This window comes from Erwinia sp. V90_4, from assembly GCF_029967685.1.
In the GTDB taxonomy this organism is placed as follows: domain Bacteria; phylum Pseudomonadota; class Gammaproteobacteria; order Enterobacterales; family Enterobacteriaceae; genus Erwinia; species Erwinia aphidicola.
On the sequence record NZ_JASCAQ010000061.1, the window covers coordinates 57,672 to 114,461 of the forward strand.

The window sequence follows — 56,790 nt, forward strand, 5'->3', positions numbered from 1 at the left end:
CTGTCAGCTACCAGCCGGGCGATTACCTGCTGTTTGGCCCGGAAACGCGCGGCCTGCCCGCCAGCATTCTTGATGCGCTGCCGGCACAGCAAAAAATCCGCATCCCGATGATGGCGGACAGCCGCAGCATGAATTTGTCGAATGCAGTTTCGGTGGTGGTGTATGAGGCGTGGCGGCAGTTAGATTACGCAGGCGCGTTGTTGAAAGGCTGATGCAGCTAGTTTGGATACGGCCAGCGCGCAGTCACCGCAGCGGACACGTAGTTAAGGTAGGGGTCGATCAACGATCGACCCGCAAAATCAAATCCCGTCACCAAATTCAAAGCCCGGCACCATGCCATTAAAATGCTGATCCATATCCATGGATGGCTTATCGCTGCCCGGCTTGCCGACAATACGCGCCGGTACCCCCGCCGCGGTAGTGTGCGGCGGCACCGGCTGCAGCACCACGGATCCGGCGCCGATCTTCGCGCCGCGCCCCACTTCGATATTGCCGAGGATCTTCGCACCGGCGCCGATCATCACCCCTTCGCGGATCTTTGGATGACGGTCGCCGCTGGTTTTGCCGGTCCCGCCCAGGGTGACCGACTGCAGGATCGAGACATCATCCTCGACGATCGCCGTTTCACCCACCACGATGCCCGTGGCGTGGTCCAGCATGATGCCGCGACCAATGGTCGCTGCCGGGTGGATATCCACCGCGAAGGAGACGGAGATTTCGTTCTGCAGGTAAACTGCCAGCGCACGGCGGCCCTCATTCCACAGCCAGTGGCCAATGCGATAGGCCTGCAGGGCGTGGAAGCCTTTCAGGTAGAGCAGCGGCGTGGAGTATTTATCCACCGCCGGGTCACGCTGGCGTACCGCCTGAATATCGCAGGCCGCTGAGATGATCATCGACGGGTCCTGACGATAAGCATCCTGAATCACCTCACGAATGGCGATTGCCGGCATGATCGGATTAGCCAGCTTGTTGGCGAGCATATAGCTCAGCGCGCTGCCCAGGTCATCATGCTTGAGCAGAGTGGCGTGGTAAAAGCTGGCCAGCATCGGTTCACAATCGGCCAGCGCACGCGCTTCCGTTTTGATGTTCTCCCAGATCAGTTCAGGCTCTACACACGGCATGGCTCACTCCCCATTAAAAAATAGCGCCCGTCTGGGCGCCAGCATCACAATATGATGAACCCGGTCAGCTCCCGCTGTTTTCGTCCTTCCTTGTGCGCCCGAGCAGGCTGGTTGCCGCCTCACGCGCATTCTTACCACAGTAAAGCACCTGATAAATCTGCTCGGTAATGGGCATTTCCACGCCGAACCGTGCAGCCAGCGCCTTCACTTCTTTGGTATTACGGAATCCTTCCACCACCTGCCCAATCGTGGCCTGTGCGCCTTCAACATCGGCACCCTGCCCCAGCATCATGCCGAAACGGCGGTTACGCGACTGATTATCGGTACAGGTGAGTACCAGATCGCCCAGCCCGGCCATGCCCATAAACGTCGTGGCATCTGCACCCAGTGCGGCACCCAGGCGGCTCATTTCGGCCAGCCCGCGGGTAATCAGCGCGGTGCGGGCATTGGCGCCAAAGCCAATACCGTCCGACATGCCAGCGCCGATAGCGATAACGTTTTTCACCGCTCCGCCCAGCTGCACGCCGATAAAATCAGGGTTGTTATACACGCGGAAGCTTTTACCGCAGTGCAGCAGCTGCTGCAGCTCTTCGGCAAACTGCGTGTCCGTCGCTGCCAGCGCAATCGCCGTTGGCAGGCCAGCGGCCAGCTCTTTAGCGAAAGTCGGGCCGGAAATCACCGCCAGCGGAATATCGTCACCGAGGATCTCACGCGCCACGTCTTGCAACAAGCGGCCCGTCTCCTTTTCCAGACCTTTCGTAGCCCACACAATGCGCGAATCAGCGCGCAGATGCGGCTTAATCTGTTGCAGCACGTCACCAAACACGTGGCTTGGCACCACCACCAGCAGGTCGCGGCTGGCCGCAATCGCCGCAGCGAGGTCGGTTTCAAGGTGGAGCGTAGCGGGGAAAGGGACATCGGGAAGGAAAGCGGTGTTACAGCGGTCGGCCTGCAGTTGCGCCTGGTGCTGCGGGTTATGCCCCCACAGCACCACGTCATGGCCGTTACGCGCCAGCGTAATCGCCAAAGCGGTGCCGTACGAGCCGGCACCGATGACGCTCATAGAAGCATGAAGGCTACGCATTAAGCGTCCTGCTGCTGTGCTGCACCTTCACCTTCAGACTGCTGCAGATAGTTCATGAACAGCGCGTCAAAGTTAACCGGTGCAAGGTTCAGCTGCGGGAAAGTACCGCGTGATACCAGGCTGGTGATGCACTCACGTGCATACGGGAACAGAATGTTAGGGCAGTAAGCGCCCAGGCAATGAGCCATCTGCGTGCCTTCGATACCACCGATAGAGAAGATACCTGCCTGCTGTACTTCACACAGGAACGCAGAGTCTTCGCCGACGGTTGCGGTCACGGTGACGCGCAGTACCACTTCATACACATCGTCAGCCAGTTGGCTTGACGCGGTGTCGAGGTCCAGTTTCACTTCCGGTTCCCACTCTTTCTGGAAAACCTGTGGCGCGTTAGGCGCTTCGAAAGAGATATCTTTGGTGTAGATACGCTGGATCTGGAAAGACATATCGGTGTTGTTCTGTTCTGACATGGTACGTAATCCTATTGGTTAATAATCCGTTATTGAGCTGCAGCAATAGTCAGGCAGTGTGCGCCAGATGCGCAGCCTTCCCTTATTTTAACAGCGGTTCAAGGCCATCACGACCGTCGAGTGCAAACAGGTCGTCACAGCCGCCGATGTGCTGTGCATCAATAAAAATCTGAGGCACCGTGGTCCGGCCGCTACGTTCAATCATTTTTTCACGCAGGTCAGCATTCCCGTCAATTGGAATTTCTTTGAAATTCACGCCTTTCTGGCTCAGTAGTGCTTTCGCCCGATGGCAGAAAGGACAGGTTGCTTTGGTGTAGATCTCAACGTTAGCCATGGTGGCCCTCCAGTAATCGTTATTGCGCGCGGTTTATTTACCGCGCACCAGCGGCAGATTATCGCCGCTCCAGCCGGATACGCCTTCTTTCAGCACGTAAACCTGCTCATAGCCTGCAGCATTCAGCTGCGCCGCAGAATCGGATGCGGAGGTGCCGGTAGCACACACCACGATCAGCGGTTGGGCTTTATATTTTTCCAGCTCGCCGAAGCTACCTTTCTTGATATCTGCGGCCAGCACATTAATCGCATTAGAAATATGGCCCTTGCGGTAATCATCGCGCCCACGCACGTCCACTACCACGGCTTCTTCTTTGTTAATTAAACGGGTTGCTTCACCACGGCTAATTACTTTTACCTTGGAGAACATGCCCTTAACGGTGGTCACGATCACCAAAACCAGCAGAACAACCCACGCCAGAGCTAAAATGGTGTGATTGCCTGCGAACTGCATAATATCTTGCATGAGGGGTAACAACTCCCGAAAGGGTTAATAAGCTAAAACAAGGCTTCTGAGTATACCTGCCAGGAGTGCCATGTACAGTCGCGTAGAGCCTCAGAGTGATGTTTTCTGCGACAGATTACAAAAAAAAGTTGCCTTAAGTGAAAGCAGCTATCCTGTGATGGCGACGCTGCGTTCTTAAGCGGCGAATTGTTGTGCAATCGGGGCTTTTTGTGGCATCGGATCTGGCGGAAATGTTACCGTCAGTAATAGAAAACCAGCGCGAGATGGCTGGTAAGCTGCTGTTCATCGTGGAATAATCCGGGGCTATGAGGGAAAAAGCGACAGTGTTACATTCATGGACCCCGCGTAAACAGCAGGCTGCTGCCCTGCCACTGCGCGTAAGCATGTCCAATCTGGCAGTCGGGGTACTCTGTACCAGCGCCCTGCTGTTCTCTTTTTCCGCTCTCGCGGCAGAAGACAACAAGTCTCAGCTGCAAAGTATTCAACAGGATATCGCGGCAAAAGAGAAAAGCGTCAGGCTGCAAAAGCAGCAGCGCAGCCAGCTCCTTGACCAGCTGCAGAGCCAGGAGAAGGTCATTGCCCAGGCTAGCCGCCAGCTGCGCGATACGCAGAGCAGCCTCACCACGCTGAATAAAGAGATTTCCGCGCTTAACGCCTCCATTACTCAACTCCAGCAGCAGCAGACCCAGCAGGAATCAATTCTGGCTGAGCAGCTGGATGCCGCTTTCCGCCAGGGTCAGCACAGCGGGCTGCAGCTGATCCTCAGCAATGAAGAGAGCCAGCGCAGCGAACGTATGCTGGCCTATTTCGGCTACCTCAATGAGGCGCGCCAGAAATCGATTGAAGACCTCAAGCAAACGCGCAGCGATCTCTCTGCGCAGAAAGCCAGCCTGGTGGATAAGCAGGCTCAGCAGAAGTCGCTATTAGCACAGCAGCAGTCGCAGCAGGCGAAGCTGGAAAGCGCTCGCCAGGCGCGCAAGAAAACCATCACCACGCTCGAATCCTCGCTGGAGAAAGATCAGGCCCAGCTGGTTGAGCTGCGTCAGAACGAAAGCCGCCTGCAGGATAAAATCGCCAGGGCCGAACGTGAAGCTAAGGCGCGGGCGGAACGTGAAGCGCGCGAGGCTGAAAAAGTTCGCCAGCGTGAGGCGCAGGCGAAGAGCAAAGGCACCACCTACAAACCGACCGACAGCGAGCGGTCGCTGATGTCGCGCACCGGCGGCCTTGGTCGGCCGGGCGGTCAGATGGTCTGGCCAATCCGCGGCAGTATTGAACACCGCTTCGGTGAGCAGCTGCAGGGAGAACTGCGCTGGAAAGGACTGGTCATCGACGCACCGGAAGGCACCGAAGTTAAAGCGATTGCCGATGGCCGCGTGCTGATGGCCGACTGGCTGCAGGGCTACGGCCTGGTGGTCGTGGTCGAGCACGGCAAAGGCGATATGAGTCTGTATGGTTATAACCAGAGTGCGCTGGTGAGCGTAGGTACCCAGGTCCGTGCAGGACAGCCTATCGCGCTGGTCGGCACCAGCGGTGGGCGCGGCACGCCGTCACTCTACTTTGAAATCCGCCGTCAGGGACAGGCAGTCAATCCACTACCGTGGTTAGGAAGATAGTTTTGTTTCAATACCGAAAACTCAGCGGTCTGCTGGTCGCCATCATGATGGTCAGCCCGGCGTACGCCGGTAAGCTTTCGATTGTCATTGACGATTTCGGCTATCGCCCGGCGCAGGAAAATCAGGTACTACAGATGCCTGCAGCCATCTCCGTTGCGGTGCTGCCCAACGCCCCGCACGCCCGTGAGATGGCGACCAAAGCCCACCAGCGCGGCCACGAGGTGCTGATCCACCTGCCGATGGCCCCCCTTAGCAAACAGCCGCTGGAAAAAGACACGCTGCGCCCGGACATGTCGAGCGAGGAGATTGCGCGCATCGTGCGTGAGGCCGTCGCCGATGTGCCGTTTGCCGTTGGGCTAAACAATCATATGGGTAGCGCGATGACCTCCAGCCTGCCGGGAATGCAGAAAGTGATGCAGGTGCTCGATCGCTACAATTTCTACTTCCTTGACAGCATGACCATCGGCAACAGCCAGTCAACCCGCGCCGCCGCAGGCACCAGCGTGAAGGTGATCAAGCGCCGCGTATTCCTTGACGATACGCAGAATGAGGCCGATATCCGCCAGCAGTTTACCCGAGCAGTACGCCTGGCGCAGCGCGATGGCTCCGCGATCGCCATTGGCCACCCGCACCCGACCACGGTGCGCGTGCTGCAGCAGATGCTGCCGACGCTGCCCGCCGATATTACCCTGGTGCGTCCAAGCCAGCTGCTAAACGAGCCGCAGCGCGGCAGCAATCGCCCGCTGCCGGCAGAAAAACCGCAGCCGCGTAATCCGTTCCGCGGCGCAGAAGTGTGCAAGGTGACGGTTAAACCCGTGCCGGCCACACGTGCGCTGAGCGTGATCGCTGACAGCATCAGCAACAGCCCGCTGGTGCAGAGCCTGAAGAAAAACCTTTTCGGGAAATAGCCGCTGTAAAGGCCGACCTTTTTTCAGTCAGCCCCTACAACTCACTGATATGCATAATAAGGTAGAGGTCGACCGCTTTCGGGTCGGCCCTGTCTGAATTAGCCCCAGTCGAGGATCACTTTCCCTGAATGCCCGGAGCGCATCTCATCAAAGCCCTGCTGGAAGGCAGCAATCGGATAGCGGTGGGTGATCACCGGGGTCAGATCCAGCCCGGACTGCAGCAGTGCGGCCATTTTATACCAGGTTTCAAACATCTCCCGGCCATAGATCCCTTTGATAAACAGCCCTTTGAAAATCACCTGATTCCAGTCGATCGCCATTGAGGCAGGGGGGATACCGAGCATAGCGATGCGCCCGCCGTGGTTCATCACGTCGAGCATGGCGCGAAAACCGTCCGGTACGCCGGACATCTCCAGCCCGACGTCAAACCCTTCCGTCATGCCGAGTTCCGCCATAACCTGCGGCAGATTTTCATGGCTGACATTCACCGCCCGCGTGACGCCCATCTTGCGCGCCAGATCCAGCCGATACTGGTTAACGTCGGTGATCACCACGTGCCGGGCGCCAACGTGACGACAGATAGCCGCCGCCATTATCCCGATCGGCCCGGCACCGGTGATCAGCACATCTTCGCCGACCAGATCAAAGGAGAGCGCGGTATGCACCGCATTCCCAAACGGGTCAAAAATCGCCGCCAGATCGTCAGGAATGTTATCGGGGATTTTGAAGGCGTTCACCGCCGGGATGACCAGATACTCGGCAAAGCAGCCCTGTCGGTTGACGCCGACGCCAATCGCATTGCGGCACAGATGCGTGCGGCCACCGCGACAGTTGCGGCAGTGCCCGCAGGTGATATGCCCTTCACCGGACACGCGGTCGCCAATGCGAAAGCCAGCCACTTCCTGGCCCAGCGCAACAATTTCTCCAACATATTCATGGCCCGTGATCATCGGCACCGGAATAGTCTTCTGCGACCACTCATCCCAGTTGTAAATATGCACGTCGGTGCCGCAAATCGCCGTTTTGCGGATTTTAATCAGCACGTCGTTATGGCCCGGCTCCGGGATTGCCGCATCCTCAATCATCCAGATCCCCGGCTCAGCGTGCAGCTTGGCTAAGGCCTTCATCATGCCTCCCGCTGGGCAATCACGCCCAGTTCCTGGCCCACCTTCACAAAGGCCGCTACGGCACGTTCCAGCTGCGCCTGACTGTGCGCGGCGGAGATCTGGGTGCGAATACGCGCCTCTCCTTTTGGCACCACCGGATAAAAGAAGCCGGTAACGTAAATCCCTTCATGCTGCAGGCGGCTGGCAAACTCCTGCGCCAGCCGCGCTTCGCCCAGCATCACCGGGATAATGGCATGATCGGCCCCGGCCAGGGTAAAGCCCGCCGCGCTCATCGCACTGCGGAAATAGCGCACGTTGTCCCACAGGCGCTGGCGCAAGCCCTGCCCGTCCGCCAGCATATTCAGCACCTGAATCGAGGCCGCAACAATTGAGGGCGCCAGCGAGTTAGAGAACAGGTAAGGCCGCGAGCGCTGGCGCAGCCACTCCACCACCTCTTTTTTAGCCGCCGTGTAGCCACCTGAGGCGCCCCCAAGCGCTTTACCCAGGGTGCCGGTGATAATATCTACCCGCCCCATTACGTCGCAGTGTTCATGGCTGCCGCGCCCCTGCTCGCCGACAAAGCCGACGGCATGCGAGTCGTCTACCATCACCAGCGCCTTGTAGTGTTCCGCCAGGTCACAGACGCCGCGCAGGTTGGCGATCGCGCCATCCATGGAGAACACTCCGTCGGTGGCGATCAAAATATGGCGCGCTCCGGCCGCCTGCGCCTGCTGCAGGCACGCTTCCAGCTCCGCCATGTCGTTGTTGGCATAGCGGTAGCGCTGCGCTTTACACAGGCGGATACCATCAATGATCGAAGCGTGATTCAACGCATCGGAAATCACCGCATCCTGCTCGCTTAACAGCGTCTCAAACAGCCCACCGTTGGCGTCAAAGCAGGAGGAGTAGAGGATGGCATCTTCCATGCCGAGAAACGCCGCCAGCTGCTGCTCCAGCTGACGATGGCTGTCCTGCGTACCGCAGATAAAACGCACCGAGGCCATGCCAAAACCGTGGGTATCCATGCCTGTTTTCGCCGCGGCGATTAAGGCGGGATGATTCGCTAGGCCAAGATAGTTATTGGCACAGAAGTTCAGCAGCCTGCTGCCATCCGCCAGCACGATCTCCGCCTGCTGCTCGCTGATAATCTGCCGCTCACGCTTGAACAACCCTTCCTGTTCAGCGCGGGCCAACTCTCCTTTAAGCTGTTGATAGAATTCCTGACTCACCTTTATCCTCCAGAAATCATTTTTTGCGATACAGATTACTGAAAGTGAAGCACAGGCTTGAACAACCACGCGGGGGAATGTGAATTTTGCAGCATAACTCACGGAAAATAACGCTGAGCAGCGGGGGTTACGGACTCCTCTGGCTGTCGAGGGCGCAATGAGATGTTATGATAAGAGCCATTAGCGTGTGAAACCTCCTGTTTCACCCCACTGTATTAGGGTTAAAGCTCATGATTATCGTTACCGGCGGCGCTGGATTTATTGGCAGCAACATCATTAAAGCGCTGAATGATAAGGGTCACACCGACATTCTGGTGGTCGACAATCTGAAAGACGGCACTAAATTCGCCAACCTGACGGATCTCAATATTGCCGACTACATGGATAAAGAAGATTTTCTGATTTCACTGCTCGCCGATGAAGACTTCGGTGATGTGGAAGCCATTTTCCATGAAGGCGCCTGCTCTTCCACCACCGAGTGGGATGGCAAATACATGATGGATAACAACTACCAGTACTCGAAAGAGCTGCTGCACTGGTGCCTGGAGCATCAGGTTCCATTCCTGTACGCCTCTTCCGCCGCCACATACGGCGGCCGCAACGCTGACTTTATCGAAGAGCGCCAGTATGAAGAGCCGCTGAACGTCTACGGCTACTCGAAAATGTTGTTCGACCACTACGTGCGTAACATCCTGCCGGAGGCGCAGTCTCAGGTGTGCGGATTCCGCTACTTCAACGTGTACGGGCCGCGTGAAGGCCATAAAGGCAGCATGGCGAGCGTCGCCTTCCACCTCAATACCCAGCTGAACAACGGCGAGAACCCGAAGCTGTTTGAAGGCAGCGACGGCTTTAAGCGCGACTTCATCTACGTGGAAGACGTGGCCTCCGTAAACCTGTGGTTCTGGGAAAATGGGGTCTCCGGCATCTTTAACTGCGGTACCGGCCGCGCCGAATCTTTCCAGGAAGTGGCCGACGCCGCCCTGAAATATCATCAGAGCGGTGAAATCGAATACATTCCATTCCCGGAAAAACTGAAAGGCCGCTACCAGGCGTTTACCCTGGCGGACCAGACCAAACTGCGTGCGGCAGGCTATGACAAGCCGTTTAAAACCGTCGCCGAAGGCGTGGCAGAGTATATGGCCTGGCTGAACCGTAACGCGTAAGAGGCCTTCCGGCGATGAAAATTCTGGTAATCGGCCCGTCATGGGTCGGCGATATGATGATGTCGCAAAGTCTCTATCGCACCCTGAAGGCCGAAAATCCTGACGCCGTAATCGATGTGATGGCACCCGCGTGGTGCCGTCCTCTGCTATCACGCATGCCGGAAGTGAACGAGGCGTTGTCCATGCCGCTCGGCCACGGCGCGCTGGAAATTGGCGAGCGCCGTCGTCTGGGCAAGTCGCTGCGTGCCGCCGGCTATGAGCGTGCTTACGTACTGCCAAACTCATTTAAATCTGCGCTGGTGCCCTTCTTCGCCGCCATCCCCCGCCGTACCGGCTGGCGCGGCGAGATGCGTTACGGGCTGCTGAATGATGTCCGCGTGCTGGATAAAGCGGCTTTTCCGCTGATGGTGCAGCGTTATGTCGCGCTTGGCTATGACAAGGCGCGTATTCAGCGCGCGCAAGATCTACCGCAGCCGCTGCTGTGGCCTAAGCTGGCGGTAGGGGAAGATGAGAAGCAGGCGACCGTTGCCGCATTCAGCCTTAACCCGCAGCGCCCGATCGTTGGTTTTTGCCCCGGCGCTGAATTCGGTCCGGCTAAACGCTGGCCACACTACCACTACGCCACGCTAGCGCAGCGCCTGATCGATCAGGGCTACCAGGTGGTGCTGTTTGGTTCGGCGAAAGACGCTGAGACCGGCGAAGCGATCCTCGCCTCGCTGGCTGAAGAGTCACGCCAGCACTGCTGTAATCTGGCCGGGAAAACCCAGCTGGAACAGGCAGTCATTCTGCTGGCTGCCTGCCATGCCGTGATCAGCAATGACTCGGGGCTGATGCACATCGCCGCCGCGCTCGACCGCCCGCTGATCGCGCTGTATGGCCCAAGCAGCCCGGATTTCACCCCACCACTTTCCGATAAAGCACGCGTGATCCGCCTGATTACGGGTTACCATAAAGTGCGTAAAGGTGATGCCGCCGAAGGCTATCACCAGAGCCTGATTGATATTACTCCAGAACGCGTCCTGACCGAGCTGGAAACGCTTTGCCCCCGGCCTGGAGTCTGAATGCGGGTTCTGATAATTAAAACCTCCTCCATGGGGGATGTGCTTCACTCTTTGCCGGCGTTAACTGACGCCATGCACGCCATTCCCGGTATTCGCTTTGACTGGGTGGTGGAAGAGGGCTTTGCCCAGATCCCTTCCTGGCACCCGGCGGTCGACCGCGTGTTACCTGTTGCCATCCGCCGCTGGCGTAAGCACTGGTTCGGTAGCCAGGTGCGTGAAGAGCGGGTCGCATTCAAACGCGAACTGCAGTCGCGGGAATATGACGCGGTGATTGACGCCCAGGGGCTGATTAAAAGCGCCGCGCTGGTGACGCGCCTGGCGAAAGGTATCAAACACGGCGCAGACAGAAATAGCGCACGCGAGCCATTTGCCAGCTGGTGGTACGATAAGCGTTACGAAATCAGCAAGCAGCAGCACGCGGTGCAGCGTACCCGCGAACTGTTCGCCAAAAGTCTTGGTTACGACCTGCCCACCACTACCGGTGACTACGCCATTGCCCAGCACTTCACCGCTGAACTGCCCGCTGATGCCAACCAGTACCTGGTGTTTTTACACGCCACCACGCGCGATAATAAGCACTGGCCGGAAAGCCACTGGCGTGAGCTGATCGGATTGATGCAGCCTTCAGGCCTAAAGATTAAATTGCCCTGGGGTGCCGAGCATGAGCATCAGCGCGCACTCAGGCTGGCCGAGGGCTTCGACTTTGTTGAGGTCCTGCCTAAGCTGACGCTGGAACAGGTTGCCCGCACGCTGGCTGGTGCGCGTGCGGTGGTATCGGTTGATACCGGCCTTAGCCACTTGACCGCCGCCCTCGATCGGCCGAATATTACCCTTTATGGCCCGACGGACCCGGGGTTGATTGGCGGTTATGGCAAGAATCAGTATGTACTGCGCCCGGAAACGGGGAAGGAGATGGCGGGGATTAGTGCCAGTCAGGTATGGAATACATTACAGCAGGTAGCGTCATGAAAAAACTTCACATTATTAACCTGGAGAAGATGGGTGGCGTAGAGCGTCTTTTTCTGCAGTATATAAATGAAACTTCAGATGACAGTAATAGCGTGATTTGTATTAGTGGCAAAATAGGTGCGGAAATCAAACAGCAAATGCCGCAACAAGAAGTGACATTTGCTACCCGCATGATTAATTCATGGTCGTTGCGTTGCCCACAATTCTTGCGTAAATATTTGCTGCAATGGAAGATTTTCCGCGCTGATGCGGATGTCATTATCGTCTGGGATTTAATTCCAGGACTGGCAGAAAAACCTAAGCGCGGAAAACTTCTCTATTATGATCATGGGTGTTCATGGCGTTATGCGCGTAGCCCAAAGACACTCCGTTTTTTTTCCATGCTGGATGGCGTAATTTCTGCCTCTTACGCCTCAAAACGTGTAATGCAATTAAGGTTCAACCTACCGTGCCCCAATCAGGTGGTGACTAACCGGGTCAAACCACCAGAAAATATATCCGCCATGGAAAAGCCTGCCAGTACTACTTTAAGATTAGGTAGTGCTTCACGTCTGGTCACCCTCAAGGGAATCAGCGTTTCCCTGCAGATGATGCAGGAATTGTTGCGGCGTGGCCACGATGTCACTATGGAGATAGCAGGTAAAGGGCCAGACAAAGACGCATTTGTCGCACTGGCGGAAAGATTGCAGCTGGGCGATCGGATAACATTCAGCGGCTTCCAGCAGAATGTAGCGGATTTTTTCAACCGTATCGATGTCTACATAAGTACTCCAGTAACAGAACCTTTTGGCCTTTCCTGTATGGAGTCACTCTATTACGGTGTGCCGGTGATTTACCCAATGGTCGATGGTCAGCCAGAAGCGGTGAAAGATGGCATCTGTGGATTGGGCATTACGCCTACCGTGACAATTGAAGAACATCAGCGGTCAACTGATATTTTGGTTGAGTTTCCTCATGAAGTCTACGACCCTGTCAGCGATGCACTGGTGCAACCAAGGCTATTGTCACCGATTTCTTGTGCAGATGCCGTTGAGAAGTTTATGGATCCCGTTGCTTTGAAAGAGATTAGTCAGAATGTACGCTGCTATGCTGCTGATAATTTCGACTATGATTCATTTAAGAAAGAATTTGATGAGACATTATATTCTTATGTTGAAACAAAATAATGTGAGTAAAATCAACAACGGCACGTTGATAATAAAAGCCCCACAGCCCGTATTTAGTTATTTTATTTATATCGGATGCGCAGCTTCATTTTTAACAACCCCCTTTGGATTTAGCGCAGGGAAAAACCTATTTTATCTGAGTAGCTACATCGCTTTCTTTGCTTTCATTTTTAACCTGAAATACTATACCAACAACAAGTTCAACCTTATTTTTGCTTCATCATTCTTTTTATTTGGAATTGCGACGATATTCTGGTTGGTAGTATACAAACAGCCAGGTGATTACATTGACATTTATCGCTCTTATATGTCGACAGCAAGACTGCAAATTGCTGCAGCATTCATCATGCTCATTGCATTAAATGAGCAACTAAATATCAAAAAATACGTTATTGCTGTAGGAATAATTGTGGGGATAACGGTGAATCTCTACGCGATTTATCAAGGGCTTTGGAAGAACCATGGCCGCATAGAGCTCAATTATGATCGTGCAACCATTGTTGCATACTTTATGACGGCAATTAATCTTGTTATGATGCAGTCGATTAAGATGTTACGTAATCGACATCGAATTTTACTTTACCTAAGTGCATTTTTATTCACTTTTGCCATGTTGATCCTTACAGGCACGCGTGCGGCCATGCTAGCCTATCCTGTTCTTATTCTGATATCTATTATTGCGACAAAGGGATTGTTCAACTCTCGTCAAAAATTAATTATATTGATTTCATTTCCACTACTTCTTATCGCGTCTAGTGTTATATTTAATAGCCAAATTGATAAACGCATTAATGATTTTCATAGAAATTTGGCGACGATTGATAATACAAAATTAGACAACTCAGTTTTTTCGCGAGTCTGGATGCAGATCGTTGCTATCCGCACCGGCAATGAAGCACCTTTTGGACAATCTGCTGAGCATCGTGCTGCAGAAGCTTTAAACATCATCCATCACGAACCTCGGTTAAACAACGTCAAACGATACCTAACCGTTCATTTGCATAATGAAATACTTGAGACATGGTCGTTAAGAGGCATTTGGGGAGTTAGCTTGTTACTTTTTATCTACTGTAGTCTACTGACTCTTTCATTTAAACCGCAGAGAAATGTTATGCTGCTCGGTGTTACTCTTTCACTCATTATATATGGCCTGAGTGATGTGCTATTTTTCAGCACCGAATGCACTGTTATCTTCGCCCTGGCAATTATTGCAAGCATTCTATCAACTAAAGATATAAACCAAGAGATGATGGTCTGACTATGCAAACTCAGACGCCATTATTGACCATTATCATACCCTTCTTCAATAATGAAGAATTTCTAGCCAGCACTCTACATTCGCTTTACTGCCAAATTGAGGATGATGTTGAAGTTATTTTTATTGATGATGGTTCAACAGACAATTCAGCAAGTGTGGTCCAACAGTTTGTAAACAACGTTTCTCACACTAATGTGCAATTCATCTCGCAGGAAAATGGTGGAATAGCACATGCACGCAACGTTGGCCTTAAGCATGCGCAGGGAAAATACCTCACATTTTTGGATGGTGATGATAGATTAAGCAAAGGATATATGAAAACGCTTCGCCCGTTTATGTTATCAGGTGATTGCGATCTCATTGACTTCAACTATCAGCGTTTTACAGTTGAACCGAATGTCATTCCTGAGAGTGCAGACGTCGCATACGAAGTCTATAACTTTGAAAAATATGGACTAAGCTGCCTGGAGCCTTTGTTTAAAAAATCGATGTGGCATCTGTGGAACCGAATTTACAAGCGAACTCTGTTGGACGGTGAGAGCTTCGCTACCGGACGCCGCTATGAGGATGTCATTTTCACTCCTTTCATTTATTTTAAAACACAAAACATCGTGCATCTTGAACATACTCTTTACTTTTATCGCGATAACAGTCAGGGCATTACCCGTAATGTAAAGCCTAAAGATATTGAAGATATGCTCTTTGCCATGAAAAAAATGCTAATATTCGCGGCGAGAGAACCAGATAATCAGGCACTTAAAAACCTGGCAGCAGAAATGATCGTTAATTGCTTTAACGAAGTAAAAAGCATGTCCAAGCGAGTCTATGGATACTACTTTTATGAAGAACAGACCATCGCCATTCTTAAGGAAGCGGCCCGGCTGTGCCAGGGAACATCAGTACGGTGCAAAAAAAGGTGGCAGATGCGTTTTCCACAAACGGATACCCTGTTATCAAGTATCCGTCTGAAGCTTAAATCCGGTTAGCCTGGCTGGATAGGAATTTGAAGGTGGGAAGTTAGCTCATTAAATACTGTTAGGGGTTGAATCACTCCCACCGGGCCTTCGGCCTCTAACGGCAAGGTGAAGCCCGTGCGGGATTGATGAAGGATACGATGAAGTTCGTTATCCTGAATCGGGCCTGTAGAACGCGGATCTGCAGTAACAAAAAGGCTGATAGTTTTGACTTTCAATGCCACCGCCAGATGCAATGGCCCGGTATCACCAGTAACAAGCAGGTCAAAACTGTCTATCAAGCTTATCAACTGCTGCAACCCCGTTTTTCCTATCCGATCGTCAACTACAGTTCGCGTTTTTTCACTTATCTGCTGTAAAAATTGTTCAGCTTTAGGCTGGTCTAAACTTCCGCCAATCAAGACTAACTTTACATTTTTTACCCTAGTGAAAAGCATTTCTGCCAGTGCAACATAATGGCTGACTGGCCAGCAGCGAGATTCTGTAGAGGCACCAAGTTGGAAACCAATTGTGATGCTGGCAGGATCTTTTATTCCCGGAGGAAAAGGTGCCGGGATTTCCATCCTCGGATCGTCAATGCGGCAGCCAAGGATAGAGACTAGCTCCAATTTTCGGCGGATAAAGTGACCATAATAATGGAAAACGTAGTTTGTCAGCCATTTTTCAAGGCCGCTTATCCCAGAACTATAGTTATCGCGAATAATATACTTCGCACCTGCCATTACTGCTGCGATAACGTCATAAGGAAGATGAGAATGAAGGATCACCGCTAAATCAGGCTGATATTCCCGCAATGAAACGAGTAATTTTTTCAGACTCTTAATTTTATTATCCCAATAGATAACACGGTCATAGTCTCGACCATTCTCAACCAGCTCAGTATTTTTTTTATGGGCAACCAGCGTGATGTGTGCATCAGGAAAGCGTTCGCGTATTGCACGCATCGCCGGCGTATTGAACATAAAATCGCCTAAGGCTGTCGTCGAGAAAATAACAATATTATCAAATTGCATACTACTATTGAACGTTTCAACTTTCTGTAAACGTCCATGCTTTGCTAAATAACGTGTTAAAAACCAGTTAGTGAGATCAACTTTCCATTTCTTCGACATTTTATCTATTCACTTTCTGTTGATAATATTCTGACATCGTCATTCCCAGCGTCCGGTGTTGCAGCCATTCAAATAGCGCCTCAAGATCATCATACAATGTCTCAATATGTTCGTTCGTCTTAAACGTCGGACTACCACCCGGCATAAACTCTGAGGAGTGCAGCATAAACTCAACATAATCGCTGCCGTCAGCCAGCGTTTTCTCAGCGACATCAATCATCTGTGCAACATTGCCCCCCATCGGGCGCAGCCAGTGAACCGACGGGCTACGCTGCTTGCCACGCAGGCGATCGTAACCCTGCTTGACGGCGTTCATTAAGGACGAATGCTTATAGCGGATGCTCATCGGCACTTCCAGCAAGGGCGACTGCCCCGCTTTTGCTATGTCATGTTCGTCGATAAAATAGGCGCAGTCGGGGAAATGCTGATAGTTAGTCCCACCTTGACCTTTTGGGTCCCCCGGAGAAAATGCCCAGTTCACGCGTGGGGTAACAGAGCAGTCAACCTGATAACCAAGCTCAATCAGCAGCTGAGCATAATACTCATTGAATGCCCAGCGGCCGGCACGATGGCTGCGCATCTTGACCTGCAAAGTATCCTCAAGCAGCTGAGTCATATAGCTAACCTTTTCTCTGATAACCTTTGCAGGATACTCAATCAGATAGGGCTTGTGCCGCCAGTCATCTCCGGTAAGGTCGTGTAGCGGAGGGCTGTTCCATGCATGCAGATGCATCCCGATTTCACCACTGTTGCGGGCAATCACATCGCGCGCGAATTCGACATAGGCGGGATCAACCGCCATTTCATAGTTGGTCAGCCATGTGGGTTTAAAGGAATACTTCTCGCAAAGCTGCTGGAATCGAGGCAGAAAAAGGGTGTTTTCCGTTGTGATACGGTCATGGTTTTGCCAAAGGTTATCGCCTTCGGTATCGATGGTGATGATAAACGCGGGCTTAGCCATTTTCCTTCCTGCAGTGAGATTTATCTGCCCGTTATGTTACGTAGCCAGCGGCAATTGCGCAAAGTTATTCTCCCCCCAGACAGCCAGGTGGCCATGATGCTAGCCACGTCCCAGCCACTGCTTTAGAATCAGCAACTGGTTTACTAAACAGTGATCGAGTATGACAAATCAGGACCTGCCGCTTTCATCCCACCCTGTTGCCCGCATTCTGGTGATCAAGTTTCGTCACCATGGCGATATGCTTTTAACCACTCCGGTTATCCGCTCGCTGAAAGCAGCCTGGCCCGATGCCACTGTGGACGTACTGCTATATGAAGAAACCCGCGCCATGCTTACGCATCATCCTGATATTCATCAGGTCTATGCAATAGACCGTACGTGGAAAAAACAGGGCATTCGCTTTCAGGTCAGCCAGGAGTGGCAGCTGTTGAAAACGCTGAGAAAGCAGCGTTACGATCTGGTGGTGAATCTTGCTGACCAGTGGCGCAGTGCATTGATTACACGCTTTACCGGTGCCCCGGTGCGGCTTGGTTTTGATTTTCCAAAACGTCAGGGCGCGCTATGGCGCCGCTGTCATTCGCATTTAGTCCCAACAGAGACACATAATACTCTGCATACCGTAGAACAGAATCTGTCGCTACTTGCCCCGTTAAAATTGCCCTCCACCGACACTACCGTTGGTATGTATTACGCCGAAAGCGATCGCCTTAAAGTGCGCGAGCAGATCAATGGCGCAACGAAATATATCGTGGTACAGCCTACTTCGCGCTGGTTTTTCAAATGCTGGAGCGAGGAGAAAATGGCCGCCGTTATCCAGTTATTGCAGAATGATGGCCATACTATTGTGCTGACTTCCGGACCCGATAAAAAAGAGCTGGCGATGGTCAGTCAGATTGAGGGCCTACTCTCATCCCGGCAGAATGTTATCTCCCTGGCCGGTCAGCTGACGCTAAACCAACTGGCGGCGCTGATAGATGAGGCCGGGCTATTTATTGGTGTGGATTCCGTACCCATGCACATGGCCGCCGCATTGCAAACCCCCTGTATCGCGCTTTTTGGCCCGTCAAAGTTAGTCTTCTGGCGGCCATGGCAGGTAAAAGGTGAGGTAATCTGGGCTGGCGACTTTGCTCCCCTACCCGATCCAGATGCTGTCGATACCAAAACCACAGAACGTTTCCTGGATGCCATTCCAGTGGAAACTGTGCTCAGTGCAGCGAGGAAATTACTGGCATGAAACCGATTCGGCTGGCCATTGTTCGCCAGAAATACCGCCCGGATGGCGGAGCGGAGCGCTTTATCTCTCGCGCACTTGAGGCGCTGGATAATCAGGCGATGGATCTCAATGTCATCACCCGTCAGTGGCAGGGCGAACGCCAGGCTAACTGGCATCTGCATATTTGCGATCCGTTTAAATGGGGCCGCATCAGTCGCGAGCGTGGCTTTGCCGATGCAGCCAGAAAAATCTGGCAGCGTGAGAAATTCGATATCGTGCAGAGCCACGAGCGCATTGCCGGTTGTGATATTTATCGTGCCGGTGATGGTGTTCATCAGCGCTGGCTGGAACAACGTTCGCTTATCCTTCCTGCATGGCGTCAGAAGCTGCTGATGAGTAATCGTTATCACCGCTACGTGATGCATGCCGAACGCGAGATGTATCAGGCAAAGGAGCTTAAGGCCGTTATTTGCAACGCGCAAATGGTGAAAGACGAAATCATTGAGCGTTTTGGCGTTGCTGGCGACAAGATCCATGTCATCTACAATGCCATCAGCACTACCCAGTTTGTTCCAGTCAGCGAAGTGGAACGCAGTAAGCTGCGTGCCAAACTGGGTCTTCCTCTTAATGCCACCATTCTGATCTATGTCGGTTCTGGCTTTGAACGTAAGGGGCTGGCCGCCGCCATCAGAGCGGTCGCTGGCACCAACCGCTATCTGGTAGTGGTTGGCAAAGATAAGGCGGAAAAACAGTATCAGTCACTGGCCAGCGAACTGGGCTGCAGCGAACGGATTATCTTTGCGGGTATGCAACAGGAGACGCGCCCATGGTATCAGGCCGCTGACGGTTTATTACTGCCAACGCTCTATGATCCCTTCCCCAATGTCATTCTGGAAGCCATGGCCTGTGGATTACCCGTGATCACCTCGACCACCTGTGGTGGCAGCGAGTTTATTGAGCAAGGGAAAAATGGCTATGTCTGCGATGCGCTGGACATTTCCGCGCTGCGTGATGCAGTGATGTCACTCCCCGACCACGCCGTTGGCAGCGAGATGGCCAATCATGCCCGAGCGCGCGTGATCGGTTCATCCCCTCAGCGCCTGTCGCAGCAGCTGGTTGCTCTTTATCAACACATTCTGGATTAAACCATGCGTATCTTGATGATTATCGATGGACTGCCGGGTGGCGGGGCTGAAAAAGTGGTGCTGACGCTCTGCGAAGGCATGCAGAAGATGGGACATCAGGTTACTCTGTTTTCCCTGCGTAATGTCTGCAAGTACGCTCTTCCTGAGGGGATTGATTATCAGGTTGTGGAGAGTGATAGCAAGGTACCGTGGCGTAAACTGACTGAACTGAAACGTCGGGCAGCCGGTCTGGATCGTGCAATTGCCGCCAGTGAAATGCAGGCAGGAAGTTTCGATCTGGTCTTCTCGCACCTGCACAAAACCGATCGCATCGTTGCTCGTTGTAAAAATCTGTCGCCGGAAAAAATGTGGTACTGCATTCACGGCATACTCTCCACTTCGTATCTCGGTCACCGTAAAGGTATCGATCGCTGGATCAAGCTGCGAAAAATAGCCCGAATTTATCAGGGAAAGAATATTGTTGCCGTCTCACAGGCCGTGGCGGATGATTTGCAAACTAGGCTCTCGATATCGCCGCGCCGGCTGGCGGTGATCAATAACCCGTTTGATATCGCCCATCTGCTTGCTCAGGCAGAACAGCCCTTTTCTCTGACAAAAGAGCCCTATATCGTCCATGTAGGTCGTTTTCACCCGACAAAACGCCACGATCGTCTGTTAAAGGCTTATGCCGGGTCAGGGATTGAGGCCAAACTTGTGCTGGCAGGGACAGGCGATGAAGCGCGGATAGCATCAGTTAAAGAGCTGGCTGAAAAACTGGGCATCAACGATCGCGTCATTTTTGCGGGTTTCCAGGCTAATCCCTATCCCTTGATCAAACATGCCGGGATGCTGGTACTCAGTTCAGATAGCGAAGGCTTTGGCAACGTGCTGGTCGAAGCATTGCTATGTGGTACCCCCGTTGCCAGTACACGCTGCCCCGGGGGACCTGCAGAAATTCTGGAACGTGCGGGCATGAGCAACGCGCTTTCAGAGTTGAGCAGTGAATCACTGGCGCAAGTGATGGCTAATATCTGGCAGAACCCCCCAGTTATCAATCGCCAACGGCTGATGAGCTACGATCTGCAGCCCATCTGTCAGCAATATCTTTCGCTTAAGGATTAATTCGTGCCAATTTCTGCCAGACCTCATCAACACTCACATCGACACAATCACCTGATGAGGTCTGCAGTATTTGCGACTCACCCGACCACGGACGCCATGATTTCTGGTCAGTATCACCAAAAAACACCACCTGCTTTTTCTGCATCGCTGCGGCCAGATGCATCTGCCCACCATCACTGCATAGCACCTGCGCACACTGCTCGTACGCTGCAACCAGCTCACGCACGGAAGCGGTAGGATAGAGTGAAACACGCGGGCTATGACATGCCGCCAGTACCTGCTCGGCGCGGTGCCGATCGCCAACATCATCCGGCGCCAGCGTGCCCTGCGGCGACCAGAAGATCAGTACACTTCCGCTGTTTTCCTGCAGATACTGCTGAATAATGGCGACATAGCGCTCCAGCGGCCAACGCCGTTTCGGACTGCGGCTGCTGATGTGCACAGCCAGCCCAATCGGTTGCCCTGGCTGAAGCTGTTCAATACGTTGCCGGGCATGCTCGCGCTCCTGCTCGGTGAGCCAAATGCGCACGGGCGGAATGGCAATCTGTTGGTCAGTGATCGCTGACAGATAGCTGAAGGTCTGCTCAACCTGATGCTCACCGCGAAAATCCGCACGGCGGTAAGGCACAGTGATGCTTTTGTCACCGGTATCGGCGCCAATAATATGCTTTGCACCGGCCATTTTCGCCAGACGCAGGCTGTATTTACAAGGAACGGGATTCGCAAGAATGGTGGCGTCAAAATGAATGCGCCGCAGCTGCATAAACATTTTCAGGCGTTCAAAATAGACCCCCAGCTTGGCGGATCTCCCCGCAGCGTGCTTCGCCTTGCGGTAAATAAAGGTGCGGGTAATATGCGGATTATTTTTCACCACGTCCTGACTAACGGTGTTGATCAGCAGATAGACGTTAGCCTCAGGATAAGCCGTTTTTATCCCTTCGATCAGCGGAGTTGTACAAACCAAATCGCCGATATTATCCCGGCGTATCACTAAAATATTCTTCATTACTCATTAACCTGCAGCGCACAGGTGCGCCAGATATACATAATCGATTTAAGGCGCGATTAGCGCGTTACCATCCCCTGAGTACTCCTCATCCATTGAATATTTCCTCCTTACCGCCAGCGGCAACGGGTGTTGCCTGGGCTATTTGACACCTCTCAGACGGGAATTGCACACGGAAAGTCAAAAAAAATCCAGGTAATCCTTTGCAGTTTGAACCCATTCAAATTTACAGGGATGACTATTTTCTCAGATGAGGGGATGATTTCAGTGCTCCAGCCGCAGGTTCACCCTTATGAAGTAGTGTGAGCCCGCCCAACTTATCTGCTAACATGCCGCATTATTTCTCTTTTTTTGGCTATCTCCGGGCGTAAGTCTCTGTTCACCTGAAAAGCAATGTGATGATTACCATTTATACCGCTCTGCTGTATCTCATTCAGCCGTTAATTTGGCTTCGTCTCTGGCTCCGCGGCCGGAAAGCTCCTGCCTATCGCAAACGCTGGGCGGAACGCTATGGCTTTTGCGCAGGCAAAGTAAAGCCTGACGGTATTCTGTTGCATTCAGTTTCGGTGGGCGAAACGCTGGCCGCCATTCCGCTGGTGCGGGCGCTGCGCCATCGCTACCCCGATCTGCCTATCGTGGTCACCACCATGACCCCCACCGGGTCTGAACGAGCCAGCTCCGCCTTCGGCAAAGATGTGCATCACGTCTATCTGCCTTACGACCTGCCCGGGGCGATGAACCGCTTCTTCGATACCGTGCGCCCACGCCTGGTGATCATCATGGAAACCGAGCTCTGGCCGAACATGATCACCCAGCTGCACGAGCGCAAAATCCCGCTGGTGATTGCCAACGCCCGGCTGTCAGAACGCTCCGCCAGGGGTTACCAGAAAATCGGCAAATTTATGAAGCGATTGCTGCAACGTATTACGCTTATCGCCGCGCAGAATGCCGAAGACGGGGAGCGCTTTATCAGCCTTGGTCTGAAGCGCTCTCATCTGGCGGTCACCGGCAGCCTGAAATTTGATATTTCCGTGACGCCAGAGCTGGCTGCCCGCGCGATCACGCTGCGCCGCCAGTGGGCGCCACGCCGCCCGGTGTGGATTGCCACCAGTACCCATGAAGGGGAAGAGAGTATTATTCTGGACGCGCACCGCAAATTACTGGCGCGATTCCCTAATCTGCTGCTGATCCTGGTGCCGCGCCACCCGGAACGTTTCGAGACGGCGCGCGCGCTGACGCAAAAAAATGGCTTCAGCTATATCCTGCGCAGCAGCGGTGAGATCCCGTCCGGCAGCACTGAGGTGGTGATTGGCGATACCATGGGCGAGCTGATGCTGCTCTACGGTATTGCCGATCTCGCCTTTGTTGGCGGCAGCCTGGTCGAGCGCGGTGGCCACAATCCACTGGAGCCTGCCGCCCACGCTATTCCGGTACTGATGGGGCCACATACCTTTAATTTTAAAGATATCTGCGCCCGCCTGCAGCAGGCAGATGGTCTGATCACCGTTACGGATGCGGAGTCGCTGGATAAAGAGATTGGCAATCTGCTGACCGATGAGGACTACCGCCTCTACTACGGCCGTCATGCCGTTGATGTACTGCATCAGAACCAGGGTGCTCTGCAGCGCCTGCTACATTTACTGGAACCTCATCTGCCACAGCGGAATCATTAAATGAGCGTACGTCAGAAACTGTCGGTAGTGATGATAGCCAAAAACGCGGCCGAGCTGCTGCCTGAATGTCTTGAGTCCGTCAGCTGGGCGGATGAAATTATCGTACTCGACTCCGGCAGCAGCGACGCCACCGCGGCCATTGCCGAACGGCACGGCGCGCGGGTTTATCACTCCAGCGAGTGGCACGGCTACGGCAAACAGCGCCAGCTGGCACAGAGCTACGCCAGCCATCCGATGATTTTAACCCTCGACAGCGATGAGCGCGTCACGCCTGAACTGCAGCACGCCATTGAACAAGTGCTGCAGCAGCCCGCTTCAGACAGCGTCTACAGCATCGCCCGGCGCAACCTGTTTCTCGGGCGCTTTATGCGCCACAGCGGCTGGTATCCCGACCGCGTCACCCGCCTCTATCCACGCCACTACCGTTACAACGACAACCAGGTGCATGAGTCGCTGGAAACATCCGGCAAGCGCGCCACGCCGCTCAAGGGCGACCTGCTGCATCTGACCTGCCGGGATTTTTCTGCCTTCCAGTGGAAGCAGTTTGCCTACGCGGAAGCCTGGGCTAAACAGCGTCACCAGCAGGGTAAGCGCTGTGGGATTGCCGCCATTTTCGGCCATACCTTCGGGGCATTTTTCAAAACGCTGGTGCTGCGCGCAGGTTTTCTTGATGGTAAGCAGGGATGGCTGTTGGCGGTGGTCAACGCACAGTATACTTTTAACAAATACGCGGCCCTCTGGGCTCTGAATCACGCATCCAGGAAGGGCAGACTATGAGCACCAAAGCCATCTACCCCGGCACCTTTGATCCGATGACTAACGGCCACCTTGATATCGTGTCCCGCGCGGCCCTGATGTTTGACAGCATCGTGCTGGCCGTTGCCGCCAGTCCGAGCAAAAAACCGCTGTTTTCCCTTGAGGAGCGCGTGGCGCTGGCGACCGAGGTGGTCGCGCATCTGCCAAATGTGGCAGTGGTGGGGTTTAGCGACCTGATGGCGAACTTTGCTAAAGCGCAGCAGGCGAATGTCCTGGTGCGCGGCCTGCGCGCCGTCTCCGACTTCGAATACGAGCTGCAGCTGGCGCATATGAACCGCCACCTGCTGCCGACGCTGGAAAGCGTTTTCCTGATGCCTTCCGAACAGTACTCGTTTATCTCATCGTCCCTGATGAAAGAGGTGGCGCGCCACGGTGGTGAAGTGCAGGCGTTCCTGCCAGCGCCGGTATATCAGGCGCTGAAAACCAAACTCTGAGATTACTTCTGGCAGCGGCGGCAGAAGAAGGTGCTGCGCTGCCCGTGCTTGCTGATTTCAATCGGCGTACCGCACGCTCTGCACGGCTCCCCTGCCCGACCATAAACCTGCAGCTCCTGAGCAAAATAGCCCGGCTTGCCGTCGCTTTGTAAAAAGTCGCGCAGCGTGGTGCCGCCCTGCTCAATCGAACGCAGCAGCACCGCCTTGATGGTGCGGACCAGCAGCGCGGTATCGGCTTCGCTCAGTTCCATTGCCGGACGATCGGGCAGGATCCCAGCGACAAACAGCGATTCGCTGGCGTAGATGTTGCCCACCCCCACCACTATCTTGTTGTCCATCAGCCACGGTTTTACCGCCGTGCGTTTCCCGCGTGATTTTTCAAACAGATACTGCGCGGAAAAGTCATCGCTCAACGGTTCTGGCCCGAGGTGGGAGAGTACCGAGCTGGCCGTCAGATCCGGGCTCCACAGCCAGGCGCCAAAGCGGCGCGGGTCGGTATAGCGCAGCACTTTGCCATTGCTCATCACCAGGTCGACGTGGTCATGCTTCGCCGCAGGTAGCTCCTCCGGCAGCACGCGCAGGCTGCCCGACATACCGAGGTGGATGATGATCCAGCCCGTCGGCAGCTCCAGCAGCAGATATTTAGCCCGGCGCTGAACGCTGAGCACCGGCTGGTCGCTTAGCGCGTGGATCTCCTGTGACACCGGCCAGCGCAGGCGTGAATTTCGCACCACCGCATGCAGAATAGTGGCACCAACCAGGTGCGGTTCGATCCCGCGTCGGCTGGTTTCTACCTCGGGTAACTCTGGCATATTCTCGCCTCCGTTGCTGTTTGGTCACCTGCGATGCCGCACAGTATTACAGACCCGCAGAAACAAAAAAACCCGGCCGAAGCCGGGTTTTTATCCACTGAGATTAATTACTTAATCTTAGCTTCTTTATAGATCACGTGCTGGCGGACAACCGGATCGAATTTCTTCAGTTCCAGTTTTTCCGGCTTAGTACGCTTGTTCTTCGTGGTGGTATAGAAGTGACCTGTCCCAGCAGAAGAAACCAGCTTGATCTTCTCGCGAATACCTTTAGCCATGATTCAGTTCCTTTACCTTAGTACTTCTCACCACGGGTACGCAGATCGGCCAGGACCGTCTCAATACCCTTTTTATCAATTACGCGCATGCCTTTGGCAGTTACGCGCAGTGTAACGAAGCGCTTTTCGCTCTCAACCCAAAAACGGTGAGAGTGCAGGTTCGGCAGGAAACGGCGTTTCGTCGCGTTCATTGCGTGGGAACGGTTGTTACCCGTCACCGGACGCTTGCCAGTTACTTGGCAGACTCGTGACATGTCTATTCTCCAAAAATCAAATCAGCTCGAGCTTTAAAAATAAGGTTTTAGCCGCCTCGTCAGGCTTATAGCCCATCCAGGCGAGTTCTATGTGAACCCGCTGAGCAGGCCCAAAACGCCAAACCCGAGATTCTCAAAGGTGGCGTAGTATACGCCCTGTGGCGCGAGTGCTCAAGCCCCGTACAGATAAAGATCCCTCTGGATCGCGTACAATTGTCTTATCTGCACGGGATTTGTTCGCTTTAGCTGCTGTAAAACCTCAGGTAAAGCAAAAAAAGGCTAAATTACAGGCTGGCGCTCACAGCCATCCGCGTTCGGCAAATGAGACGTACTCCTCCCGGCCGAGCACAAAGTGGTCGAGCACCCGAATGTGCATAAGAGTGCAGGCACTCACTATTTGCTGCGTAATATTGCGGTCGGCCCGGCTGGGCTCAGCCACGCCGGACGGGTGATTATGTGCCAGAATCACTGCGCCTGCATTGCGTTTCAACGCTTCACGCACAATTTCCCGCGGGTGAACCTCCACGCTGTTCAGGGTGCCGCTGAACATTTCGCTGGTGTAAATCACCCGGTGCTGATTATCCAGAAAGATCACCTGAAAAATCTCCCTTTCTTTATCCCCAAGCGAACTGCGTAAGAAATCCAGCACCTCGGTAGAACTATCAACCACACGGTTTTCCACCGATTCCCGGCAGGCATGGCAGCGCTTTGCCAGCTCCGCTATCGCCTTGAGCTGGGAATATTTCGCTAATCCGATGCCATGGATGGCCTGCAATTTTTTCGCGGGCGCATTCATCAACTGATAGAGAGAACCGAACTCGACCAGCAGCCGCTGTGCCAGCGCCATCACAGACATTTCTCTGGTACCGATGCGCAGAAAAATCGCTAATAGTTCGCTATCACTAAGCGTGGCCACCCCAAATTTATCCAGCTTTTCGCGCGGAGGCATCCCCGGCTCCTGCCACCCGTTGGTTTTGCTCATCGTTTGCTCCCTCTTCCTGAAGTGCAGAAAGCATGGCATTATATACAGTATTTTTCTATGGCGATGTGCTGACTTTACGAGACGGCTCGCAAAGGTGGCGAGGTGCGAAATAGTCAGCCAGACGGAGTGTGGTAAAATGTTTCTCTTGTGGCGCGAATAGCGCCAGCAGGCTTAACAGAAGGCGACAGCAAATGATGGAATTAACCGGGAAACGTATTGTTCTGGGCGTCAGCGGGGGTATTGCCGCGTATAAAGCCCCCGAGCTGGTGCGCCGCCTGCGCGACCGTGGCGCGGAAGTGCGCGTGGTCATGACCGACGCGGCAAAAGCGTTTATTACCCCGCTCAGCCTTCAGGCCGTTTCCGGTTATCCGGTCTCTGATGATTTGCTCGACCCGGCAGCAGAAGCGGCAATGGGCCATATCGAACTCGGCAAGTGGGCCGAGTTGGTGATTCTGGCACCTGCTACCGCTGACCTGATTGCCCGCGTGGCGGCAGGGATGGCTAACGACCTGGTGACCACCATTTGCCTGGCCTCTGCGGCACCGCTGGCCGTGGTCCCGGCGATGAACCAGCAGATGTACCGCGCCCTGCCTACCCAGCACAATTTGCAGGTGTTGGCACAGCGAGGGGTGATGATCTGGGGGCCGGACAGCGGCAGCCAGGCCTGTGGTGATATCGGGCCGGGGCGCATGCTCGACCCGCTGGCGATTGTTGACTATGCGGTGAACTGGGCCGCCCCCGTCAACGACCTGCAACATCTCAACCTTATGATCACCGCCGGCCCGACGCGGGAAGCGCTCGATCCGGTGCGCTTTATCAGCAATCACAGCTCGGGGAAAATGGGCTTTGCCATCGCCGCTGCGGCCGCAAAACGCGGCGCCCGCGTTACGCTGGTTGCCGGGCCGGTAGAGCTGCCGACCCCGGCGGGCGTCACGCGGGTGGATGTGGTCAGCGCACTGGAGATGCAGCAGGCGGTGATGGACCAGGCAGCAAGCCAGCAGATCTTTATCGGCTGTGCGGCCGTGGGCGACTACCGTGCGGTGGCCATTGCTGAGGAAAAAATCAAAAAACAGGGTGAAGAAATTACCCTGAAAATGGTGAAAAACCCTGATATTGTCGCCGGCGTGGCGGCGATGCAGGAACACCGTCCCTTTGTCGTAGGATTTGCCGCTGAAACCCAGAATGTGGAAGAATACGCGCAACAAAAACGCGTGCGTAAGAATCTGGACATGATCTGCGCTAACGATGTTGCCAAAGCTGGGCAGGGTTTCAAAAGCGATACCAATGCTCTTCACCTTTTTTGGCAGGAGGGAGAAAAAGTCTTACCGCTCAGCGATAAGTCACTCCTTGGCCAACAGTTACTAGACGAGATTGTCAGCCGTTATGATGAAAAAAATCGACGTTAAAATCCTGGATGCGCGCGTAGGCAGCGATTTCCCGTTACCTACCTATGCCACCTCCGGTTCCGCCGGGCTGGATCTGCGCGCCTGCCTGGATGAAGCATTCGTACTGAATCCGGGTGCCACCACGCTGGTACCCACCGGCCTGGCTATTCATATCGCCGATCCTGAACTGGCCGCGGTGATCTTGCCGCGCTCTGGCCTTGGCCATAAACACGGCGTGGTTCTGGGCAATCTGGTTGGCCTGATTGACTCCGATTATCAGGGGCAGCTGATGGTTTCCGTCTGGAACCGCGGGCAGGACTCCTTTACTATCGAGCCTGGCGAACGTATCGCTCAGATGGTGTTTGTGCCGGTGGTACAGGCTGAATTCAATCTGGTGAACGACTTCGACGCCAGCGTACGTGGCGAAGGTGGTTTCGGTCACTCCGGCCGCCAGTAACTCTCCACCGCTCCGTAACGAACGATAAGCTGATTTTTTTCTTCCGTGAGCCTTTGCTCACGGACGTTGCGTGGGTATTTGCCCGTTTATGGTGATGTTCTCAGGGGTCTTTTAAGGCATGGCAGAAAAAAAGAGTGCGAAAAGGAATCGTCGCGAAGAAATCCTGCAGGCACTGGCGCAGATGCTGGAATCCAGCGATGGCAGCCAGCGCATCACGACCGCCAAGCTGGCGGCGAATGTTGGGGTATCTGAAGCGGCTCTTTACCGGCATTTTCCCAGCAAAACCAAGATGTTTGACAGCCTGATCGAATTTATCGAAGACAGCCTGATTACGCGCATCAATCTGATACTGAAGGACGAGAAAGAGACGCTGCCGCGTCTGCGTCTGATTACCCAGTTAATTCTGGGCTTTGGTGAGCGTAATCCAGGTTTAACGCGCATTCTGACCGGTCATGCGCTGATGTTCGAACAGGATCGTTTGCAGGGGCGGATTAATCAGCTGTTCGAACGCATTGAGGTGCAGCTGCGCCTGGTGATGCGCGAAAAGAAAATTCGTGAGGGTGAAGGTTTTGCCACCGATGAGGCACTGCTGGCCAGCCAGCTGCTGGCGTTCTGCGAAGGGCTGCTGTCGCGCTTTGTGCGTTCAGAGTTCCGTTATCGTCCGACCGTTGACTTCGACGTGCGCTGGCCGCTGCTGGCCGCTCAGCTGGTGTGACATTGTGGGTTGATCATAAGGGCCGATCGAAAAAGAAGATCGGCCCCTACAGAAACGCTTAAATACCAAACTCGCTGCGGTACTCGCGCACCGCCACCAGGTGGTCGGCCAGTTCCGGCTTCTCTTCCAGATAGGCAATCAGCTCTTTCAGCGTGATAATTGAAATCACCTTGCAGCCGTAATCGCGCTCCACTTCCTGAATCGCAGAAATCGCCCCGCGCCCGCGTTCCTGGCGGTCTAACGAAATCAGCACGCCTGCCAGCGTGGCATTGTTTGCCGCGATGATCTCCATCGACTCACGGATGGCCGTCCCCGCGGTGATCACGTCATCCACCAGCATAATTTTTCCCTGCAGCGGGCTGCCCACCAGCGTGCCGCCTTCGCCGTGATCTTTGGCTTCCTTACGGTTAAAGCAGTAAGGGACATCGCGGTCGTGGTGATCGGCCAGCGCCACCACGGTGGTGGTAGCAATCGGAATACCTTTGTAGGCCGGGCCAAACACCAGGTCGAAATCAATACCGGAATCGACCAGCGCCTGAGCGTAGAAACGGCCCAGCAGAGCAAGATCGCGCCCGGTATTGAACAGGCCTGCGTTAAAGAAATAAGGGCTTTTGCGCCCTGATTTCAGCGTGAACTCACCAAACTTCAGCACCTGCTTGTTGATGGCGAATTCGATAAATTGGCGCTGCCAGGCTTTCATGTCGTGTTCCTCAATTTTCAGGCAAGAAAAAGGCGACTGCGAAGTCGCCTGAAAAATTTAGCTGGATAACGCCGCTTTCTGCGCCGCGACCAGGGTATCAATACCGCCTCGCGCCAGCGCCAGCAGCTTGAGCAGCTCATCGTGGCTGAACGGTTCGCCTTCTGCGGTGCCCTGCACCTCAATCATGCGGCCATCTTCGGTCATCACCACGTTCATATCGGTTTCCGCCGCGGAGTCTTCCACGTACTCGAGGTCGCACAGCGCTTCGCCATTAACGATACCAACGGAAATCGCCGCGACCATGCCTTTCATCGGGTTGGCTTTCAGCTTACCGATGGCGACCAGATGATTCAGGGCATCGGCCAGCGCCACACAGGCGCCGGTGATGGATGCGGTACGGGTACCGCCATCTGCCTGCAGCACATCGCAGTCGAGGGTAATGGTAAATTCACCCAGCGCTTTCAGGTCAATGGCTGCACGCAGCGAGCGGGCGATCAGACGCTGGATCTCCAGCGTGCGTCCGCCCTGCTTACCTTTAGCCGCTTCACGCGCGTTACGGCTGTGGGTCGCGCGTGGCAGCATGCCGTATTCGGCGGTGACCCAACCCTGGCCCTGACCTTTCAGAAAGCGCGGCACGCCTTCATCAATGGTGGCAGTACACAGCACTTTGGTATCACCGAATTCAACCAGCACAGAGCCTTCTGCATGTTTGGTGTAATGACGGGTCAGGGTGACGGGGCGCACCTGCTGTGCGCTACGGCCTGATGGACGCATAGTATCTCTCCGGCTAGCTAAACATTATTGACCGCGCATTATACGGATTTCGCAGGGGAATGCCTAACGCGCTGGAAATGACCGCGCGGGTTATGCAAAACGCCGCTAGTTAAGCACTAAAACAGCAAGATAGTCGGCGGCAGGATGTAAAAACGCCGTAAATGTGGCTAAATACGTCTCTTTTCTTCTCCCGCATACCGGACTTTTGTATGACCTCTGTTTTCCATTTTGTTTTAGCGCTGGTGGTCATTGGCTGCCTGGCGCTGCTGTTCAGCAACGATCGTCGTAAAATCCGCCCGCGCGTGCTGCTACAGCTGGTGGTCATTGAAGCGCTACTGGCCTGGTTCTTCCTGCACGCCTCCGCCGGGTTGAGCATCGTCACCGCCTTTTCCGGCTTCTTCGAAGTGCTGCTGAAGTACGCGGCTCAGGGCACCGATTTTGTTTTCGGCGGCATGGCAGCGCAGGGCATGGCGTTTATCTTCCTCGGCGTGCTGTGCCCGATTGTTTTTATCTCTGCGCTGATCGGTATTTTGCAGCATGTGAAAATCCTGCCGGTGCTGATTAAAGTGGTCGGCACTGTACTGTCTAAAATCAATGGCATGGGCAAGCTGGAGTCGTTCAACGCGGTCAGCACGCTAATCCTTGGCCAGTCGGAAAACTTTATCGCTTACAAAGGTATCCTGGCAGAGATTTCCCAGCGCCGCCTTTACTCTATGGCGGCGGCGGCAATGTCCACCGTTTCGCTGTCGATTGTTGGCGCGTATATGTCGATGATTGAACCGCGCTATGTGGTGGCGGCGCTAATCCTCAACATGTTCAGCACCTTCATTATTCTGTCGATTATCAACCCGACGCCGGTTGGCGACGAGCCGGAAATCCGCCTGGAGAAGCTGCACGAAGATCAGAGCTTCTTCGAGATGCTCGGCGAATATATTCTTGCCGGTTTCAAAGTGGCGATGATTATTCTGGCGATGCTGATCGGCTTTATTGCGCTGATTGCGGCGGTGAATGCACTGTTCTCCACGCTGTTCGGCATCAGCTTCCAGCAGATCCTCGGCTATATCTTCTGGCCGTTCGCGTGGCTGATTGGCATCCCGGCTGCGGATGCGCTGCCGGCCGCCAGCATTATGGCCACCAAGCTGGTGACCAACGAATTCGTGGCGATGATTGAGCTGAAGAAGATTGCGGCTGAGCTGTCTCCGCGCGGGCTGGGGATCCTGTCGGTGTTCCTCGTCTCCTTCGCCAACTTTGCCTCTATCGGCATCGTCGCCGGGGCAATCAAAGGGCTGAACGAGCAGCAGGGCAACGTGGTGTCGCGCTTCGGTCTGAAGCTGATCTACGGCTCGACCCTGGTCAGCCTGCTGTCGGCAGCCTTCGCCGGTCTGGTTCTGTAAACGCTATCCGGGCGCAGCCAACGCGCCCGCAGCGTGAAGAGTGAAGGGGATTTAAAATGCCACGCAGGCCGGAGCATCCACCCGCATTACCGACTCCTGCGCGAAGCGCTGCTTGTAGATCGCCCGCAGCGCTTCAATATTCTGCTCACTGGCCTTATCCGGGCTGTGGATCAGCATCAGGGCTCTGCTGTTTTCGCGCGCCACCTTGCCATCATTGCCCAGCCACTGCCCTTGCGCCGTCAATACCGTCAGCCCGTCTTTGAAGCGTGGCGTCACTTCGCCGTCAACAAAACCCTGCCATTCTGCCTGTGAGATTGCGGCACCCTGCGGGCGGTTGAGGCCAAAGTAAAGTGTGGTCTGCGTCATGACGTCACCCAGCGCGCAGGCGGCGGCGGGCGGCGTGGCAGCCTGACGTGCCGGAGTACTACAGCCGCTAAGCGCCAGCAGTAGCAGGGAAGAGAGGATAAGACGCGGTGCCATGGGTGCTCCTGGTTTTTATTGTCTGAGTTGTCATCATCTTAAGCTGTGAGCGGCAAAACGTCAGCCAAAACACCGTCATTTGAGCGAATGCCTGTTAAGGCAGCGCCTGCGCCGCTATAATCCCTGCATCTTTTATCTTTATAACGGTACGCAAAATGATCCGCAGTATGACCGCTTACGCCCGGCGCGAAACCAAAGGCGAATGGGGCAGCGCAGCCTGGGAGCTGCGTTCCGTCAACCAGCGCTATCTTGAAACCTATATCCGTCTGCCCGAGCAGTTCCGCGGGCTGGAGCCGGTGATCCGTGAACGCATCCGCAACCGTCTGACGCGTGGCAAAATCGAAGTTAACCTGCGTTTTGATGCTGACCCAAGCGCGCAAAGCTCGCTGGTGCTGAACGAGAAGCTGGCCGTGCAGCTGGTGCAGGCAGCTAACTGGGTCAAGATGCAGAGCGACGAGGGTGAAATCAACCCGGTTGATATTCTGCGCTGGCCGGGCGTGATGTCCGCTGAAGAGCAGGATCTGGATGCAATCTCTGCCCAGCTGCTCAGCGCGCTGGACACCGCCATTGATGAGTTTATTACCGCACGCGAAAGCGAAGGTTCGGCGCTGAAAGCGCTGATTGAGCAGCGTCTGGAAGGCGTCAGCGCCGAGGTGCTTAAAGTGCGAGCCCATATGCCTGACGTGCTGAAATGGCAGCGTGAGCGCCTGCTGACTCGTCTGGAAGAGGCCCAGGTACAGCTGGAAAATAATCGTCTTGAGCAGGAGCTGGTGATGCTGGCGCAGCGCGTTGATGTGGCTGAAGAGCTGGACCGCCTGGAAGCGCACGTGAAAGAGACCTACAACATCCTGAAGAAGAAGGAAGCCGTAGGCCGCCGCCTCGACTTTATGATGCAGGAGTTTAACCGCGAGTCGAACACCCTGGGGTCTAAATCGATTAATGCCGAAATCACCGCGTCAGCGATTGAGCTGAAAGTGCTGATTGAGCAGATGCGCGAGCAGATTCAGAATATCGAGTAATCTGCCGATAAGATTGACGGTAAAATATCACTAAGCTCACCAACTGGTGGGCTTTTTTTTCAGGAAATTGGCACCGCGTTCAGCGCTTTTCCTTTTAGCTATAGGCACCCACCGCGCCACAAGGTAAACTATCCCCTTATTTTATTATGGATTTAATTGAGGCTAACCCATGCAAACATTACCTCCCTGCCCAAAGTGCCACTCAGAATATAGCTGGCAGGATGGCGCCATGTTGAACTGTCCGGAGTGCGGCCACGTCTGGGCTGAAGGCGCGCAGGACGCGGCGGAAGAGAGCCTGGTGGTGAAAGATGCCAATGGCAACCTGCTGGCCGACGGCGATAGCGTCACGGTGATTAAAGATCTGAAGGTGAAAGGCAGTTCCACGCCGCTGAAGATTGGCACCAAAGTGAAAGGTATCCGTCTGGTGGAAGGCGACCACAATATCGACTGCAAAATCGATGGCTTTGGCCAGATGAAGCTGAAGTCCGAGTTTGTCAAAAAGAACTGATCCCTGCCGGTAGCCCCGCGCTACTGGCCTCTTTCCCCTGCCCGGTTTCCTCAAAGCCTGCGAAGCTGCTAGTATCAAAACGCATCATAAGTTTGCGTTAAGGGCGTACGGCGCTCAACGGACCGACTCAGGACACCCCAGGGGGAAGAGTGAATAAGACGATAGGCGTGTTCTTTCCGCTGTATACCACCACACTATTAATGCTGCTCGGTTCCGGGCTGCTGACCACCTATGTTTCTCTGCGACTGACCTCTATCCATGTCTCCGGCGGCCTGATCGGGGCGATTATCGCTGCGAACTATATCGGCCTGGTGATTGGCGGTAAGGTTGGGCACTTTTTTATCTCCCGTGTCGGGCACATTCGTACTTATGTCTCCTGCGCCGGGATTATTACGGCGGCGGTACTGGCCCACGGTCTGACGGAGTTTATCCCTGCCTGGGTAGGGCTGCGTCTGATCATCGGCATGTGCATGATGTGCCAGTATATGGTGCTGGAGAGCTGGCTGAACGATCAATCGGAATCCGACCAGCGCGGCAAGGTGTTTGGCTGCTATATGGTGGCAACCTATCTCGGCATGTCGCTCGGCCAGGTCGTGCTGATGTTGCAGACCGATCTTGGCCTAAGCACGCTGCTGCTGATTGCGCTCTGTTTCTCGCTCTGCCTGGTGCCGATTGCACTGACCACCCGTACTCATGCTCGCCAGCTGTCGCCGGCTCCGATGGAATTACGCTATTTTATCGGCGCCATCCCTAAGGTGCTGTTCACCACGCTGGCGATTGGTATGGTGGTCGGATCGTTCTACGGTCTGGCGCCGGTGTATGCCAGCCAGCAGCAGCTGACCACCAGCCAGACCGGCCTGTTTATGGCCATCGCGATTTTCGCCGGGCTGGTGGCGCAGTTCCCGCTCAGCTGGCTGTCCGACCGCTATAACCGCACCCGCCTGATGCGCCTCAATGCCGTTGTGTTGATCATCGCCGCGCTGCCGCTGGCAGTACTGCCGCACATCACCTTCCCGCTGCTGCTGGTGCTGGGGTTTGTGGTCAGCATGCTGCAGTTTTCCCTTTATCCGCTGGCGGTCGCGCTGGCCAATGACCTGATTGAACCAGAGCGCCGCGTGTCGCTGGCCGCCTGTCTGCTGATGGCCTTTGGCGTGGGTGCCAGCATTGGTCCGCTGGTGGTGGGCTTACTGATTGAGCCGCTGGGGGCCAATACGCTGTATGCCTTCTTCGCCCTGTGCGGCCTGTTGATTGTTGCTCTGAGCCGGACGGTGAAACAGGATGAAGCCCAGTTTGTCGAGGATGCACCGGTGCCGCATATCGTGATGGCGGATAGCCTGGTAAGTTCTCCACTGTCACCGGCTCTTAATCCGGCCTTTGACGAACAGATGATTGAAGAAACTATGCCCGCGATCGACAGCGAACCGGTTGAAGAGGTAGCAACGGAGAGCGAAACCCAGCAGGGGGCCGATCCCGATGAAGAAACCGGGCTGAAGAAAGCCTTTGAGAAGCTTTGAATCAGCCAATTTTGGTTTTTTCAGGCAGAGTGATGGGGGGTGCAGACCTGCTACCCCTCATCAACCATTTCATCTCCTGCGTTTTGCACTCTTTTACCGCTGCGGATAACCGAAATCCAACAACGAATAATGTCAGAAAAAACAGATAAGTCTTTAATTTTATTCTGTATCAAATGGCAAGTAATTAACGTTGTTTTCCAGTAAATTTTAGCGCGATTAAAAAAACGGCCTCAGATTAAACCTTGCGCATAGGCAAAGCGTATCAGTTCAATATTTGAAGAAATACCAAGCCGCCGCATAGCATTATACTTCTGCGTAGATATAGTGCTGATTGTTCTGTTCTGCCGCCGGGCAATTTCTGCCAGCGAATAGCCTGAAGAGAATAACCGCACGACTTCTAACTCCTTAGGCGTGAGGGTAGTACCCCGATCGTGATTTTTACCCGGTTCAGCTTTGAGATAATCCAGTGAAGATGAAAAGTAGAGCCCACTCTGCATCATCACATGGTGGCAGGCAGTCAGCGTCTCTTCGATATCATCTGACTTACTGACTATTGATCTTACACCATAATCACATGCCTTCCTCAGAATCGCAGTATTTCCCAGAGAGGTCAGCAAAACCACCTTCACATCAGGAAAGCGGCCGCTCAGAGCACGCAGTTTGGAAAATCCATCCAGCGTCGAGTTATCGTTTCCCAGAGAAAAATCAGTAATGACGATATCCGTTCGATTGTTGGCCAGCGAAGCTAATAGCTCTTTGCCACACAGAGACTCATTGGTAACCTGATAGCGAGAGTCGTTAGCAAACAACATCTTTAACGAATGCAATATATGCGGATGATCGTCAGATATGGATACCGTGTGCCTGTGATGCATGTGCCCTCCTTGATTTTCAAAAATACAAACAGGGCTAATATACGATCGATTAACAGACTAAGAAAACAAAATATTATTTTTTCTCCTTAAAGTTAGAGCTTGTAAAAAAGTGACATAAAATTTATTTAGAACATAATAGAAAATTCAGGAAATTTAATAGCGGCATTATTTTATAAAGTGAAATGGGTTCGGTACAGCACTCTCTAAAACCCCTGTGCTGAAAAGGGCAGGCAGGGTTTAAAATAAATGGACGAAATAATGAATAAATAATATATTTCTTACCTATTATTGCTAATTAACATCCTGCGTACGCTGTAAAAGCAAATGAGAGTGAAGCCCTATTGCGCCAGGACGTTTTACTCAGATAAAAGCAAGCCTCTGATGCATCTTGCCGTTTGACAGGCGATCCCTTAGGCTTGCCGCCTGTTTTCAGGAGCTGGCTATGTTACTCACTGTCCTTTACATCATCGGTATTACAGCAGAATCCATGACCGGAGCGCTGGCCGCTGGCCGCCGCAAGATGGATATGTTTGGCGTGATTATTATTGCTTCCGTGACGGCGATAGGCGGTGGTTCTGTGCGCGATATGCTGCTCGGCCACTATCCGCTCGGCTGGGTGAAGCATCCTGAATACATCATGATAGTCGCCGCCGCAGCGGTGGTGACGACCCTGGCGGCGCCGCTGATGCCGCACCTGCGCAAAGTCTTTCTGGTGCTGGATGCACTGGGATTAGTGGTGTTTTCAATTATCGGAGCGCAGGTGGCGCTGGATATGGGCCACGCTGGCATTATCGCCGCGATCAGTGCCGTGGTCACCGGCGTCTTTGGCGGCGTGCTGCGCGACATGTTCTGCAACCGCATCCCGCTGGTATTTCAGAAAGAGTTATATGCAGGTATCGCTTTTGCCTCCGGATGGCTCTATATCCTGCTGCTCAAAACGGCCCTGTCGATGGAGACGGTGATCATCATTACCCTCCTGGCTGGCTTTATCGCGCGCCTGGGTGCACTGCGCTTCCGCCTTGGTCTGCCGGTGTTTAACTATCCCCATGACGACCACTAATCCCCACGCAGATTAAGACTTTCAATGAGCTGCTGCACTTCGCGCTGCTGCAAAAAGGCGCGAATAGTATGGGCCAGTTTAGTACCAACCCCGGGCAGCTGCTGCCACTCTTCCACGCTATGCGACAGTAACTGCTGCCAGCTGTCATCAGGTAGCGCACGCAGCGCCCCTTCCGGGATCGGAACGCCCAGCGCCCGCACCCAGCGTTTAAACGGCAGCTGGCGGCTGAGCCGGAACTGCTGCCAGAAGAAGCGCGCTTTGGGCTGACCGATGCCGGGGATGTCTTCAAGCTGCTGCTGCGACAAGGCCAGCCAGGAGAACAGATGGGTGAGGTGCCCGGACTGGATCAGCCGCTGCCAGTTTTGCCGCCCCATCCCCGTCAGGTTCAGGGCCGGGCTGCTGCTTAACCACTCCAGCCGTGCCAGAAACTGCTGACGGCACGCCGGGCTGAGGTGAAAACAGCTGACCATAGAAAAGCGCCCGGCATCGGGGGGCTGCGGATAGTCGCGCTGCGCCACGCGCCATACCACACTGTTGAGGCGCGGGATCCCCTGCCCGGCCAGGCTGAGGCTGACCTGATCCCCCGCAATCACATCGCGCTCACGCCAGCGCGCAACGGGCCCGATGCTGACCCGGCTGACGCGTTTATCATCCAGCTGTACGGGTTGCAGGTGGAGTACCGTGCTGATTTTACCGCTGCGCCCGACGGTGAATTCCACTGAGCGCACTTCGCTGGTGACTTCAGGTGGCGGATATTTCCAGGCAATGGCCCAGTCCCCCAGCTCGGGCAGCCAGCTTTTTCCCGCCAGCACCGGCATGCTGTGTACCACCACGCCGTCTGTCACAAACGGGAGCGCGCCGTGGAACCAGCGCTCGCGCCAGCCTTCAACCTCATCAGCATCTTGTACCTGCCGCGTCCAGCTGCGGATAGCAGGAAATCCCGCACTTTCCAGAGCGTCCAGCCTCTGTTGCAGCAGCCCTGGGCCATCTGGCCATGCCCAGACAAATAGCCCAACGCGCTGCAGTAAAGGTGAGGGCTGTTTTGCCATTAATGCTCCCGCCACCTGCGAACGGGCATTTTTCCCGCCGTCACGACCCTGCTGGTGATCGGTCATCTTCAGGTAAAGCTCGCCCTGGAATACCTGCTGCCCGGCATTCAGCGTAATAGATTGTGGGATCGCGGGGATCAGGCGGGCTTTCGCCGTCCAGTCCTCCCCCTGCATGCCGTTGCCGCGGCTAACCATCCGGGTCAGTTTTCCCTGACGATAGACCAGGGTTACCGCCACCCCGTCGACTTTAGGCTGTACCCACAGGCCTTGGCGGTTCTCCATCCAGCGCGCCACTTCGGCTTTGCCCGCCAGTTTTTTTACACCGACGTGGGCAACCGGATGGCGTACTTTGCCATCGGTCATCAAAACAGGCTGACGGCGATCGCTGGCGGGATGAAAGCAGTGCTGCCACTGCTGTAGCTTGCCCTGCAATGCATCATAACGTTCATCGGTCACGCTACTCTTACCCTGACGGTAGTAGGCGTCATCCCAGTGCGTGAGCTGTGCTGCCAGCCGGGTCATCTCCAGATCGGCCCGCGCAGGCGACCATACCGGGCACTGTGCCGCCAGCACCGCGCTGTATAACCCAATGGCTAAAATGAGGTAGCGCATCCCTGTCTCTCCTGCTTTCCACTTATACCGCTCAACAGTAAAGCGTGCGGGTTGGGTATTAGCGAGTGGCAAAGTCAGATTATGGAAAGCCGCTCCGGAACAATTCAATGCAGCCGACATCGGGCTGCAAAACGCCGTGCAGCGCTTTCCATTTCCTCAGAAAATCCCCTGGATCATCGCCTAAACGCTGCATCACGCCCTGCACCTGTGTATACTGTGCAGGAAGTAGACTCCGCTTTATTGGCATATCAAGAATAATCATGGCTCAAGGCACGCTTTTTATTGTTTCCGCCCCTAGTGGCGCGGGTAAATCCAGCCTGATTCAGGCGCTGTTAAAAACGCAACCGCTGTACGATACCCAGGTATCGATCTCCCACACCACGCGTGGGGTACGGCCGGGCGAAAATCATGGTGAGCATTATTACTTTGTGAACCACGATGAGTTTCGTTCCATGATTGAGGACGAGGCGTTTTTAGAACATGCCGAAGTGTTCGGTAACTATTACGGCACTTCGCGTAAAGCCATTGAACAGGTGCTGGCAACCGGCGTTGATGTGTTTCTCGATATCGACTGGCAGGGTGCTAAACAGATCCGTGAGAAAATGCCGGCAGCACGCAGCATTTTCGTGCTGCCGCCGTCGAAAGACGAACTGGACCGCCGCCTGCGTGGCCGTGGTCAGGACAGCGAAGAAGTGATTACTAAACGTATGGCCCAGGCTGTTGCTGAGATGAGCCACTACGCCGAATACGATTATTTAATCGTGAATGATGATTTCGACCTGGCATTGTCCGATCTGAAAACCATTATTCGCGCTGAGCGTCTGCGTATGGGCCGTCAAAAAGCCCGCCATGATGCATTAATCAGCAAACTATTGGCAGACTGAGGGTAACTCAGTATGATGCCCAGTCATTTCGTCACCACCCGTGGAGTATCACACTTATGGCACGCGTAACCGTACAGGACGCAGTAGAAAAAATTGGTAACCGTTTTGATCTGGTTCTGGTAGCAGCACGCCGCGCTCGTCAGATGCAGGTTGGTGGTAAAGATCCACTGGTCCCGGAAGAGAACGACAAATCTACCGTTATCGCGCTGCGCGAAATCGAAGAAGGCCTGATCACCAATCAGATCCTCGACGTGCGCGATCGCCAGGAGCAGCAAGAGCAGGAAGCCGCAGAATTACAGGCTGTGACTGCTATCGCTGAAGGTCGTCGTTAATCAGCACTAAAGGCCTGCCTTGTATCTGTTCGAAAGCCTCAATCAGCTGATTGAAAAATACTTGCCTGAGGAGCAAATCAAGCGCCTCAAGCAAGCTTATCTTGTCGCACGTGATGCTCACGAGGGACAGACACGCTCCAGCGGTGAGCCTTATATCACCCATCCGGTAGCCGTGGCCTGCATCCTGGCGGAAATGAAACTCGACCATGAAACACTGATGGCCGCGCTTCTGCACGACGTTATTGAAGACACGCCAGCCACCTATAAGGATATGGAACAGCTGTTCGGCCAGACCGTCGCCGAGCTGGTTGAAGGGGTTTCTAAACTCGACAAGCTGAAATTCCGCGACAAGAAAGAAGCCCAGGCTGAAAACTTCCGCAAGATGATCATGGCGATGGTGCAGGATATCCGCGTCATTCTGATCAAGCTGGCCGACCGTACGCACAACATGCGTACCCTCGGCGCGCTGCGACCGGATAAAAAACGGCGTATCGCGTTGGAAACGCTGGAAATCTATAGCCCACTGGCTCATCGCCTGGGTATTCACCACCTGAAAACCGAACTGGAAGAGCTGGGCTTTGAAGCCCTGTATCCGAACCGTTTCCGCGTGATTAAGGAAGTGGTCAAAGCGGCACGCGGCAACCGTAAAGAGATGATCCAGAAAATCCTCTCGGAAATTGACGGTCGTCTGGAAGAAGCCGGTATTACCCGCCGCGTCAGCGGTCGCGAAAAACACCTCTATTCCATCTACTGCAAAATGCACCTGAAAGAGCAGCGATTCCATTCGATTATGGATATCTATGCCTTCCGCGTCATCGTGCGTGATGTCGATACCTGTTATCGCGTACTGGGCCAGATGCACAGCTTGTATAAGCCGCGTCCGGGCCGGGTAAAAGATTATATTGCTATCCCAAAAGCCAACGGCTATCAGTCGCTGCACACATCAATGATCGGCCCGCACGGCGTGCCGGTTGAGGTGCAGATCCGCACCGAAGATATGGATCAGATGGCAGAGATGGGGGTAGCAGCGCACTGGGCTTATAAAGAACAGGGCGAGAGCAGCACTACCGCACAAATCCGCGCGCAGCGCTGGCTGCAAAGCCTGCTGGAGCTGCAGCAGAGCGCCGGAAGCTCATTTGAATTTATCGAAAGCGTCAAATCCGATCTGTTCCCGGATGAGATTTACGTTTTCACTCCGGAAGGCCGCATTGTTGAACTGCCAGCCGGCGCCACGCCGGTCGACTTTGCCTACGCCGTGCATACCGATATCGGCCATGCCTGCGTGGGCGCACGCGTTGACCGTCAGCCTTATCCGCTGTCGCAGCCGCTCACCAGCGGCCAGACCGTCGAGATTATTACCGCCCCGGGTGCGCGCCCGAACGCAGCGTGGCTGAACTTTGTCGTGAGCTCGAAAGCGCGCGCCAAGATCCGCCAGCTGTTGAAAAACCTCAAGCGTGATGACTCTGTCAGCCTTGGCCGACGCCTGCTCAATCATGCCCTGGGCGGCAGCCGCAAGCTGGCTGAGATCCCGGAAGCCAATGTCCAGCACGAGCTGGAGCGCATGAAGCTGACCTCGCTGGATGACCTGCTGGCAGAAATCGGTCTCGGTAACGCCATGAGCGTGGTGGTGGCGAAAAATCTGCAGCAGAGCGAGCAGAATGTTCCCGCCAACACCGGCAGCAGCAGTAGCATCAGCGGCGCTCGCAGCAAGCTGCCAATTAAGGGCGCCGATGGGGTGTTGATCACCTTCGCTAAGTGCTGCCGCCCGATCCCCGGTGACCCGATTGTGGCGCACGTCAGCCCCGGTAAAGGCCTGGTCGTGCACCATGAATCCTGCCGTAATATTCGTGGCTATCAGAAAGAGCCAGAGAAATACATGGCGGTGGAGTGGGATATTGCCACCGAGCAGGAGTTTGTCGCCGAGATTAAGGTGGATATGTTTAACCACCAGGGCGCGCTGGCAAACCTGACGGCGGCAATTAACACCGCCGGCTCCAATATCCAGAGCCTGAACACTGAAGAAAAAGATGGCCGTGTTTACAGCGCCTTTATCCGTCTGACGGCACGCGATCGCGTTCATCTGGCCAATATCATGCGTAAGATCCGCGTGATGCCGGATGTCATCAAGGTGCATCGCAACCGCAATTAAGCAAAAGACGGAGCCTGCCTCCGTCTTTTGCTTCCCCATGTCGCCGCAGACGGGATGACTGATTTTAGGGAGTCCACTTTCGCATGAATGCCCAACGTTATGCCCGTATCCGCGCAATGCTCGCCGCCCGTCAGCACGACCTGACGGTGTGTATGGAACAGGTGCATAAACCTCATAACGTCTCTGCGGTGATCCGCACCGCCGACGCCGTTGGCGTGCATGAAGTTCACGCCGTATGGCCGGGAAGCCGCATGCGCACCATGGTCTCTTCCGCCGCGGGCAGCAACAGCTGGGTGCAGGTGAAAACCCATCCGACCATCCGTGATGCCGTCAGCCATCTGAAAGATCGGAAGATGCAGATTCTGGCGACGCACCTCTCCGCTAAAGCGGTCGATTTCCGCGAGATCGACTATACCCGTCCGACCTGCATCCTGATGGGCCAGGAAAAAACCGGGATTACCCAGGAAGCCCTCGACCTTGCCGACCAGGATATTATTATCCCGATGATCGGTATGGTGCAGTCGCTGAACGTCTCCGTGGCATCGGCCCTGATCCTCTATGAAGCTCAGCGCCAGCGGCAGAATGCCGGTATGTATCTGCGTGAAGAGAGCACGCTGGAGTACGCCGAGCAGCAGCGTCTGCTGTTCGAAGGGGGTTACCCGGTACTGGCCCGCGTGGCGAAGCATAAAGGGCTGCCCTACCCTGAGATCAACGATCGCGGTGAAGTGGTGGCGGAGCCGGAATGGTGGGCCACCATGCAGTCGAAGGCGCGTAAATAATGCAGGGCCGCCTGCTGGATGCCGTTCCGCTCAATACGCTGTCCGGCGTGGGCGCCAGCCAGGCGGCAAAGCTGGCCAAACTTGGCCTGCTGACCGTACAGGATCTGCTGCTGCATCTGCCGATGCGCTATGAAGACCGCACTCAGCTTTACGCCATCAACGACCTGCTGCCGGGCATCTATGCCACGGTAGAGGGCGAAGTGCTGCACAGCGATATTTCGTTTGGCCGCCGCCGCATGCTGACCTGCCAGATTAGCGACGGCAGCGGCATCCTCACCCTGCGCTTTTTCAACTTCAATGCCGGAATGAAGAACAGCCTCGCCACCGGCCGCCGCGTCACCGCTTATGGTGAAATTAAACGCGGCCAGCGCGGGGCGGAGATCATCCACCCGGAGTACAAAGTGCAGGGTGAGAGCAGACTCACCGAATTACAAGAGACGCTGACCCCGGTCTACTCCACGACTGAGGGCGTGCGCCAGGCGACGCTGCGCAACCTGACCGACCAGGCGCTGACCCTGCTGGAAACCTGCGCGATTAGCGAACTGCTGCCGCCGGAGCTAAGCCAGGGAATGATCAGCCTGCCGGAAGCGCTGCGCACGCTGCACCGCCCGCCGCCGGATATGGCGCTGGCCGATCTCGACAGCGGCCGCCACCCGGCGCAGCGCCGCCTGATTATGGAAGAGTTGCTGGCGCACAACCTCAGCATGCTGGCGGTACGCGCTGGCGCGCAGCGTTATCATGCGCTGCCGATAGCTGCCCGCCACGACCTGAGCGATAAGCTGCTGGCCGCGCTGCCCTTTAAACCCACTCATGCGCAAGAGCGTGTGGTGCGTGAGATCGAAACCGACCTCGCCCACGACTACCCAATGATGCGTCTGGTGCAGGGCGATGTGGGCTCCGGTAAAACGCTGGTTGCCGCGCTGGCGGCACTGCAGGTGATTGCTTACGGTAAGCAGGTAGCGCTGATGGCGCCGACCGAGCTGCTGGCCGAGCAGCACGCCAATAATTTCCGCCAGTGGTTTGCACCGCTCGGGCTGGAAGTAGGCTGGCTGGCAGGGAAGCAGAAAGGCAAAGCGCGCATCGCCCAGCAGGAAGCAATCGCCAGCGGGCAGGTGTCGATGATTGTTGGTACCCACGCTATCTTCCAGGAGCAGGTGCAGTTCAACGGGCTGGCGCTGGTGATCATCGATGAGCAGCACCGCTTTGGCGTCCACCAGCGTCTGGCGCTGTGGGAGAAAGGCGAAGAGCAGGGTTTCCACCCGCACCAGCTGATTATGACTGCCACACCGATCCCGCGCACCCTGGCGATGACCGCCTATGCCGATCTCGATACCTCAACCATCGACGAACTGCCGCCGGGACGTACCCCGGTGACCACCGTCGCGATCCCTGACACGCGCCGCGCTGAGATTATTGCCCGGGTGAAAAGCGCCTGCGGCAGCGAAGGCCGCCAGGCCTACTGGGTCTGTACCCTGATTGAGGAGTCGGAGCTGCTGGAAGCCCAGGCGGCGGAAGCCACCTGGGAAGAGCTGAAGCTGGCGCTGCCGGAGCTGACTATCGGCCTGGTACACGGCCGGATGAAGCCGCAGGAGAAACAGGCGGTAATGCAGGCGTTCAAGCAGGGTGAAATCCATCTGCTGATTGCCACTACGGTGATAGAGGTCGGCGTGGATGTGCCCAATGCCAGCCTGATGATTATCGAAAACCCGGAACGCCTCGGGCTGGCGCAGCTGCATCAGCTGCGCGGTCGCGTTGGCCGTGGCGCGGTCGCTTCCCACTGCGTGCTGCTGTATAAGGCGCCGCTGAGTAAAACCGCGCAGAAACGTTTACAGGTGCTGCGCGACAGCAACGACGGCTTTGTGATTGCCCAGTGTGACCTCGAAATTCGCGGCCCCGGCGAAATGCTGGGCACGCGACAAACCGGTAACGCCGAGTTTAAGGTTGCTGACCTGCTGCGCGACCAGGCGATGATCCCGGAAGTGCAGCGCGTGGCGCGCCATATCCACCAGCACTATCCGGAGCAGGCTTCGGCTCTGATTGAACGCTGGCTGCCGGAAACCGAACGCTATACCAACGCGTAACCCCCTCAATGACTGTCTTCACCGTCGATAGGGTGGCAAACGATTGCTTTTACTCTGAAGAAGATTAAAATCGCCACTTTATTGCCGCTGGGAAGCCTGACATGTCCGTTGAAAGCCAACATACTACCGCCGATCGTACTCCGGTCGCGGCGGGAAAAAGTGAGCTGATTTACCGCCTTGAAGACCGTCCGCCGCTGGCGCAAACGCTGTTCGCCGCCTGTCAGCATCTGCTGGCGATGTTTGTGGCGGTGATCACGCCCGCTCTGCTAATCTGCCAGGCGCTGGGCCTGCCCGCGCAGGATACGCAGCACATCATCAGCATGTCGCTGTTCGCCTCCGGCGTGGCGTCGCTGTTGCAGATTAAAACCTGGGGGCCGGTCGGTTCCGGGCTGCTGTCGATCCAGGGTACCAGCTTTAACTTTGTCACCCCGCTGATTATGGGTGGCCTGGCGCTGAAAACCGGCGGGGCCGACGTGAAAACCATGATGGCGGCACTGTTCGGCACGCTGATGCTGGCATCCTGTACCGAGATGGTGCTGTCACGCGTGCTGCATCTGGCGCGCCGGGTGATCACCCCGCTGGTTTCCGGCATTGTGGTGATGATTATCGGTCTGTCGCTGATCCAGGTTGGCCTGACCTCCATCGGCGGCGGTTTTGCCGCAATGAACGATCACACCTTTGGCGCACCGAAAAACCTGCTGCTGGCCGGTGTGGTACTGGCGGTGATCATTCTGCTCAACCGCCAGCGCAATGCCTATCTGCGCGTCGCTTCGCTGGTGATCGCGATGGCGGTAGGCTATCTGCTGGCCTGGGCGCTGGGGATGCTGCCGGAAAATAGTGCCGCGGCGAACAGTGCGCTGATCGCCATACCCACCCCGCTCTATTACGGGCTGGGTATCGACTGGAATCTGCTGATCCCGCTGATGCTGGTGTTTATGGTGACCTCGCTGGAAACCATTGGCGATATCACCGCCACCTCAGATGTCTCCGAGCAGCCGGTCAGCGGCCCGCTGTATATGAAGCGCCTGAAAGGCGGCGTGCTGGCGAACGGGCTGAACTCCTGCGTTTCTGCACTGTTTAACACCTTCCCCAACTCCTGCTTCGGTCAGAACAATGGCGTGATCCAGCTGACCGGCGTGGCCAGTCGCTACGTCGGTTTTGTCGTGGCGCTGATGCTGATTGTGCTCGGGCTGTTCCCGGCGGTCAGCGGCTTTGTGCAGCACATCCCCGAGCCGGTACTCGGCGGTGCCACGCTGGTGATGTTTGGCACTATTGCCGCCTCAGGCGTGCGTATCGTGTCGCGCGAACCGCTCAACCGCCGGGCGATTATGATTATCGCGCTCTCGCTGGCGGTCGGCCTTGGCGTCTCCCAGCAGCCGCTGATCCTGCAGTTTGCCCCTGACTGGCTGAAAACGCTGCTTTCCTCCGGGATCGCTGCCGGCGGTATCACCGCTATCGTGCTGAATCTGGTGTTCCCGCAGGAGAAGTAGCGGCTACGCTCATTCTGAAAACAGCGGCCGGGGTGCGATATTTGCTCCGGCCGCTGCGCTGTGGGTTGAGAAGTGACGATAAATCAGGCATAACAAGCCATTACCCGATATTCATAGGGATGGTTGTGATGAAGTTTTTCGGAAAAGTTTTGCTTACCCTGCTGCTCATTCTGCTGCTGGCCCTGGTCGCTATCTACGTGCTGCTGCAAACCCAGTGGGGCGCGGGATGGATTAGCCGCCAGGTCAGCGCCAGCAGTGATTACCAGCTGTCGCTCAGCAAAATGGAGCACAATTTTTCCGATCCCAGCCATCTGCTGCTTAACGATGTCTCCTTTGGCCGTAAAGACCAGCCCGCCACGCTGGTGGCCAGGCGCGTTGACCTTGGCCTCAGCCTGATGCAGTTCAGCAGCCCGCTGCATTTTGCCAGCATTCGACTCGATCAGGGTACGCTAAACCTCAGCGATAAAAGTGCCCCCCTCTCCTTACAGGCAGACCGTTTACAGCTTAGCCAGATGGCGCTTAACCGCAATCAGGGCGACTGGCCGCTGCAGGCACAGCGCGTCGACGGAGGCGTCACCCCGTGGAAGCCTGAAGCGGGCAACGTGCTGGGCAAAGAGGCCAGGTTCCAGATGAGCGCCGGTTCCCTGACGCTGGACGGTATTCCTGCGGCGAATGTGCTGGTGCAGGGCAGTATTCACGGACCGCAGCTGGTGTTAAGCAATTTCGGGGCTGACGTGGCGCTCGGCTCGGTGACCGCCAGCGCGCAGCGTGATGCGCAGGGCTGGCAGGTGAACAGCCTGCGCCTGAACAGCATTCGCCTGCAGAGTGATAAAACGCTGGCTGAGTTCCTGCAACCGCTGCGCACGCTGCCGACGATGCATTTTGACCGCATTGATATGACCGATGCCCGCCTGCAGGGGCAGGACTGGGCGGTGACCGACCTGGACCTGACATTGAAAGACCTGACGCTGAGCAACGGCGACTGGCAGAGCGACAACGGTTCGCTGTCGATGAACGCCAGCAGCTTTGTGAATGGCAGCATGCAGCTGGACGACCCGATCGCCAATATGGACTTCTCCGCGCAGGGCGTGCAGCTGACGCAGTTCAGTTCGCGCTGGGTCAACGGCCTGGTGCGTGCGCAGGGCAGCTGGACGCGCAGCGACAAGAAACTGACGCTGGATGAACTGGTGGTGGCCGGGCTGGAATACACCCTGCCGCTCAACTGGCGCGAGCGCTGGATGGAGACGCTGCCATCATGGCTGGAGAGCGTGCAGGTGACCAAACTCAGCGCCAGCCGTAACCTGATTATCGATATCAATCCGGACTTCCCGTTCCAGATGACGGCGCTGGATGGCAATGGCAGCAACCTGCTGATGGCGCGCAATCATCAGTGGGGCATCTGGTCAGGCAATCTGAGTTTCAACGCCGCCGCCGCAACCTTTAATCGCGTCGATCTGCGCCATCCGTCGATTGCCCTCAGCGCAGATGACAACGCTATCAATGTGTCAGAAATGAGCGCCTTCAGTGCCGACGGCATGCTGGAAGGGCTGGCAACGCTGAGCCAGCAGCCGCAGCGGGCACTGTCGCTGACGCTGAATGGCCGCCAGGTTAACGCCACTCTGCTGCAGAACTGGGGCTGGCCGACGATCCCGCTGAACGGTAACGCCACGATGCAGCTGAAAATGCAGGGCAGCCTGCAGGCCAGCCAGCCGCTGAAACCCTCCGTCAACGCCACGCTGGCGGTCAGCAACGGCGAGCAGACTGTGCAGCAAACTCTGCGCGGGGGCCAGCTGAGCGGCTCACAGTAAGGTATACCCTAAATAATTCGAGGTGCAGGAAGGCGGCAAATGAGCGAGTCCCGATGAGCTTACTAAAGTAAGTGATTCGGGTGAACGAAAGCAGCAACGCACCTGCAGCTTGAAGTATGACGGGTAAAAAGGGCCAGGTCGGCCCTTCGCAACGTGTCACGGGTAAGGTATAGTCCGTTTTTTTTACGGGGGAACTATGCTGACCAACTCATCTATTCGTCTGAACAAATACATCGCCGAGAGCGGGATCTGCTCGCGTCGCGATGCCGATCGCTTTATCGAACAGGGAAATGTTTTTATTAACGGTAAGCGCGCCTCTGTGGGCGACCAGGTATTTGCCGGCGATGTGGTAAAAGTTAACGGTCAGCTAATCGAGCCGCGTAACGAAGAAGATCTGGTGCTGATTGCGCTGAATAAGCCCGTGGGCATCGTCAGCACCACGGAAAATAGCGAGCGCGACAACATCGTTGATTTCGTTAACCACAGCAAGCGCGTGTTCCCGATTGGCCGCCTGGATAAAGATTCGCAGGGGCTGATCCTGCTGACTAACCACGGTGACCTGGTGAATAAGATCCTGCGCGCCGGCAACGACCACGAAAAAGAGTATCTGGTCACCGTGAACAAGCCGGTCACCGAAGAGTTTATCCGCGGGCTGGGCGCGGGCGTGCCGATGATGGGCACGGTAACCAAAAAGTGTAAGGTGAAGAAAGAGTCGACGTTTGTCTTCCGCATTACGCTGGTGCAGGGGCTGAACCGTCAGATCCGTCGCATGGCCGAGCACTTTGGCTACGAGGTGACCAGGCTCGAACGCATCCGCATTATGAACATTTCCCTGAAAGGGGTGCCGCCGGGCGAGTGGCGCGACCTGACCGATGACGAGCTCATCGAGCTGTTTAAGCTGATTGAGAACTCCTCTTCCGAGGACAATAGCAAAGCGAAGAGACCGGCGCAGAAGGCGAAGCCCGCAGCGGCAAAAAAACCGGCCGCCAAAGCCGCCGATAAACCGGCTGCCACCCCGGCCGGACGCAAGCGTTTCGTCCAGCCGGGTCGCAAGAAAAAGGGGCGTTAAACGCCGCAGCCCCCTTCCTCCAGTGGCCCGTCGGGATCGGCGGGCAGCACCATATACACCCCTTCAAATACCGCACCGGATTCATCATTACCGAACAGCTCCACCTCCAGCTGCACGCGGGCTTTACGCCCGCGCGCCAGGCGGTCAAGGTCGCCGCTCAGCGAGCCAAGGTCGGCAATCGCCCCCGGCTTGCCGGTAATCGGCTTGCTGTAGCGAATATGCGCATCGGCGAGGATAATGGTGCCGCCGAGATGACGCTCGCGCAGCAGCAGCCAGATTAAGCCCCAGCCGGTCAGCGTCGCCAGCGAGAACAGGCTACCGGCAAACAGCGTATGGTGCGGGTTCTGATTGCCGGTTTCCGGCATGGTGGTAATAAACTTCTGCCCGGTATATTGCAGAATACGCACGCCCATCTTTTCGCTCAGTGGGATATGTTCGTACCACGCCTGCTGCAGCTGCCCGCACCAGTCGGCACGGTGCAGGATGTCGTCCAGCGTCACTACCGGTTTGATCATCAGGAAGTGCCGTACTGGCGTGGTTTGCGGCGCGGTAATCTCCCCCTGATTGAGGTAGCCCAGCTTGGAGAAGAACTCCACGGCATCTTCGCGCGCGCTGCACACCACGCGCTTTACCCCTTCCTGGCGCGCGACAGACTCCAGCGTCATCGCCACCAGCGTACCCAGCCCTTTGCCCTGCACCGAGGGATGAACGGCGAGGAAGCGGATAGCGGCTTCGTTATCGGCATTGATATAGAGGCGGCCAACGGCAACCGGGTCGCCGTGTTCATCCACCACCATCTGATGATGCGCCAGCGCATCCCAGGCGTCACGCTCGGACCCCAGCGGCTGGTGCAGCGGCTTACGCAGCATCTCCCAGCGGAACTGGTAGTAGGTATCTAGCTCTTCTGCGGTTTCAGGTACGCGGAGGTGATACATAAAATGGTTCTCTCTGTCTGAGCCCGTCAGGCCATTCCTTTGCCGCTCGGCCAGCTGCGTCAAACCTGCAGCCAGAAGGTGACGGGACCATCGTTGACCAGCGCCACTTTCATGTCGGCGGCAAAACGCCCGGTTTGCGTGGCAATCCCTTTTTCACGACAGCAGGCGGTGAAGTAGTCATACAGCTCTTCGGCAACCTCCGGGGCGGCCCCGCCGGAGAAACTCGGGCGCATCCCTTTTTTGGTGTCTGCTGCCAGCGTGAACTGCGACACCACCAGCACGCTGCCCCCGGCCTGCTGTACGTTCAGATTCATTTTGTCATTTTCGTCGCCGAAAATACGGTAACCCAGCACTTTATCGACCAGTTTGCGCGCGCTCTCCCGGGTATCTTCTTTTTCCACCCCGAGCAGGATCAGTAATCCCGGCCCAATCTCACCAACAGTTTCGCCCGCTACCGTGACGCTGGCAGAAAGTGCCCGCTGAATTAATGCAATCATGATTCCTCGTTTTCTCTTTCTTGTTCTTCTTGTTTCAGCTGGCGGTAATCACCCAGCGTGGCGGTAATTTCCGCCCCTAATAGAACGATACACCACGTCCAGTACACCCACAGGAACAGGATGGGAATAACGGCAAGCACGCCGTAAATTAACTGGTACGAGGGGAACATCGTAACATACAGCGCAAAGCCCTTTTTCCCCAACTCGAAGAGCAATCCGGCCACCACCGCGCCGATGAGCGCATCGCGCCCTGCCACCTGAATGGTCGGTACAATGCTGTACAGCAGCCAGAAGGAGAGGATCGACAGCAGCAGAGGGAAGATGCGCAGCCCCATATCCACCAGCCCGCTGACGCCGCTGACCGTTGCCCAGTGCAGCGACAGCAGATAGGAGCTGATTGCCAGACTGGCACCGGCCAGCAGTGGGCCGAGCGTCAGGATCATCCAGTACACCGCGAAGGAGTAAACCAGCGGCCGTTTGCGTTTGCTGCGCCAGATAACGTTGAGCGCGGTGTCGATGGAGTACATCAACAGCAGCGCGGTGAACACCAGGCCGCCCACGCCGACCGCCGTCATTTTGCTGACGTTGGCGACGAACTGCTCCAGATAGTTCTGGATAGTCGCCCCGGCGGCCGGGACAAAGTTGTTAAACACGAAGTTCTTGAGCTGGACGCTGACGTCCGAAAACATCGGGAATGCGGCGAACAGCGCAAAGACCACCGCAATTAACGGCACCAGCGACAGCAGCGAAACATAGGCCAGGTGCCCGGCCAGTATCGTCATGCCATCTTCGTCAATGCGCTGCCACAGCAGTTTGATCCACGACCAGAATGCCCGCCCGCGGTGGCGATAGTGATTGAGTAAACTCATGTTTTAATACGGTCGGCGAAGAATGCCGGGATAACTTTGGCATCGGTAATATGCAGGCTGTGAATGCCGACAGCACGCGCTCCTTCGATGTTTTCCAGATTATCATCAAAGAAGATAGCCTCCTGAGCTGAGGTCTCTTCCTCATTTAGCAAGCGCTCATAAATTTTCTTGTCCGGCTTGCGTAGCCCCATCTCCTGGGAAAGGTAGACTTTATCAGCGGCTTGCTGCACTTCCGGGTACTGCGACGGCCAGAAATTACAGTGCAGGCGATTAGTGTTCGACAGGATCACCACGCGATCGCCCTGCTCACGCAGTTTATTCATAATGGCGATCACTTCCGGGCGCACGCCGACAAACACTTCCTGCCAGCCGACCGCGAACTGTTCAAAACTTAGCGACAAGCCTAACTCGTCAGACATTTTTTGCGCGAAGACTTCATCGCTGATTTCACCGCGTTCGTGCTGGTGAAAGCTCTCGCCCATGTGGAAACGATTTCGCAGTTCGGCCAGCGGCACGCGGCTTAAATCGCTCCAGACACCAAGAACCCGGTTGAAATCAATATCAACAATGACGTTACCCAAATCAAAGATATACAGCATGGCCATCTCCTTTTGTTCCGGTGAGGTATTCACTCTAGCCGTAAAACGGGAGGCTGAACAGGAGGGGAAATTGAAAAACTGCGGGGAAGTATCAGGTAAAACGATGGGCCGGAAGAGCTCCGGCCCATAACAAGACTAAAGAAGAATTACGCTTCTTTAGGACCGCGGGTTGCGCGTTTACGGTCGTTTTCAGTCAGGTGACGTTTACGAATACGCACAGACTGTGGAGTCACTTCTACCAGTTCGTCATCATCGATGAACTCAAGCGCCTGCTCAAGGGACATCTTCTGTGCCGGAACCAGCGTGGTGGCTTCGTCAGTACCGGAAGCACGCATGTTGGTCAGCTTCTTACCGGTCAGGCAGTTAACGGTCAGGTCGTTTGAACGTGAGTGAATACCGATGATCTGGCCTTCATACACTTCAGCACCGTGACCGAGGAACAGCTTGCCGCGGTCCTGCAGACCGAACAGGGCGAAGGCTACCGCTTTACCCTGACCGTTAGAGATCAGCACGCCGTTCTGACGCTGGCCCACTTCGCCCGGACGAACGTCGTCGTAGTGGCTGAAGGTGGAGTACAGCAGACCGGTACCGGAAGTCATGGTCATGAATTCGTTACGGAAGCCGATCAGGCCACGGCTTGGAATAACATAATCAAGACGCACACGGCCTTTGCCATCCGGGTCCATGTTTTTCATGTCGCCTTTACGCTCACCCATCGCCTGCATCACAGAACCCTGGTGCTGTTCTTCGATGTCGAGGGTCACGTTTTCGAATGGCTCCTGCTTGCGGCCTTCGAATTCACGGAAGATAACTTTCGGACGGGATACCGCCAGTTCGAAACCTTCACGACGCATGTTTTCGATCAGAACTGACAGGTGAAGTTCACCACGGCCTGAAACGCGGAAGGCGTCGGCGTCCGGGGTTTCTTCAACACGCAGTGCCACGTTGTGCACCAGCTCTTTGTTCAGACGGTCAAGGATCTGACGTGAAGTCACATACTTACCTTCTTTACCGCAGAACGGAGAGGTGTTAACGCAGAAGAACATGGTTACGGTTGGTTCATCAACGCTCAGGGCTGGCAGCGCTTCCACATTCTGCGTGTCGCAGATGGTGTCAGAGATGTTCAGCTCGCCCAGACCGGTGATGGCGATGATGTCGCCCGCTTCCGCTTCAGCAGATTCGATACGCTCCAGACCCATGTGGCCCAGCACTTTACCGACTTTACCGTTACGGGTTTTGCCTTCGCTATCGATGATCGTAACCTGCTGGTTAGGACGCACTTTACCGCGTTTGATGCGGCCGATACCGATAACACCCAGGTAGTTGTTGTAGTCCAGCTGGGAGATTTGCATCTGCAGCGGGGCTTCCAGCTCAACCTGTGGTGGAGAAACGTGTTTCACGATCGCTTCGTACAGCGGGGTCATATCTTCCGCCATATCCGCGTGATCCAGACCTGCAATACCGTTCAGGGCTGAAGCATAGATAATCGGGAAGTCGAGCTGCTCGTCGGTCGCATCCAGGTTAACGAACAGGTCAAAGACCTGGTCAACAACCCAGTCAGGACGTGCGCCAGGGCGGTCAACTTTGTTGATTACCACGATCGGCTTCAGACCATTAGCGAAGGCTTTTTTGGTCACGAAGCGGGTTTGCGGCATTGGGCCATCCATTGCATCCACAACCAGCAGCACCGAGTCAACCATCGACATTACACGCTCTACCTCACCGCCGAAGTCGGCGTGTCCTGGGGTATCAACGATGTTGATGCGATAGTCGTTCCATTTAATGGCGGTGTTTTTTGCGAGGATGGTAATCCCACGCTCTTTCTCCAAATCGTTGGAGTCCATTACGCGTTCGGTCGCTTCGGTGCGGGCATCAAAGGTCCCGGACTGCTGTAGCAACTTATCAACCAGGGTAGTTTTACCATGGTCAACGTGGGCAATAATGGCGATGTTACGCAAATTTTCGATCACAGCTTTGCCTCAGGCATTAGAAATAGCGCGCTATTGTACACGGATTAATCGAAGGACTGAACAGGATCACAAATTTCATATAAAGATAACTGTTCGGATTGCTTTTATAGCCATTTTCAGTGCAAAGCTTGCACTGTGACGAAAAATTGCACCAAAACAGTGCCCATTTATCAGCCAATGGCACCAAAATGGTGCGCGACTTCCATCGTGGTGCAGTCCTCGTCTCACGAGAGGGCGCATCATAGCGCTTTTTTCGGAAAATAAAAAAGTTGGCATAGATTTCGCAATTACTCTAACAAGCAAAAAATGCCAGTTTCCACAACGGTTGTAAGCTTGTCAGAGATCTTTATTATCGGAGTAAGCGCGGCGAAACGCAAAGCGCACCGTGAAGATCTCTAACCACGACGACAATGACAAATCCAGGAGAGTTAAGTATGTCCGCTGAACACGTTCTGTCGATGATGAACGAGCACGAAGTCAAATTTGTTGATCTGCGTTTTACCGATACCAAAGGTAAAGAGCAGCACGTGACTATCCCCGCTCATCAGGTTAATGCTGACTTCTTCGAAGAAGGCAAAATGTTTGACGGCTCCTCGATTGGTGGCTGGAAAGGTATCAACGAATCAGACATGGTTCTGATGCCTGACGCAACCACCGCTGTCCTTGACCCGTTCTTCGAAGATTCCACTCTGATCATCCGTTGTGACATCCTCGAGCCAGGCACCATGCAGGGCTACGACCGTGACCCACGCTCTATCGCTAAACGCGCTGAAGATTTCCTGCGCTCTTCCGGCATCGCGGACACCGTGCTGTTTGGACCAGAACCCGAGTTCTTCCTGTTTGACGATATCCGTTTCGGCAGCAGCACTTCCGGTTCCCATGTCGCTATCGACGACGTTGAAGCTTACTGGAACTCCGGTAAAGCCTATGAAGGCGGCAACAAAGGCCACCGTCCAGGTCTGAAAGGCGGTTACTTCCCAGTGCCACCGGTCGACTCATCACAGGATATCCGCTCTGCTATGTGTCTGACCATGGAGCAGATGGGCCTGGTGGTTGAAGCTCACCACCACGAAGTGGCGACCGCGGGTCAGAACGAAGTGGCCACCCGCTTCAACACCATGACCAAAAAAGCTGACGAAATTCAGATCTACAAATATGTGGTTCACAACGTCGCTCACGCCTACGGCAAAACCGCGACCTTCATGCCTAAGCCAATGTTCGGTGATAACGGTTCTGGTATGCACTGCCACATGTCTCTGTCTAAAGGCGGCACCAACCTGTTCGCTGGCGACAAATACGGCGGCCTGTCTGAAATGGCACTGTTCTACATCGGCGGTGTGATCAAGCACGCTAAAGCGATCAACGCCCTGGCGAACCCGACTACCAACTCTTACAAGCGTCTGGTCCCAGGCTACGAAGCGCCAGTTATGCTGGCTTACTCTGCCCGTAACCGTTCTGCTTCTATCCGTATCCCTGTGGTTGCCAGCCCGAAAGCACGTCGTATCGAAGCGCGCTTCCCGGATCCAGCGGCTAACCCATACCTGTGCTTCGCTGCACTGCTGATGGCTGGCCTGGACGGCATCATCAACAAGATCCACCCTGGCGATGCTATGGACAAAAACCTGTACGACCTGCCACCGGAAGAAGAAGCTGAGATTCCAAAAGTTGCAGGTTCTCTGGACGAAGCCCTGGCTGCACTGAACGAAGACCGCGAGTTCCTGACCCGTGGTGGCGTGTTCACTGACGATGCCATCGAAGCGTACATCGAACTGCGTAAGTCTGAGATTGACCGCATTCGTATGACTCCGCACCCGGTTGAGTTCGAACTGTACTACAGCGTTTAATTGGTTTTATTTGTTGCCGTGGAAACTTTTCAGCCCATCTTCGGATGGGCTTTTTTCTCCACGAATTCAACGTCAGGACGACGATTTCCGGGTTGCATGACTATAATGCACCAATCTGGTGCAGATAAATTACTCAGGAGAACGCTGTAATGGCAACTGGCACGCTGCCCGATGCTGGGCAGATTCTCAATTCACTGATCAACAGTATTTTACTGGTTGATAACGAGTTGGTGGTTCATT

57 protein-coding genes (2 of these 57 running past the window's edge) are annotated in these 56,790 nt (G+C 55.1%); 33 read left to right on the forward strand and 24 right to left on the reverse strand.

Annotated features, from left to right (window positions below):
- Positions 1–212 carry the final stretch of a tRNA (uridine(34)/cytosine(34)/5-carboxymethylaminomethyluridine(34)-2'-O)-methyltransferase TrmL gene (gene trmL / locus QLG07_RS18170; RefSeq protein WP_099754397.1) on the forward strand. It extends 262 nt beyond the left edge of the window, so 212 of the gene's 474 nt are visible here — the last part of the coding sequence; its start codon lies off the left edge, out of view; its stop codon occupies positions 210–212.
- An 87-nt stretch (positions 213–299) separates the two neighbouring features.
- Here trmL and cysE read toward each other — a convergent pair whose 3' ends face one another.
- From cysE to QLG07_RS18195, 5 genes are all read right to left on the reverse strand, one after another.
- On the reverse strand, positions 300–1,121 hold the full coding sequence (gene cysE, locus QLG07_RS18175; RefSeq protein WP_282469834.1) for a serine O-acetyltransferase: 822 nt from the start codon (positions 1,119–1,121) through the stop codon (positions 300–302).
- A 64-nt stretch (positions 1,122–1,185) separates the two neighbouring features.
- Positions 1,186–2,205, reverse strand: coding sequence for an NAD(P)H-dependent glycerol-3-phosphate dehydrogenase (gene gpsA, locus QLG07_RS18180; protein ID WP_048914250.1), 1,020 nt, complete (start codon positions 2,203–2,205; stop codon positions 1,186–1,188).
- Complete coding sequence (gene secB, locus QLG07_RS18185) at positions 2,205–2,672, reverse strand: protein-export chaperone SecB (protein WP_048914249.1); 468 nt, start codon at positions 2,670–2,672, stop codon at positions 2,205–2,207. The genes gpsA and secB overlap by 1 nt, the downstream gene beginning before the upstream one ends.
- An 82-nt stretch (positions 2,673–2,754) precedes the next feature.
- Positions 2,755–3,006, reverse strand: coding sequence for a glutaredoxin 3 (grxC, locus tag QLG07_RS18190; protein WP_048914248.1), 252 nt, complete (start codon positions 3,004–3,006; stop codon positions 2,755–2,757).
- Between the two features lie 33 nt (positions 3,007–3,039).
- On the reverse strand, positions 3,040–3,471 hold the full coding sequence (locus QLG07_RS18195) for a rhodanese-like domain-containing protein (RefSeq protein ID WP_048914247.1): 432 nt from the start codon (positions 3,469–3,471) through the stop codon (positions 3,040–3,042).
- 305 nt (positions 3,472–3,776) lie between these two features.
- Between QLG07_RS18195 and envC the strand changes: the two genes are divergently transcribed.
- Both envC and QLG07_RS18205 read left to right on the forward strand, forming a co-directional pair.
- Positions 3,777–5,084, forward strand: a complete 1,308-nt coding sequence (envC, locus tag QLG07_RS18200; protein ID WP_048914246.1) for a murein hydrolase activator EnvC — start codon at positions 3,777–3,779, stop codon at positions 5,082–5,084.
- A 2-nt stretch (positions 5,085–5,086) separates the two neighbouring features.
- Positions 5,087–5,992 (forward strand): divergent polysaccharide deacetylase family protein, encoded by a 906-nt coding sequence (locus tag QLG07_RS18205; protein WP_282469835.1) that lies wholly within the window; start codon positions 5,087–5,089, stop codon positions 5,990–5,992.
- A gap of 98 nt (positions 5,993–6,090) precedes the next feature.
- On the opposite strand, the gene tdh is transcribed toward QLG07_RS18205, so the two are convergent.
- On the reverse strand, positions 6,091–7,119 hold the full coding sequence (gene tdh, locus QLG07_RS18210) for an L-threonine 3-dehydrogenase (RefSeq protein ID WP_282469851.1): 1,029 nt from the start codon (positions 7,117–7,119) through the stop codon (positions 6,091–6,093).
- Positions 7,119–8,327 (reverse strand): glycine C-acetyltransferase, encoded by a 1,209-nt coding sequence (gene kbl / locus QLG07_RS18215; RefSeq protein WP_282469836.1) that lies wholly within the window; start codon positions 8,325–8,327, stop codon positions 7,119–7,121. Before kbl ends, tdh begins: the two co-directional genes overlap by 1 nt.
- Before the next feature lie 230 nt (positions 8,328–8,557).
- Between kbl and rfaD the strand changes: the two genes are divergently transcribed.
- From rfaD to QLG07_RS18245, 6 genes are read left to right on the forward strand one after another with little or no spacing between them, the layout of a single operon-like run.
- On the forward strand, positions 8,558–9,490 hold the full coding sequence (gene rfaD / locus QLG07_RS18220) for an ADP-glyceromanno-heptose 6-epimerase (protein WP_099754394.1): 933 nt from the start codon (positions 8,558–8,560) through the stop codon (positions 9,488–9,490).
- Positions 9,491–9,504: 14 nt separating this feature from the next.
- Positions 9,505–10,551 (forward strand): ADP-heptose--LPS heptosyltransferase RfaF, encoded by a 1,047-nt coding sequence (rfaF, locus tag QLG07_RS18225; RefSeq protein WP_048914242.1) that lies wholly within the window; start codon positions 9,505–9,507, stop codon positions 10,549–10,551.
- A complete protein-coding gene (rfaC, locus tag QLG07_RS18230; RefSeq protein ID WP_187497058.1) occupies positions 10,552–11,520 on the forward strand; it encodes a lipopolysaccharide heptosyltransferase RfaC in 969 nt (322 codons plus the stop codon).
- On the forward strand, positions 11,517–12,686 hold the full coding sequence (locus QLG07_RS18235; RefSeq protein ID WP_282469837.1) for a glycosyltransferase: 1,170 nt from the start codon (positions 11,517–11,519) through the stop codon (positions 12,684–12,686). The genes rfaC and QLG07_RS18235 overlap by 4 nt, the downstream gene beginning before the upstream one ends.
- Positions 12,670–13,944 carry an O-antigen ligase family protein gene (locus QLG07_RS18240; RefSeq protein WP_282469852.1) on the forward strand — a complete coding sequence of 425 codons (1,275 nt, stop codon included), beginning with the start codon at positions 12,670–12,672 and terminating at the stop codon, positions 13,942–13,944. The genes QLG07_RS18235 and QLG07_RS18240 overlap by 17 nt, the downstream gene beginning before the upstream one ends.
- Positions 13,945–13,946: 2 nt before the next feature.
- Entirely contained in the window at positions 13,947–14,930 is a 984-nt protein-coding gene (locus QLG07_RS18245) for a glycosyltransferase (protein WP_282469838.1), read from the forward strand.
- Here the strand turns inward: QLG07_RS18245 and QLG07_RS18250 are convergent.
- Together QLG07_RS18250 and QLG07_RS18255 are read right to left on the reverse strand one after the other, a co-directional pair.
- A complete protein-coding gene (locus QLG07_RS18250) occupies positions 14,927–16,030 on the reverse strand; it encodes a glycosyltransferase family 9 protein (RefSeq protein WP_282469839.1) in 1,104 nt (367 codons plus the stop codon). The two genes, QLG07_RS18245 and QLG07_RS18250, sit on opposite strands and share 4 nt — an antisense overlap.
- A 1-nt stretch (position 16,031) precedes the next feature.
- Positions 16,032–16,991 carry a polysaccharide deacetylase family protein gene (locus tag QLG07_RS18255; RefSeq protein ID WP_282469840.1) on the reverse strand — a complete coding sequence of 320 codons (960 nt, stop codon included), beginning with the start codon at positions 16,989–16,991 and terminating at the stop codon, positions 16,032–16,034.
- Between the two features lie 160 nt (positions 16,992–17,151).
- Here QLG07_RS18255 and rfaQ point away from each other — a divergent pair, with 160 nt between their 5' ends.
- Genes rfaQ through QLG07_RS18270 form a run of 3 tightly spaced genes read left to right on the forward strand, consistent with a single transcriptional unit; the run spans position 17,152 to position 20,450 of the window.
- Positions 17,152–18,225, forward strand: coding sequence for a putative lipopolysaccharide heptosyltransferase III (rfaQ, locus tag QLG07_RS18260; protein ID WP_282469841.1), 1,074 nt, complete (start codon positions 17,152–17,154; stop codon positions 18,223–18,225).
- Positions 18,222–19,349 (forward strand): glycosyltransferase family 4 protein, encoded by a 1,128-nt coding sequence (locus QLG07_RS18265; RefSeq protein WP_282469842.1) that lies wholly within the window; start codon positions 18,222–18,224, stop codon positions 19,347–19,349. Before rfaQ ends, QLG07_RS18265 begins: the two co-directional genes overlap by 4 nt.
- Before the next feature lie 3 nt (positions 19,350–19,352).
- Positions 19,353–20,450 carry a glycosyltransferase gene (locus QLG07_RS18270; RefSeq protein WP_282469843.1) on the forward strand — a complete coding sequence of 366 codons (1,098 nt, stop codon included), beginning with the start codon at positions 19,353–19,355 and terminating at the stop codon, positions 20,448–20,450.
- On the opposite strand, the gene QLG07_RS18275 is transcribed toward QLG07_RS18270, so the two are convergent.
- Positions 20,440–21,456, reverse strand: coding sequence for a glycosyltransferase family 9 protein (locus tag QLG07_RS18275; RefSeq protein WP_048914233.1), 1,017 nt, complete (start codon positions 21,454–21,456; stop codon positions 20,440–20,442). The genes QLG07_RS18270 and QLG07_RS18275 overlap by 11 nt on opposite strands.
- A gap of 398 nt (positions 21,457–21,854) precedes the next feature.
- Here QLG07_RS18275 and waaA point away from each other — a divergent pair, with 398 nt between their 5' ends.
- Genes waaA through coaD form a run of 3 tightly spaced genes read left to right on the forward strand, consistent with a single transcriptional unit; the run spans position 21,855 to position 24,379 of the window.
- Positions 21,855–23,129: a lipid IV(A) 3-deoxy-D-manno-octulosonic acid transferase gene (gene waaA / locus QLG07_RS18280; protein ID WP_048914232.1), complete on the forward strand. Its 1,275-nt coding sequence runs from the start codon at positions 21,855–21,857 to the stop codon at positions 23,127–23,129.
- A complete protein-coding gene (locus QLG07_RS18285; RefSeq protein ID WP_048914231.1) occupies positions 23,130–23,906 on the forward strand; it encodes a glycosyltransferase family 2 protein in 777 nt (258 codons plus the stop codon). It abuts the gene before it with no gap.
- Entirely contained in the window at positions 23,903–24,379 is a 477-nt protein-coding gene (coaD, locus tag QLG07_RS18290) for a pantetheine-phosphate adenylyltransferase (RefSeq protein WP_048914230.1), read from the forward strand. Before QLG07_RS18285 ends, coaD begins: the two co-directional genes overlap by 4 nt.
- 2 nt (positions 24,380–24,381) lie before the next feature.
- Here the strand turns inward: coaD and mutM are convergent, their stop codons facing one another.
- The 4 genes from mutM to radC form a co-directional block, all read right to left on the reverse strand.
- The gene (gene mutM / locus QLG07_RS18295) at positions 24,382–25,191 is read right to left on the reverse strand and encodes a bifunctional DNA-formamidopyrimidine glycosylase/DNA-(apurinic or apyrimidinic site) lyase (protein WP_133622318.1); all 810 of its coding nucleotides are present in this window, start codon (positions 25,189–25,191) and stop codon (positions 24,382–24,384) included.
- A gap of 107 nt (positions 25,192–25,298) precedes the next feature.
- Positions 25,299–25,466 carry a 50S ribosomal protein L33 gene (rpmG, locus tag QLG07_RS18300; protein WP_001051798.1) on the reverse strand — a complete coding sequence of 56 codons (168 nt, stop codon included), beginning with the start codon at positions 25,464–25,466 and terminating at the stop codon, positions 25,299–25,301.
- A 17-nt stretch (positions 25,467–25,483) separates the two neighbouring features.
- Positions 25,484–25,720, reverse strand: a complete 237-nt coding sequence (gene rpmB / locus QLG07_RS18305; RefSeq protein ID WP_034888493.1) for a 50S ribosomal protein L28 — start codon at positions 25,718–25,720, stop codon at positions 25,484–25,486.
- A 298-nt stretch (positions 25,721–26,018) separates the two neighbouring features.
- A complete protein-coding gene (gene radC / locus QLG07_RS18310; RefSeq protein WP_048914228.1) occupies positions 26,019–26,702 on the reverse strand; it encodes a DNA repair protein RadC in 684 nt (227 codons plus the stop codon).
- Positions 26,703–26,893: 191 nt separating this feature from the next.
- Here radC and coaBC point away from each other — a divergent pair, with 191 nt between their 5' ends.
- From coaBC to slmA, 3 genes are all read left to right on the forward strand, one after another.
- Positions 26,894–28,108 (forward strand): bifunctional phosphopantothenoylcysteine decarboxylase/phosphopantothenate--cysteine ligase CoaBC, encoded by a 1,215-nt coding sequence (gene coaBC / locus QLG07_RS18315; protein ID WP_282469844.1) that lies wholly within the window; start codon positions 26,894–26,896, stop codon positions 28,106–28,108.
- The gene (gene dut / locus QLG07_RS18320) at positions 28,086–28,544 is read left to right on the forward strand and encodes a dUTP diphosphatase (RefSeq protein WP_048914226.1); all 459 of its coding nucleotides are present in this window, start codon (positions 28,086–28,088) and stop codon (positions 28,542–28,544) included. The genes coaBC and dut overlap by 23 nt, the downstream gene beginning before the upstream one ends.
- 118 nt (positions 28,545–28,662) lie before the next feature.
- Complete coding sequence (gene slmA / locus QLG07_RS18325) at positions 28,663–29,259, forward strand: nucleoid occlusion factor SlmA (protein WP_099755044.1); 597 nt, start codon at positions 28,663–28,665, stop codon at positions 29,257–29,259.
- 58 nt (positions 29,260–29,317) lie between these two features.
- On the opposite strand, the gene pyrE is transcribed toward slmA, so the two are convergent.
- Together pyrE and rph are read right to left on the reverse strand one after the other, a co-directional pair.
- Complete coding sequence (gene pyrE, locus QLG07_RS18330) at positions 29,318–29,959, reverse strand: orotate phosphoribosyltransferase (RefSeq protein ID WP_048914224.1); 642 nt, start codon at positions 29,957–29,959, stop codon at positions 29,318–29,320.
- A gap of 57 nt (positions 29,960–30,016) precedes the next feature.
- On the reverse strand, positions 30,017–30,733 hold the full coding sequence (gene rph, locus QLG07_RS18335) for a ribonuclease PH (RefSeq protein ID WP_187497271.1): 717 nt from the start codon (positions 30,731–30,733) through the stop codon (positions 30,017–30,019).
- Positions 30,734–30,942: 209 nt separating this feature from the next.
- On the opposite strand from rph, the gene QLG07_RS18340 reads away from it, so the two are divergent.
- A complete protein-coding gene (locus QLG07_RS18340) occupies positions 30,943–32,127 on the forward strand; it encodes a nucleoside transporter C-terminal domain-containing protein (protein WP_282469845.1) in 1,185 nt (394 codons plus the stop codon).
- Between the two features lie 51 nt (positions 32,128–32,178).
- Here the strand turns inward: QLG07_RS18340 and QLG07_RS18345 are convergent, their stop codons facing one another.
- Entirely contained in the window at positions 32,179–32,607 is a 429-nt protein-coding gene (locus QLG07_RS18345) for a DUF3574 domain-containing protein (RefSeq protein ID WP_187497273.1), read from the reverse strand.
- Between the two features lie 155 nt (positions 32,608–32,762).
- On the opposite strand from QLG07_RS18345, the gene QLG07_RS18350 reads away from it, so the two are divergent.
- The 3 genes from QLG07_RS18350 (at position 32,763) to QLG07_RS18360 (ending at position 35,648) form a co-directional block, all read left to right on the forward strand.
- Positions 32,763–33,626, forward strand: coding sequence for a YicC/YloC family endoribonuclease (locus tag QLG07_RS18350; RefSeq protein WP_048914220.1), 864 nt, complete (start codon positions 32,763–32,765; stop codon positions 33,624–33,626).
- A 169-nt stretch (positions 33,627–33,795) separates the two neighbouring features.
- Entirely contained in the window at positions 33,796–34,134 is a 339-nt protein-coding gene (locus QLG07_RS18355; protein ID WP_048914219.1) for a zinc ribbon domain-containing protein YjdM, read from the forward strand.
- Positions 34,135–34,283: 149 nt separating this feature from the next.
- Complete coding sequence (locus tag QLG07_RS18360) at positions 34,284–35,648, forward strand: MFS transporter (RefSeq protein ID WP_048914218.1); 1,365 nt, start codon at positions 34,284–34,286, stop codon at positions 35,646–35,648.
- Between the two features lie 230 nt (positions 35,649–35,878).
- Here QLG07_RS18360 and QLG07_RS18365 read toward each other — a convergent pair whose 3' ends face one another.
- Positions 35,879–36,523: a response regulator transcription factor gene (locus QLG07_RS18365; RefSeq protein WP_282469846.1), complete on the reverse strand. Its 645-nt coding sequence runs from the start codon at positions 36,521–36,523 to the stop codon at positions 35,879–35,881.
- A 442-nt stretch (positions 36,524–36,965) separates the two neighbouring features.
- Between QLG07_RS18365 and QLG07_RS18370 the strand changes: the two genes are divergently transcribed.
- Positions 36,966–37,583 carry a trimeric intracellular cation channel family protein gene (locus QLG07_RS18370; protein ID WP_048914212.1) on the forward strand — a complete coding sequence of 206 codons (618 nt, stop codon included), beginning with the start codon at positions 36,966–36,968 and terminating at the stop codon, positions 37,581–37,583.
- Here the strand turns inward: QLG07_RS18370 and ligB are convergent.
- Positions 37,580–39,244 (reverse strand): NAD-dependent DNA ligase LigB, encoded by a 1,665-nt coding sequence (gene ligB / locus QLG07_RS18375; RefSeq protein WP_348994613.1) that lies wholly within the window; start codon positions 39,242–39,244, stop codon positions 37,580–37,582. The two genes, QLG07_RS18370 and ligB, sit on opposite strands and share 4 nt — an antisense overlap.
- Positions 39,245–39,504: 260 nt before the next feature.
- Between ligB and gmk the strand changes: the two genes are divergently transcribed.
- From gmk to rluF, 8 genes are all read left to right on the forward strand, one after another.
- A complete protein-coding gene (gene gmk, locus QLG07_RS18380; protein ID WP_187497275.1) occupies positions 39,505–40,128 on the forward strand; it encodes a guanylate kinase in 624 nt (207 codons plus the stop codon).
- Between the two features lie 56 nt (positions 40,129–40,184).
- Positions 40,185–40,460, forward strand: coding sequence for a DNA-directed RNA polymerase subunit omega (rpoZ, locus tag QLG07_RS18385; RefSeq protein WP_016191359.1), 276 nt, complete (start codon positions 40,185–40,187; stop codon positions 40,458–40,460).
- Positions 40,461–40,479: 19 nt separating this feature from the next.
- On the forward strand, positions 40,480–42,609 hold the full coding sequence (gene spoT, locus QLG07_RS18390; RefSeq protein ID WP_048914209.1) for a bifunctional GTP diphosphokinase/guanosine-3',5'-bis pyrophosphate 3'-pyrophosphohydrolase: 2,130 nt from the start codon (positions 40,480–40,482) through the stop codon (positions 42,607–42,609).
- A gap of 83 nt (positions 42,610–42,692) precedes the next feature.
- Entirely contained in the window at positions 42,693–43,388 is a 696-nt protein-coding gene (gene trmH / locus QLG07_RS18395; RefSeq protein WP_048914208.1) for a tRNA (guanosine(18)-2'-O)-methyltransferase TrmH, read from the forward strand.
- Entirely contained in the window at positions 43,388–45,469 is a 2,082-nt protein-coding gene (gene recG / locus QLG07_RS18400; RefSeq protein WP_282469847.1) for an ATP-dependent DNA helicase RecG, read from the forward strand. Before trmH ends, recG begins: the two co-directional genes overlap by 1 nt.
- Positions 45,470–45,570: 101 nt before the next feature.
- A complete protein-coding gene (locus QLG07_RS18405) occupies positions 45,571–46,959 on the forward strand; it encodes a uracil-xanthine permease family protein (RefSeq protein WP_282469848.1) in 1,389 nt (462 codons plus the stop codon).
- Between the two features lie 128 nt (positions 46,960–47,087).
- Positions 47,088–48,767: an AsmA family protein gene (locus QLG07_RS18410; protein WP_282469849.1), complete on the forward strand. Its 1,680-nt coding sequence runs from the start codon at positions 47,088–47,090 to the stop codon at positions 48,765–48,767.
- A gap of 196 nt (positions 48,768–48,963) precedes the next feature.
- On the forward strand, positions 48,964–49,836 hold the full coding sequence (gene rluF, locus QLG07_RS18415; protein ID WP_048914205.1) for a 23S rRNA pseudouridine(2604) synthase RluF: 873 nt from the start codon (positions 48,964–48,966) through the stop codon (positions 49,834–49,836).
- On the opposite strand, the gene fabY is transcribed toward rluF, so the two are convergent.
- From fabY to typA, 5 genes are all read right to left on the reverse strand, one after another.
- The gene (gene fabY, locus QLG07_RS18420) at positions 49,833–50,771 is read right to left on the reverse strand and encodes a fatty acid biosynthesis protein FabY (RefSeq protein WP_099754591.1); all 939 of its coding nucleotides are present in this window, start codon (positions 50,769–50,771) and stop codon (positions 49,833–49,835) included. The two genes, rluF and fabY, sit on opposite strands and share 4 nt — an antisense overlap.
- Positions 50,772–50,830: 59 nt before the next feature.
- Entirely contained in the window at positions 50,831–51,268 is a 438-nt protein-coding gene (gene dtd / locus QLG07_RS18425) for a D-aminoacyl-tRNA deacylase (protein WP_048914203.1), read from the reverse strand.
- Positions 51,265–52,137 (reverse strand): virulence factor BrkB family protein, encoded by an 873-nt coding sequence (locus tag QLG07_RS18430; RefSeq protein WP_048914202.1) that lies wholly within the window; start codon positions 52,135–52,137, stop codon positions 51,265–51,267. The genes dtd and QLG07_RS18430 overlap by 4 nt, the downstream gene beginning before the upstream one ends.
- The gene (gene yihX / locus QLG07_RS18435) at positions 52,134–52,736 is read right to left on the reverse strand and encodes a glucose-1-phosphatase (RefSeq protein ID WP_048914201.1); all 603 of its coding nucleotides are present in this window, start codon (positions 52,734–52,736) and stop codon (positions 52,134–52,136) included. Before yihX ends, QLG07_RS18430 begins: the two co-directional genes overlap by 4 nt.
- Before the next feature lie 146 nt (positions 52,737–52,882).
- Positions 52,883–54,706: a ribosome-dependent GTPase TypA gene (gene typA, locus QLG07_RS18440; protein WP_048914200.1), complete on the reverse strand. Its 1,824-nt coding sequence runs from the start codon at positions 54,704–54,706 to the stop codon at positions 52,883–52,885.
- Between the two features lie 434 nt (positions 54,707–55,140).
- On the opposite strand from typA, the gene glnA reads away from it, so the two are divergent.
- Positions 55,141–56,550, forward strand: coding sequence for a glutamate--ammonia ligase (gene glnA, locus QLG07_RS18445; protein ID WP_048914199.1), 1,410 nt, complete (start codon positions 55,141–55,143; stop codon positions 56,548–56,550).
- A 149-nt stretch (positions 56,551–56,699) separates the two neighbouring features.
- On the forward strand, positions 56,700–56,790 hold the 5' end (the start) of the coding sequence (glnL, locus tag QLG07_RS18450) for a nitrogen regulation protein NR(II) (protein WP_048914198.1). It continues 959 nt past the right edge of the window; the window shows 91 of its 1,050 coding nt (coding positions 1–91); the start codon lies at positions 56,700–56,702; its stop codon lies beyond the right edge, outside the window.

Coding starts and splice junctions, on each gene's coding strand:
- QLG07_RS18235 (WP_282469837.1), top strand. CDS start 11,517: ATGAAAAAACTTCACATTATTAACCTGGAGAAGATGGGTGGCGTAGAG.
- radC (WP_048914228.1), bottom strand. CDS start 26,702: ATGAGCAAAACCAACGGGTGGCAGGAGCCGGGGATGCCTCCGCGCGAA.
- rfaD (WP_099754394.1), top strand. CDS start 8,558: ATGATTATCGTTACCGGCGGCGCTGGATTTATTGGCAGCAACATCATT.
- gmk (WP_187497275.1), top strand. CDS start 39,505: ATGGCTCAAGGCACGCTTTTTATTGTTTCCGCCCCTAGTGGCGCGGGT.
- rpmG (WP_001051798.1), bottom strand. CDS start 25,466: ATGGCTAAAGGTATTCGCGAGAAGATCAAGCTGGTTTCTTCTGCTGGG.
- coaD (WP_048914230.1), top strand. CDS start 23,903: ATGAGCACCAAAGCCATCTACCCCGGCACCTTTGATCCGATGACTAAC.
- rfaQ (WP_282469841.1), top strand. CDS start 17,152: ATGACAAATCAGGACCTGCCGCTTTCATCCCACCCTGTTGCCCGCATT.
- envC (WP_048914246.1), top strand. CDS start 3,777: ATGAGGGAAAAAGCGACAGTGTTACATTCATGGACCCCGCGTAAACAG.
- QLG07_RS18350 (WP_048914220.1), top strand. CDS start 32,763: ATGATCCGCAGTATGACCGCTTACGCCCGGCGCGAAACCAAAGGCGAA.
- QLG07_RS18355 (WP_048914219.1), top strand. CDS start 33,796: ATGCAAACATTACCTCCCTGCCCAAAGTGCCACTCAGAATATAGCTGG.
- rph (WP_187497271.1), bottom strand. CDS start 30,733: ATGCGTCCATCAGGCCGTAGCGCACAGCAGGTGCGCCCCGTCACCCTG.
- rfaC (WP_187497058.1), top strand. CDS start 10,552: ATGCGGGTTCTGATAATTAAAACCTCCTCCATGGGGGATGTGCTTCAC.
- QLG07_RS18370 (WP_048914212.1), top strand. CDS start 36,966: ATGTTACTCACTGTCCTTTACATCATCGGTATTACAGCAGAATCCATG.
- yihX (WP_048914201.1), bottom strand. CDS start 52,736: ATGCTGTATATCTTTGATTTGGGTAACGTCATTGTTGATATTGATTTC.
- QLG07_RS18270 (WP_282469843.1), top strand. CDS start 19,353: ATGCGTATCTTGATGATTATCGATGGACTGCCGGGTGGCGGGGCTGAA.
- rluF (WP_048914205.1), top strand. CDS start 48,964: ATGCTGACCAACTCATCTATTCGTCTGAACAAATACATCGCCGAGAGC.
- QLG07_RS18430 (WP_048914202.1), bottom strand. CDS start 52,137: ATGAGTTTACTCAATCACTATCGCCACCGCGGGCGGGCATTCTGGTCG.
- recG (WP_282469847.1), top strand. CDS start 43,388: ATGCAGGGCCGCCTGCTGGATGCCGTTCCGCTCAATACGCTGTCCGGC.
- QLG07_RS18195 (WP_048914247.1), bottom strand. CDS start 3,471: ATGCAAGATATTATGCAGTTCGCAGGCAATCACACCATTTTAGCTCTG.
- mutM (WP_133622318.1), bottom strand. CDS start 25,191: ATGCCAGAGTTACCCGAGGTAGAAACCAGCCGACGCGGGATCGAACCG.
- QLG07_RS18340 (WP_282469845.1), top strand. CDS start 30,943: ATGACCTCTGTTTTCCATTTTGTTTTAGCGCTGGTGGTCATTGGCTGC.
- rpmB (WP_034888493.1), bottom strand. CDS start 25,720: ATGTCACGAGTCTGCCAAGTAACTGGCAAGCGTCCGGTGACGGGTAAC.
- QLG07_RS18345 (WP_187497273.1), bottom strand. CDS start 32,607: ATGGCACCGCGTCTTATCCTCTCTTCCCTGCTACTGCTGGCGCTTAGC.
- glnA (WP_048914199.1), top strand. CDS start 55,141: ATGTCCGCTGAACACGTTCTGTCGATGATGAACGAGCACGAAGTCAAA.
- QLG07_RS18250 (WP_282469839.1), bottom strand. CDS start 16,030: ATGTCGAAGAAATGGAAAGTTGATCTCACTAACTGGTTTTTAACACGT.
- secB (WP_048914249.1), bottom strand. CDS start 2,672: ATGTCAGAACAGAACAACACCGATATGTCTTTCCAGATCCAGCGTATC.
- trmH (WP_048914208.1), top strand. CDS start 42,693: ATGAATGCCCAACGTTATGCCCGTATCCGCGCAATGCTCGCCGCCCGT.
- QLG07_RS18275 (WP_048914233.1), bottom strand. CDS start 21,456: ATGAAGAATATTTTAGTGATACGCCGGGATAATATCGGCGATTTGGTT.
- tdh (WP_282469851.1), bottom strand. CDS start 7,119: ATGAAGGCCTTAGCCAAGCTGCACGCTGAGCCGGGGATCTGGATGATT.
- QLG07_RS18285 (WP_048914231.1), top strand. CDS start 23,130: ATGAGCGTACGTCAGAAACTGTCGGTAGTGATGATAGCCAAAAACGCG.
- fabY (WP_099754591.1), bottom strand. CDS start 50,771: ATGTATCACCTCCGCGTACCTGAAACCGCAGAAGAGCTAGATACCTAC.
- QLG07_RS18410 (WP_282469849.1), top strand. CDS start 47,088: ATGAAGTTTTTCGGAAAAGTTTTGCTTACCCTGCTGCTCATTCTGCTG.
- rpoZ (WP_016191359.1), top strand. CDS start 40,185: ATGGCACGCGTAACCGTACAGGACGCAGTAGAAAAAATTGGTAACCGT.
- QLG07_RS18365 (WP_282469846.1), bottom strand. CDS start 36,523: ATGCATCACAGGCACACGGTATCCATATCTGACGATCATCCGCATATA.
- waaA (WP_048914232.1), top strand. CDS start 21,855: ATGATTACCATTTATACCGCTCTGCTGTATCTCATTCAGCCGTTAATT.
- slmA (WP_099755044.1), top strand. CDS start 28,663: ATGGCAGAAAAAAAGAGTGCGAAAAGGAATCGTCGCGAAGAAATCCTG.
- QLG07_RS18255 (WP_282469840.1), bottom strand. CDS start 16,991: ATGGCTAAGCCCGCGTTTATCATCACCATCGATACCGAAGGCGATAAC.
- QLG07_RS18245 (WP_282469838.1), top strand. CDS start 13,947: ATGCAAACTCAGACGCCATTATTGACCATTATCATACCCTTCTTCAAT.
- ligB (WP_348994613.1), bottom strand. CDS start 39,244: ATGCGCTACCTCATTTTAGCCATTGGGTTATACAGCGCGGTGCTGGCG.
- QLG07_RS18240 (WP_282469852.1), top strand. CDS start 12,670: ATGTTGAAACAAAATAATGTGAGTAAAATCAACAACGGCACGTTGATA.
- coaBC (WP_282469844.1), top strand. CDS start 26,894: ATGATGGAATTAACCGGGAAACGTATTGTTCTGGGCGTCAGCGGGGGT.
- grxC (WP_048914248.1), bottom strand. CDS start 3,006: ATGGCTAACGTTGAGATCTACACCAAAGCAACCTGTCCTTTCTGCCAT.
- gpsA (WP_048914250.1), bottom strand. CDS start 2,205: ATGCGTAGCCTTCATGCTTCTATGAGCGTCATCGGTGCCGGCTCGTAC.
- QLG07_RS18265 (WP_282469842.1), top strand. CDS start 18,222: ATGAAACCGATTCGGCTGGCCATTGTTCGCCAGAAATACCGCCCGGAT.
- dtd (WP_048914203.1), bottom strand. CDS start 51,268: ATGATTGCATTAATTCAGCGGGCACTTTCTGCCAGCGTCACGGTAGCG.
- pyrE (WP_048914224.1), bottom strand. CDS start 29,959: ATGAAAGCCTGGCAGCGCCAATTTATCGAATTCGCCATCAACAAGCAG.
- QLG07_RS18405 (WP_282469848.1), top strand. CDS start 45,571: ATGTCCGTTGAAAGCCAACATACTACCGCCGATCGTACTCCGGTCGCG.
- rfaF (WP_048914242.1), top strand. CDS start 9,505: ATGAAAATTCTGGTAATCGGCCCGTCATGGGTCGGCGATATGATGATG.
- cysE (WP_282469834.1), bottom strand. CDS start 1,121: ATGCCGTGTGTAGAGCCTGAACTGATCTGGGAGAACATCAAAACGGAA.
- dut (WP_048914226.1), top strand. CDS start 28,086: ATGATGAAAAAAATCGACGTTAAAATCCTGGATGCGCGCGTAGGCAGC.